Origin of the sequence: Staphylococcus equorum, from assembly GCF_001747895.1 — a bacterium.
GTDB classification, from domain to species: domain Bacteria; phylum Bacillota; class Bacilli; order Staphylococcales; family Staphylococcaceae; genus Staphylococcus; species Staphylococcus equorum_A.
Genome location: NZ_LNNB01000036.1, coordinates 1 through 41,489, shown reverse-complemented (window position 1 = coordinate 41,489; position 41,489 = coordinate 1). Strand labels below are relative to the sequence as shown.

The following is a 41,489-nucleotide window of genomic DNA, read 5'->3' as shown; positions in this document are numbered from 1 at the left end:
CAACAATCTGAAGAAGATACTTCTGATAAAGACGTTCAAGATGATGAGGATGCTAAAGCTTCCGAAGATAATAAAGAAGACAGCACTTCTTCTGACGTAAACACACAAAACACTATAGAAGACAGTAATGCAACATCAACTGCGACAGCTGTCGCAACTAAATCGAGTGCGCCAAGTGCTACTGCGACAACATTAAGTCCAGAAGCTACTCCTAAACTTAGAGTAGCTTCTGCAGATACAAATAATACGTTTTCAACGCGAGCTGCAGTAACAAAAGAGGCAGGTACAACAAGTTCACTGCCAGCATATACTCCACAAGTGAATTCATCACTTAATGACTATATTCGTAATAATAATTTTGTAGCTCCAACCTATGAACAAGATATTGCAAGCTTTTTACCACAATATAGCTATCGTTATGGTAAACCAGAAGGTATCGTTTTACACGAAACTGCAAATGATAATTCAACTATTACTGGTGAAATTAACTATATGAAGAACAATTACAATAGTGCTTTCGTACATGCTTATATCGATGGTGATCGTATTATAGAAACAGCAAATACTGATTATCTTGCTTGGGGCGCTGGTCCAGCTGCAAACGATCGTTTTATCCATGTTGAGTTAGTTCATACACATGATTATGATTCATTTGCACGTTCAATTAACAATTATGCTGACTATGCAGCAACAAACTTACTCTATTATGGTCTGTCACCTGATAGTGCTGAGTACGATGGACAAGGTACAGTATGGACTCACCAAGCTGTTAGTACTTTCCTAGGGGGATCTAATCATACAGATCCGCACGGCTATTTAGCTTCATTTAACTACAGTTATGATGAATTATATGACTTGATCTATGAAAAATATTTAATTAAAACTGGTCAAGTAGCACCTTGGGGCGAATCATCTTCAGGTAGTACAAGTGGTTCAGACGATTCAAATGAAAATGTTGAAACAGATACACCAGATAATAATACTGGCTCAGAAGAACCAGACAACACTGGAAATACTAACGAACCGAGTAATGGTTCTGGATCTGTAGAAGATAACGACAATACGGCAAACAACGATACGACAAGTAGTAATCAATTAACAATAACTGAGCTTACAAATAAACAAGGTACTGTATCTAAATCTAACCATGGTGTTTACACTTCTGTTTATGATAAACAAGGTGTTCAAAAATCATACGTAAATGGCAACACTTTTAAATTAAGTAAAAAAGCTATGCTAGGTAATAATGGTTTTTATTTAATAACTGATAATGATACAAATACGAATTTGGGTTGGATGCAAACTGGTGATATTACAGTCACAGAAGTTGCAACGAAACCTGCAACGAAACCTGAGGCGAAACCTGCAGCGAAACCTGTGACAAAACCTGTATCAAACAATACTCAATCTCAAAACAATACTCAATCTCAAAATAATACTCAATCTCAAAACAATACTCAAAATCAAACTCAATCAGTAAGTAAAATTGGTCAATTAAATAATACAAATTCTGGTATTAAGACTACAGTTAATGATACAAAAGCCAAAGATGCATCTAAATTATCAGGCCGTACATTTAATGTTACAAAACAACGTACACAAGGCGATAATACTTACGTATTAATTCAAAACGCTAACCAAAATACACCATTAGGTTGGGTTAATACAAAAGACATCAATACACGTGATTTAAGTAAAACATCTGCTAAAAATGGTCAGTTCACAGTTAAATCTACGAATAATGGACTTTATGCAGTGCCTTGGGGTACAAAATCTCAACAATTAGATTCGTTAAAAAATGTTAAAAACAATCAATTTAATGCTTCTAAATCGGTTCAAGTTGATAAAGATGAATACGTATACGGTAATGTTAATAACAAGACTGGATGGATTGCAGCTAAAGATTTAAATACAAATACAAATCAAAATAATAAAGTTGTAACCGAAGCTCAAACATCTGACGTAACTAAATCGGCAGTTACACCTTATAAATTTGATTATGTAATTTATAATGCTGATGGTAGTTATTACTTAGATCCAACTTCTGCTCAACCAGCAGGCTCGTTAAAAGATTTCTATGAAAGTATCTTTACAGTATTTGAGAAACAAGTTATCAATGGTGTGACTTGGTATCACGGCAAATTATCTAATGGCCAAATGGTTTGGATTAAAGAAGAAGACTTACGCAAAGAATTAATCAAATATTATCAATCTGGTTTAACGCTAGATGAGGCTGTAGCAATTCAAGCAGGTTTGAAAACTAAACCTCAAATTCAACACACACCAGGTAAATGGGAAGATGCTACACCTATCGAGATAAAAAATGCTATGGATACGGGCAAATTAGCACAAGATCCTACTCAAAAATATCAATTCTTACGTTTAGATAAATCTCAAGATATCTCTTCAGCAGATTTAGATAAACTTTTAGTCGGTAAAGGTATTTTAGAAGGTCAAGGTGAAGCATTCAGCGAAGCAGCTAAAGCTTACAATATTAATGAGGTTTATTTAATCTCACATGCCCTATTAGAAACAGGTGATGGTACTTCAGAACTTGCTAACGGCGGCGATGTAGTAGATGATAAAGTCGTAACAGATGGTCCAAACAAATATTATAATATGTTCGGTATCGGAGCAGTTGATAGCGATGCAGTTAAACAAGGTTTCGCTACTGCTAAATCTAACGGTTGGGATACAGTTAAAAAAGCAATCGTTGGTGGTGCTAAATTCATCTCAAGTTCATATATCAGCCAAGGCCAAAATACACTTTATAAAATGCGTTGGAACCCTGAAAATCCAGGTGAACATCAATACGCAACTGATGTAAGATGGGCAGAGCACAATGCCACACGTATTAAAGGTTTCTATGATTCAATGGGTAAATTAGGTAAATATTTTGATGTAAATACTTATAAAGCTTAATTTACACCTAAAATATTATACTTGCTTTTATATAATTAAAATAAGAGTACATGATCACTCAATAGATATTTTCTATGAGTGAAACATGTACTCTTAAATTTTTATATTCTGATGCTCTCATATAAATTACTTGGTCCCAATAACCTAGCGTAAATAAGCCTGATGGACGTTTAATTTATACAGCAAATGGTTTAAGTCTTCTATATCTTGTGAAGTTAAATTTTGGCAGCGCGCTTCAATTAAAGCTACCCTCACCTCATTAATTTGTTGTACGAGTTTCTTTGTCTTATCCGTTACCATTAAATCTTTACATCTTAAATCTTTATTAGATTGTTTACTAGTTATGTATCCCATTTGGCAAAGTTTTTTTATCCAACGTGATACAATTGATTGTTCTTTATTAATTTTCATAGTTAAGTCATATTGAGATAAAACTTCATAATTGTATAAAATTCTTAACATTTCTAATTGCTCTGAAGTTAAATCTGTACGTTGGCCAAACCTTCTACTTACTAAGTTCAAATCGTTACTTGTCAGTGTAATTAATTGTTCTAGTTGTTTGTACATGTTGCTTCATCTCCACTATGTTAATTTACTTGTTATCACCAATCAAATGACACTATTATATTTCTTAATATTATAATGTCATTCTACATAATATACAATAATAAAATACAAATCGATCTATTTTGTTGCATTTCTCATATGATTTATAATAAATTAGTATCAGTGATTATAAAATTCATCCGGCACTTTTAAAGGAGAAAAAGCATGGCACAATTAAAAAAAAGAGATTACTTTTTTGACAATGCAAGAGCAGTGTTGATATTTCTTGTTGTCTTTGGTCATTTATTACAACCATACAATGAAGCAAGCACATATCTATCTTCGTTGTACTTAACAATTTACAGCTTCCATATGCCAGCATTTTTATTTATTTCTGGTTACTTTGCAAAAAAAGCAGGAGAAGCTGGTTATTTAGAAAAAGTCTCTAAAAAACTATTAATACCTTATATTATTTTCTTTGGTTTTTTCTCTTTATATTATTATTTAACTGGTAAAGAAGATAGCGTTCAGTTCGATCCTTTCGATCCCGTGTTCGCACTTTGGTTTTTACTTACATTATTCTTCTTTCACGTAATTTTAGTAATTGTTAAAGACTATAAACCTTATTTTGTCTTACCAATAGCAATCATTTTTTCATTATTTGCTGGTTATTCAGACAATATTGATAATTATTTAAGTTTTTCAAGAACGATTATGTTCTTTCCAATATTTTATTTAGGTTATTTATTTACAAGTAAACATACACAAATTTTAAGAAATAAAAAGTTCGTCCCTATTGCTATTATAGTTTTAGTCGGTTTCTATGTAATCTATACCATTCATCCAATCAATTCAGACTGGTTGTTAGGTGATTCACCTTACATGTCATTAGAAGGAAAACACGATCTTTACAGTCCCTTCAAAAGATTACTCCTTTATTTTATTATTTTAGTAACTATGTTTTCTTTCTTAAATTTAATACCTGAAAAAGAAAAATTCTATACTTATATAGGACGTAGAACAATGCATATCTATTTATTACATGGTCTTGTAATCGGAGTAGTTCGTGGTTTTGGTCTTCATCCGTTTAAAGATGAAATATCCATTTTAACTTATATTTATCTTTTAAGTGCAACCTGTATCATTGTCTATGTTTTATCAACACGTTTTGTATCAAAATGGACAAACCCAGTTATCAATTTACAGTCACCTTCTAAATTTAAAGGTTAATAAAGGTTTTTACCGAATTGTATTTATTTTAAATATGTTATGATAGAAATACTTTGATGATATCTATTAATCATACATAAAAAAATACAATTCGGTATTTTTAATCTTGAGGTGAAATATTCAATGAAACTTTCTTTAAACGATAATGCTAAATATTTAAGTGCACCAAGCATACGTCAATTTTCAAGTCGTATAAAAAACATTGATAACTGTATCAATTTAACGATTGGTCAACCAGATTTCCCTATGCCAGATGTAGTTAAATCTGCATATATTAACGCGATAAATGAAGATCAAACAACTTATTCGCATAATAAAGGGTTAATTGAAACTAGAAACGCTGTAAGTGAATATTTTGAGCAACGCTACCATTTTAAGTATAGTACTGAAGAAATTATTATTACTAATGGCGCTAGTGAAGCATTAGATACAGCATTACGAAGTATTATTAATCAAGGCGATGAAATTATTGTTCCTGGCCCTATCTATGCAGGATATATTCCCTTGATTAAAACCTTGGGTGGCGTTCCAATTTTCATAGATACAACTCAGTCTGAGTATAAAATCACTCCTGAGGCCATAGAAGCTCATATTACGAACAATACAAAAGCAATATTACTCAACTATCCAACTAACCCTACTGGCGTCATATTATCGTATAATGAGGTTCAAGCAATCACTGAGACATTGAAAGACAAAGAAATTTTCATAATTAGTGATGAAATTTATGCTGAAAACACATTTAGTGGAAAACATACTTCTTTTGCAGAATTTAATGCAATCCGTGATCAACTTTTACTCGTAGGTGGTTTAAGTAAATCACATTCTGCAACTGGTATTCGTATTGGATTTTTAATTGGACCTGAGTACTTAATTGAAAAGTTAACATTTATGCATGCATATAATTGTATTTGTGCAAATGTACCTGCACAAATTGCTTGTATTGCTGCTTTAAATGAAGGCTTGGAAGCGCCACAATATATGAATAAAGCTTATATTGAACGTCGTGATTTTTTAATTCATAAATTAGAGTCACTTGGATTTGAACTTGATGCTAAGCCTGAAGGTGCTTTTTATATCTTCCCTAGCATCAAAAAATTTACTGATGATGATTTTGAATTTTGTATTAATGTACTTGAAAAAGCACACGTAGCAATGGTACCAGGTTCATCCTTTACTGATTTAGGTAAAGGGCATGTACGTATATCCTATGCTTATGAACTTGATGCCTTAAAAGAAGGCATGAGAAGGCTAGAAGAATTTCTTAACGAATACTATCAACAATAATTTTTTATAAACACAAAAATACCCGCTAAATATTGAATAACCTTCAATGTTTAGCGGGTACTTTATATTATAAATCTTCATCTTTTTTAAAAACATTTTTTTCAGCAAACGCTTTTAAAATTTGATAATAGGTAACCGACTCTTCACCTTCCATATCAAATTGTTGAATAACATCTTCGGAGATTTTGCTGAATTCTTCTTTAAGTTTCAATCCTTTTTCTGTTAATCTCACTTTAACTCTACGTTCATCTTCTTCTGTTCTGATACGATTAATAAGGTCTTTTTTTTCTAAACGTTTAATTATAGGGCTTATAGTACCAGAATCTAAATAGAGTTCATCACATAACGTTTTAATATAAACATTCTTATCGTTTTCAATATAAAGCAGTACAATATAGTTAGGAAAGCTTATATCATATTGTTTTAAGTAACGATTAAAACGATTTACAACTTCTTTACTCGTTATATAAAATAAGTAGCACATTTCTTTTCTTATTTGGTCGTTAGTGTCTGATGTCATTGTTCTCCCTCATTTCTTTTCATTATAATATTAATATATTTTTAAATTACAGTCAAATATATTAGAACTATTAAAAGAGTTTTATAAATAATAAATTTATACCTATACATTGATACGCTATTTGATTTTTACATAATAATAAACTCCTTTTAATTATTCCCCTCATTCATTTTTGTTTATTCTCTTTCTAGGAGTAAAATCAATGAATAAAAACGCAGTATGAGTATACATAATAATATGCTAAAATCGTGTCCTAGGTGATAACATATGAAAATATATAGTAAAGTCGGAGTTGCACTTGTAAAAAGCGCATAAAAAAACTGCCGACAAAGTATAATACTTTGTCGACAGTATGTACTTAACCTTCAATAAAGGTTAATATATTAATTCCTTATGGGAATTTAGGGAATTGGTCAAAATCAGGATCACGTTTTTCTTTAAACGCGTCTCTACCTTCTTTTGCTTCATCCGTTGTATAGTAAAGTAATGTTGCATCTCCAGCCATTTGTTGAAGACCAGCTAAACCATCTGTATCTGCGTTCATAGCAGCTTTTAAGAATCTTAAAGCAGTTGGTGAATGTTTCTTAATATCTTCACACCATCTAACAGTTTCATCTTCTACTTCGTCTAGAGGTACTACTGTATTAACTAATCCCATATCTAATGCTTCTTGTGCATTATATTGGCGACATAAATACCAAATTTCACGTGCTTTTTTATGTCCTACGATACGAGCTAAATAACCAGAACCGTAACCAGCATCAAATGATCCTACTTTTGGTCCAGTTTGACCAAAGATAGCATTATCTGCAGCAATTGTTAAGTCACATACAACGTTTAATACATTGCCGCCACCTACTGCATAACCTCTTACCATTGCGATAACTGGTTTTGGAATTACACGAATAAGTCTTTGTAAATCTAATACGTTTAAACGAGGAACTTGATCTTCACCTACATAGCCACCGTGTCCACGTACTGACTGGTCTCCACCAGAACAAAATGCTTTATCTCCCTCACCTGTTAAAATAATAACAGCAACACGTTGATCATCACGTGCTTTAGTAAATGCGTCCATCATTTCTTGTACCGTGTTTGGTGTAAAAGCATTACGCACTTCAGGACGGTTAATTGTTACTTTAGCGATTCCATCGTAATATTCATACTTAATCTCTTTATATTCTTTAATTGTTTCCCACTGTCTAGTCATTTTGCTCCTCCTTTTGAATAAAACCTAATACTATTCTATCAAATTCTGCCATTTCTTCCACATGAACAGTATGACCACTCTGTGCTATTTCAAAAAGTTCAGTTTTCGGTATAATTGAAACTATTTTTTGAGCAATTTCACAAAATTTACCATCTAAAGTTCCAACAATAATACATGTCGGGATTTGTATTTGATTCAATTCCGACCATAAATTAGGCATGTTGCCAGTACCGTAATCTCTCAACGCTTTTGCTAATCTTGATGCGTCTTGGCGCATTCTCATGTTACGAATACTTAATTTAGTAATCTTATCTAAGTCATGTTGTGTATAAAATAGTGGCAGTTTTTCCCAATCATTAACAAAAACTTCTAATCCTGCAATTTCTAATACTTGGGCACGTGCATAATCAACTTGTTGTCTTTCTATCTGTGCTGTTTGATCTTCAATGCCTGGAGATGTACTTTCCAAAACAAGACCTGTCAATTTAGTGTTGCCATGAATTGCATGATACAACGCTATTCTACCACCCATTGAATAGCCATGTAAAAATAATTGATATGCACTAAACACTTCTAGCGTTTCATCTAACTGTTGGCTAATAAAAGGAAAGTCCCATTCTTGATTAAATGGAGATTCATCTACACCATGTCCAGGCAAGTCAATTGTTACGATATTTACACTTTCTTTCAACATTTGAATATGATTATCAAATGCGTGCTGATCACTAATAAAGCCGTGTAGCATCACTATTAATTGATTGGTTGATTGATTCGCTCGATGAAATTTATAATGTAACATTGATAATATCACTCAACTTTTTATAGAGTTTAAGATGTTGTTGTAGGTTATCTTCTCTATGCGTCATAATTTCATAAATATGTGCGCCAAATTTGGATAACTCAGTGTATTTAAATGCTTCAATAGATTCAAATCGTTTAAATGTAAAGTCGTAAAGTAGCGCAGTATGTTCAAAATCCAATCCTGTTGGTGTGCCAAATAATCTTTCAAAATATGCATCAGCTGTATCTTTCTGTGGTAAATATGAAAAGATTCCCCCACCATCATTATTTAATAACACTATATTCAAGTTGATATCATTTAATTTAGACATGAGTAAGCCATTCATATCATGATAAAAGGCTAAATCACCAATCAACAATGTCACTTTCTTGTGCACCGCCATGCCTAATGCTGTTGAAGTAACACCATCGATACCGTTAGCTCCACGATTTGAATAAATCTCTGCTTCACAGTCAGTAAACAAATTATCTACATCACGAATTGGCATACTATTACTCACAAATAATGCATCAGCTGTTGTTAGTTTGTCTAGTACATTTGCTACGTAAGCCGCTTCATCTGTCGCAGTTCTCACATAATCTTTAATTTCAACTTTGGCATGTTTCTCTAATGATTGCCATTTTTCTAACCATTGCTTCCGTTCAACTGTCGTCGTCTCAGATAATTGTCTAAAGAAATCATTTGCAGACATCTCGTAAGAAACATGAGGTGTTATTGGAAATGCATCTGGTCTATCGTTATTCTGCACTAAAATTTGAAATGCCTTCGTCTCTTTTAACCATTGGTTTATTTTTTTGGAAATAACTGGTTTACCTACTCGAATTATAAAATCAACATCCACTTCCAACCCTGCTCTAAATAAAAGATCATAGGTTGTTATTACATTAGGATGATGCTCACGACGTAATTGACTTAGAGGGTCAGCAAGTATAGGCATATCATGTATCGTCGCAAATGTGAGTATTTGATCTACATCTTGATGCTGCATATCGCCAACGATAATAAGACCTTTGCGTTTTTTAACAATTACATTTATTTCATTGAGACTCGTCGTTTTTTGGTAATGTGGCATAATCTTCGTATCTGAAGTTAACCATTCAACTTTTTCTAAATCAGGTGTCAGTGGCTCTCTAAATGGTAAATTCAGATGAATTGGACCTCGATGCGGGCCATATAAATACTGACTCGCTTTTTGTAATTGGAATTTAACTGTATTCGTCATAAAGTCTTGGTCATCATTACTATCAGCAATTGGGAAATCAAATTGATATTGTGTATAATTTGCAAACATATTTGTTTGATCTATTGCTTGTGGTGCCCCAATACCTCTGAGTTCATGTGGACGATCACTTGTTAATACCACGAGTGGTAAATGACTCAAGCTACTTTCAGAAATGGCTGGTGTATAATTCGCAGCAGCGCTACCAGATGTACAAAGAATCGCAACTGGTCGCTCACTGCCTTTCATTAATCCCATCGCAAAGAAAGCGGCACTACGTTCATCTGGATGAATCCAAGATTTCATTTTAGGGTGTGCTTCAATTGCAATTGCCATTGGTGTTGAACGAGATCCTGGACTTATCACTATTTCTCTTATTCCGTATGCATATAGTTCTGAAACAAAAGTAAATACCTGTTTTGTTAATGCAGTTGTATGGTTATTCATATTTCTCGACTCCTAATGCTTTCATCATTGGGCTAAATTTAACAGCAGTCTCTTCTACTTCACTATCCGCATCAGAATCACTTACAATTCCACAACCAGCAAATAATGTTGCTTGATTTTTCTTAATCAACATAGATCTAATTGCAACGATAAATTCACAATTATCATACATGTCAATATAGCCAACTGGCGCGCCATAAAGCCCACGTGTTCCAAACTCATTTTGTTCAATATATTCAATTGCTTCCTCTTTTGGGTAACCTCCAAGTGCCGGCGTCGGATGAAGATTATCTAATAAACCAATGTAAGATTCACTAATCAATTGTCCTTTAATTTTCGTATACAAGTGATACAAATGATCATTTGTTAAAATTTGTGGCTTTTCATTGTAAGTAATATCTTCTACATACAATTCAATGTCATTCAATATGCTATCTACTACAAAGCGATGTTCATTTAAGTTTTTTTCATCATTTAAAAATGCATTTATATTTTCATTATCCACATCATCTTGATGTGTACGTTTAATCGTACCTGCAACTGCTTTTGTAGATAATATTTCATCATTAATTTCCATTAATTGTTCAGGTGTTTGTGAAAAGAATACACTGTCTTGTGATTCTAATACAAATAAGTAACTATTATGTTCACCTTGTGTTGCTTGGTTTAAGATATAAGGGATGTTTATATTTTTATCAAACATAATCAATCGTTTTCTTGCAAGCACAATTTTTTTGTTTTCATCTAATATATCTATTGTATCTTTAACTAAATCACGCCACTCATCTTTATAAATATCCTCAATGCGTTTAATTTCACCTTTTTCAAAATCTGGGCTAACATTTTCTTGAGTTAACTTATCTATAATCGTTAAAAATGAGTCAATTTCAAATTGATCTGCTTCTACAGTATAGGTAATATACGTGTTTCCTTCTTCCATAGTTACCAATACTTCAGGTAATATAAAATGATTAATACCAAATTCACGCCACTCATCTCCAGATTTATGTGTTGAAAATTGGAATCCGCCACATATTTTTAAATGATGTCGTTCTGAATTTGGATGAATTAAATCAATATCACTTTTATATTTTTCCCATTCTCGGAAAATAGATTGTTTACTTTCAAAGTCATTTTTAAATCTTTTAATAGCATGATAGCCAAAGAATGAAGTTTTGTTGTCATTTTTTTTAAAATAAAAACGGTCTCCTGCACTGTCTTCCGTAACATGGAATAATACAGTAGGATCTAATTCATAATTTAATTTTGCTTCTACAGAAACCCAAGTATGATTACTTTCGTATACCGCTTCGACAATTTCACTTTCCTTGACGTCCAAAGTCATCTATTTCACTTCTTTCATTTATCAGTTTGCACTCATTATAATATTGTACCACTTTTCACAATATGTGTATGGTATCTAGCCTATTTCATTTATATAATTTTCACGTTATTTGACCTTTACAAGTTCTTCCATTAAAATAAATTTGATAAAAAATATTTTAATATAAAAGAATTCGAGGTATAAAATTTTATGGCATCTCAATATCAACAATATTCTACTGTCAGAAAATACTGGCACTTAATGAGACCACATACTTTAACCGCTGCTGTGGTACCAGTACTTGTTGGTACTGCTACTGCAAAAATATTCCTACTCGGTAGTGAAGATCATCTAAGTCTTGCTTTGCTTTTAGCCATGTTAATCGCTTGTTTATTAATTCAAGCTGCAACAAACATGTTTAATGAATACTATGATTTCAAAAAAGGGTTAGATGACCACACTTCTGTAGGAATCGGTGGTGCAATCGTTCGAAATGGCATGAGTCCTAAGTTAGTCATGAATATAGCCATTGCATTTTATGTCATTGCTGCTTTACTAGGACTATTTATAGCCATCAACAGTTCGTTCTGGCTCATACCAATTGGACTTGTGTGTATGGCAATCGGCTATTTATATACAGGTGGACCGTTCCCTATTTCTTGGACTCCTTTTGGTGAAGTATTCTCTGGAATTTTCATGGGTATGATTATTATTTTAATTGCATTCTTCATTCAAACAGGTAATTTACAAAGTCTAGTTGTTTGGATCAGTCTTCCAATTGTTATAACAATCGGTTTAATCAATATGGCTAATAATATTCGTGACCGTGTTAAAGATAAAGAAAGTGGTCGTAAGACATTACCTATTTTATTGGGTAAAAATAACTCTATACGCTTCTTAGCATTAATGTACATTGTCGCGTATGCATTAGTTATCTATATTACGTTCTTCCAACCTGGTGGTTCAATTTTCTTTTTACTTGCTTTACTGTCATTCCCGCTACCTATCAAGGCTGTACGTAGATTCAAAAAGAATGACACGCCAGCAACTATGATGCCAGCAATGGCTGCAACAGGAAAAACGAACACATTCTTCGGTCTACTGTATGCACTTGGTATTTATATTAGTGCTCTGCTCGGTGGTATTTAATATATTTCTCAACAAACAACTTTAACCAAGCAATCAAATAAAGTAAGTATTACTTTTTCGATCTTCATACTCATGAAGATCGATTTTTTTACTTTTTAAACAAATAAAAGCTCAGTCTTTTACATGTACCATGTGATAATGCATATGACCGTATAAATCAAATTCACTTGTAGGTTGGAACCCTAATTTTTTATAAACATGTAACGCCCCATCATTGAGTAAATCACAATTTAAGCTCCATTTTTCATCTGGATACGTCTCTAATACATGTTTAATTAATTTAGTAGCGACACCTTGCCCTCTGAATTCTGGAAAGGTAGCAACTGTTTCTATATACCATTCATCATCATTAGCTTCTTTCATTGGCATCGGCGTCCCATAAGCTCTAATGTCTTCATCTAATTCCATATCTAACCAAGCCTTTTCAAGCTCTAACTCTTTATCACCAGGGTATGCAATTAAGCAACCTGCAATTTCACCATCGATTTCGTATATCCAAGTGTTACTATAATGGCCTCTATATTGTACATCCACCATACTTTGTTCCATAATTTTTAGTAATCTCTCTTTTTCAGTATATTCCACTAAGTCAATGTCTAATTGACTCCAAATGATATAACATAATTTTGCAATTTCATGCTTATCGTTAGGTTTAGCTTTTCTAATCATTTGTATGCTCCTTATTATGTTTATTTAACTATATTATATATGAATTAAATAAAAAGTTCGAAACAATAATTGGCTTTTTACGAGAATTTGTTTTTCATTGATTGTTTTCGATTGTTGAATCACTTAATATAAGAGATAATTAAGATAACAATTTTAAAATGAAAGGACTAGACATATGAAAGTAAATAAAGTCATTTACGTTGTACTTGCATTTATACTCGGTTGGTGTGGTATTCATAAATTTTACTCAAATCAACTTTTACAAGGTATTGTACATTTAGTGTTCTTTTGGACAGGCATTCCATACGTTATCGCTATCATTAGTGGTCTCATTACGATTTTCTTTAACAAAGCAGATGAAGACGGTCTTATTTCTTTTGGAAAATAAGCATTATTTTATTAAAAGTTAAAAATTTTTCTGTTTTCTCCAATATTTCATCGAAAATTGGGTAAAGAAACTATACAGCAAATTAAGGAAATTTGAATTGTAACTTAGGAGGATTAATAATGAAAAATATTATATCACGTGTTTTCAGATCTGTAGTAGTAGGCTTTATTATAAAAGGAATCAGAAACTTAATAAGCAAAAAATAGATTTCACATACATTGAAGTTTATGAAAAAAAGAAAAAAAGCTAATCGTTTCTAAAAAAAACGGTTAGCTTTTTTATTTATATACAGACCTATCAATATTATTAAAATTTAAAAAAACGCCCACCAAATAGTGAGTAGCAGAGTGTCGACAAAATCTATGACTTTGTTGGCACTTTTTTGTGCACGCTTTCCGCGGGCACAGCCTCAGCCTGTAGTCTTCGGCTAGTGCTTTTCCAGCAGGAGTCGGCACAAATCACTGCTGTTTTTTAAAACAAAAACAATATCATCAATTACAATTATTCATTGATTGCATTCATATAAAGGCAAAAACACAAAATAAATATATACTTGAATTAGAAAAAACATTCATTCCATTTCATGTAAGTATTAAACAATGAAATGAAAGAACAAAGATTCCCTCAAGGGAATAGTATCTATTAAAAAAACCAAATGCTTTATAGCAAATGGTTTGTCTAAGTTCTAACACCCACCAAGTGGTGAGTGATTATATACTATTTTCTAATTGCTTTCATAATAAGTGAAACAATTAGGATTAATACGATTGCCCCGATTAAAGCTGGTAAGATTGGAACGCCACCTAAAACTGGTCCCCAAGTGCCTAATAATCTACTACCTATAGCTGAACCGATTAAACCTGCAATAATATTACCAATAATTCCACCTGGAATATCTTTACCTAAAATTGCGCCGGCTAACCAGCCAATTAAACCGCCTACTATAATCATAATAATAAAGCCCATATATATCTCTCCTATTTTCTTATTTTATCACATTGCATAGCTTACCACTTTTTTTGTTTATATACAACATCGTAAACAATATTCATTGTAAAAAATAATTTTATTTTTTCTTACAATATCTTGAGTTAAAATCAAAAACTTATTACCTCGTATTATTGGTAAAGATCTAAGCATATCTAATTTTTATAATCTTATTGTTTATAATATACTTTTTCCCTAGTTAGTTCTCAAAAAACATTACTATTATTTAAAACTTAAATTCCTATCTACTGTAATTATTAATACATCGCTACTTTGACATAAAAAACCTTCAAAGTTTTCACTTTTAGTGGCTACTTTGAAGGTTTTTCATTATTTTTCTGATTTAATTCATACTCATTTTTAAGTTCATCATTTAAAAATAACAAATAAATTTAAATGCTTATAGCTCTTTAAATCGTTTAATTGTATCGCCTATTTCATCTCTTACACGTTGAAATTCTGACCATTCTTTACCTGCTGGATCATCAAAGCCCCAATGTTCTTTTTTTACATTAGGTGGGATAACTGGACAATTATCATCAGCATCACTACAAAGTGTAACAACGAGGTCCGACTGTTTTAAAATATTACTATCAATCATGTCGGATGTATGATTTGAAATATCAATGTTTACTTCTTTCATCGCTTCTATCGCCTTGGGATTTACGCCATGCGTTTCGATACCTGCTGAGTAAACATTCCATTCTTCGCCGAGTATTTCTCTTCCCCAGCCTTCAGCCATTTGACTACGACAAGAATTACCAGTACATATAAAGTAAATTGTTTTTTTATTCATCTATTACTACCTCTCTTTTTAGAAAATAATTAGTGTTAAATATAAACCTAATAGGGTTACAAATAAAACAGGGATCGTGATAATAATTCCCGTTTTGAAATATACACCCCAGGATATTTTCACTCCTTTTTGAGTTAACACGTGTAACCAAAGAAGTGTGGCTAAAGAGCCGATTGGTGTTATTTTAGGTCCTAAATCAGATCCAATAATGTTGGCATAAATCATGCCTTCTTTTAATAATCCTGTGGCACTCGATTGACCAATTGCTATTGCATCTATTAATACAGTTGGCATGTTGTTCATAATAGATGAAAGAAATGCAGCTATAAAGCCCATGCCCATGATACTACTAAACAAGCCGTAACTTGAAATATTTGTTAGTACATCTCCAAGTAAAGTCGTAATGCCGACATTCTTCAAACCAAAGACGACGAGATACATACCAATGGAGAATAAAACAATGTTCCATGGCGCACCTTTAATTACTTGTTTCGTATGTACCGCTTTAGATTTACGCGCTAATAATACAAATATTAAAGCAATGATACCAGCAATAATAGATACTGGAATATTTATAAACTCGCTTATTAAATAACCAACGAGTAAGAAAGCAAGTACAATCCAAGAGATGTTAAAAAGTTTTTTATCTTTAATCGCTTCTCTTGGTTCTCTAATATTTACTTCGTTAAATTTGCCAGGAATAGATTTTCTAAAATACAACCATAAAACAAGAATGCTTGCAATCAACGAGAATATATTAGGTATAATCATTTTACTGAAGTATTCAATAAAACCTATATCGAAATAATCCGCAGAAACTATATTAACTAAATTACTAACAATAAGTGGTAATGAGGTTGTGTCTGCAATAAAACCACTAGCAATGATAAATGGAAATATTGCTTTTTTATCAAAGCCTAAATTACGTACCATTGCTAATACAATAGGTGTAAGTATTAAAGCTGCACCATCATTTGCGAAGAAGGCTGCTACAACTGAACCCAAGAGCATGATAAAGATAAACATCTTCAAGCCATTACCCTTTGATGCTCTAACCATATGTATAGCAGACCACTCAAAGAACCCAATTTCATCTAATATGAGTGAAATTAGAATAACAGCAACAAACGTTAAAGTCGCATTCCAAACGATTCCAGTAACTTCCAGTACATCTGAAAAGCTCACAACGCCGGTGATTATAGCAACTACAGCACCTATTAATGCAGTAATACCAATATCTAAACCTTTAGGCTGCCAAATAACAAAAATTAACGTTAATACAAAGATTGTGATTGCTAATATCGTCATCATTAACACTCGCCCTTCTCTACTGTTTCACAGATGCATGGAACAGTACTTGAACCCAATAAAGTAAGCCTTGTCGTAATATCATCTAATACATCATGATTCAATTTGTATAAATTTTTATTACCATCTTTTCTGGATGTAATTAAATTATTGTCTTTTAAAACTTTCATATGATGACTTAACGTGGGTTGAGAAAAAGAAAAATGTTCTAATAAATCACAAGCGCATAATTCACCACAAGATAACAAATCTAATATTTCAAGACGACTACTATCAGCAATCACTTTTAAATATTGTGATATTTCTTTATAATTCAATTTTTCTTCTTCCTTTCTACTTGAAATCTTTTATATCGTTGATAATTTTTATTGCCACCTGATAAATTATATACATGTTTAAATCCTAAATTAATCAGTACGTTTTGTGCAGCATTACCAGTAGTACCTTTATTACAATAAGTCACTATCGCTTGATTTTCATCTAGCGTTTCGGCATAACTTCTCAACGTTTTCAATGGGACGTTAATAGCTCCATCAACGTGATCGACTTCAAATTGCTTTGGAGAACGTACGTCTAAAATCAATAAATCGTTTTTTTGTTTTACGACTTCTTCAGGCGTTATAATCTTACGTCCTCGAGTAATATTGTGACCAATCATCCCTGTATAAATAACAGGGTCTTTAGTTGTAGAAAAAGGAGGAGCATATGCTAAATCTAAATGAAATAAATCTTCTGCTTCGGCACCGAATGTTATAGCAGTAGCTAGTACATCTATTCTTTTGTCTACCCCCTCATAACCAACTATTTGCGCACCAAGTAATTTAGAATTATTTTTATCAAATATAGCTTTAATTACCATTTCTCGACCTTGCATATATTCTGGACGATTCGGTTTCACATTGTGTAATACATCTATGTCAATTTCTAACGCCATAGCTTCTTTTTCGGTTAAACCTGTTTGAGCAATTGTCATATCAAATATACGGACAATACCTGTTCCTAAAATGCCTTTGTGTTCTAGATTCCCACCAGTTAATCTATCCCCTAAAATACGTCCCATTTTATTTGCTGTAGAACCCAATGGTCTATATATAGGGTTACCAGTAATTAAATTATAACTTTCTGCTACATCACCAATTGCATATATATGAGGAATATTTGTTTCCAAATACTTATTGGTTTGTATTGCTCCAGATTCTCCAATATTAATACCAATTTCTTTAGCTAATTTAGTATTTGGTGTGACACCAATCCCAATAATGATTAAATCTGTATCAATTAATTCGCCAGTTTTTAAGCTGACTCTATTTATCGTATGAGTCTCATCATAATCAATAATATCAATTTCATTATAGGCATATACATTAGTTTTATCTTCAATATATTCTTGAATCATAAAACTCATATCGTGATCTAAATGAGGCATAAAAGTGTTACGTTGGACAATCGAAGTATTATAATTAGATAATTGTTCTAGCATCTCTAAACCAATAAACCCGCCGCCAACGATTGTTATATTCTGAACATCATTGTCATTAATATAATTATAAATTGCTTTGGCATCATTAATATTTTTAACTTTAAACACATTCTTATATTCTTCGCTATTTAATTGAGGGAGTTCTTTAGGTGATGAACCTGTTGCTAATACTAATTCGTCATATTCTTGAATCATCTTTTCATCATTTACTAAATTGGTAACTGTTATTGATTGATCAGTATCATTTATCTGATTCACTTCATATTTTGTATAAATATCTATATTAAAGCGCTCTTTAAACCATTTAGCATTTCGTGGCGTGAGTTCATCAATATCAGATACATTACCGCCTATATAGTAGGGAATACCACATACTGAATACGAAATATCACTATCTTTATCAAAAACAGTAATTTCCACATCTTCACTATTTCTTCTTGCTTTAGCCGCGACACTTGTACCGGCAGCAACTGAACCAATGATTACAATTTTTTTCATTATGATAACCCTCCATAAGGTATGACAAAGTAATTATTAAGACTTTCATTTTTAATCTTGTTTATCCAAATTGATTCATCTACTTTTTTATTACTAAAAAGGTCATCACGTTGATTTAGCGTAACTAACGATTGATTAACAACCCACCAAGTATGGCCTATATTAGCTCTATTTAAATCTTCTACTAAACGTCTAGATTCTAAATAAGGCGTTTTTTCTGCTAGTGTTACGATTATCATCTGTGTTAAATTTTTATTTTGAATTTTGGGTAATAATGTTTCAACATTACTGGTAGTTTGAGTTGATTTTTTCTTTAGTTCTTTATGATGATTTTCACTAGAATCAAGTAACAGCAAGGTATGGCCTGTAGGAGCTGTATCTACAATTACGTAATCCATGTCTTCTTGATTCTCCATAATGTCACTAAAGGCTTTGAAAAATGCTATTTCTTCTGTACAAGGTGATTTTAAATCTTCCATAATATAATCAATATCGTCTTGTGGTGTATCATCAGTCACTGTGGCTAGTACTTCTTTTTTATACTTTTCTAATGCTTGTTCTTCATCAATAAAAGCAGTATTTAAATTACTTGTGGTTTCAACGTTAATTTCTTTAGTAGGATCAGTCGTTGCTAAAAGAATGCGGTATCCTTTATTAGATAATACCGTAGCTAATTGCGTTGCTACTGTCGTTTTACCGACGCCACCTTTTCCCATTGTAAATAAATATTGGACGTTACTATTTTCAATCTCATCTATCAAGTTACTAAATTGCGGATGATTCTCAACATTAAAGTCATCATTTTCAATTAAGTTATTGTCATTGAATAGGTTAGACACACTCTCTATACCTTCATTCTCCTGATTTTTATATGGAACGTAATAGACATGATTGTTATTTAACCATTCAGTAAAATGATTAATATTTTTATCTTGTTCTGATTTCATCTGACTAGAAATTAAACCATGTCTTTCTTCTATATAGTTGTTAATGACTATTTTGAATTTAGAAATTGATAGTTGTTGTAATTCTTGTTGTGCTCTCTGAATTTCATAAATAGAGGATTGGTTAGGTTTAGCAACTAACACTATTGTCGTATCTTCTTGGTTGCGTAATTTTTTTAGTGCTACGTTATATTTACCTCTATTTTCATTTAAACCAGATAATTGACCTAAACAAGAAGCATCATTACTCGTTGTATTTAAATAATCTGTCCATGCAGAAGGTAATTCAAGCATTCTCAAGGTGTGACCTGTTGGAGCTGTATCAAATATAATGAAATCAAATTCTTGTTCTAAAGTTTTATCGGATAAAAAATTTGTAAATTCATTAAATGCTGCCACTTCAACTGTACACGACCCACTTAACTGCTCTTTCATCTCAGACAATACACTTTCCGGTAAAATTCCCACGTATGGTGCTATAACTTGTGCTTTATAATCATCTGCTGCTACAATCGGGTCAAAGTTGGCTATAGCGAGATTAGGTATAGGTGGGTATGTAGTTAATTTATTAGATAATTCCATTTGAAATACGTCCTGTAAGTTACTAGCTGGATCAGTACTTACTAGAGCTACTTTCTTTCCATCCTTTGCTAAGTTTAAAGCGAGAGAACTTGATATCGTTGTTTTACCTACGCCTCCTTTACCAGTAAAGAATAAAAATTTTGTTAACTCAATATTATCTATGTTCAATTTATTTAAGCGTTTAACAACATCCATCTCCACCACAACATCCCTCATTCCTTAACTGATTAACAGTGATAATTTCATCAGCTTCCTCTTCAGTAATATAATCTCCTGTTTTAGCTATATTGCCTTCTATGAAAGTAATTGGTAAAACTTCATTACCTTTTTCTTGAACCAAACGAATAACTTCCTTATTTTTTATAAATTCATTTGGATTATTATTCATATTATAGCGGTGTACTTCGATTTGATTTTGTTTTAAATGTTCATTGATTTGATTCGTCTTTATTAGTGTTTCATCTGGTTCTGGACCACATACGCCAGTAGAACAACACATTGCTTCTTCGTATATTTCAATATTTAACATTAAGTTCACCTCATTAATTATTTTACTTTTATAGACTAACATCTATATAGACTAATGTCTATGTACTAGTTTTATTTCGAGTTTCTAATCATATTCTTGAAAAATTTTGTATTGTTCTCAAAATTATACTTTTATAATCTTGCAATAATGACCTCGTTGTTTTATAGTTAATATATCAATAAAAGTTGATGTATCAAAAAATTATAGATACTATAAATAAATGAGGTGACATTTTATGGAAGTTATTAAGCCTAATCCTGATTTGAATGAAGAACAGCAACTAGATTTTTATGAAAATATGTTCAACGCACTTGCCGACAAAAACCGCTTAAAAATACTTAATCAAATTAGTCAGAGTCCTAATAAATCATTATGTGTATGTGACTTAGAAGCATTATTAGATTTAAAACAATCTAAACTTTCTTATCATTTAAAAAAATTAGTCGATGCACAGATTTTAATTCTTGAAAAGCACGGTACATGGAACTACTACAAAATCAACGAAGCACAAATCCAAGTCGTATTAACTGAAGATACTTGTTGTAAAATATTGTAGTTTTCATCTTATTTAACATTAAATTAATTAATTTTATCGATTAATATATCAAAAAAAGTTGATTAATATATTTAGAGGAGCTTCACCAATGACAGAGTCAATCATCGAATTCATCAAAACATTTTTAATGTTATTTTTTGAATTGTTAGTACTATTTATAATTGTAAGTTTTATCGTAAGTTTAATTCAACAACTCGTTTCGGAAGATAAAATACGAAGACTGTTGAGCAAACCTAACAAAGCAACAAACTATGTATTGGGTATGGCTTTTGGAGCTATTACACCGTTTTGTTCTTGTTCCACTATTCCTATTCTTGCCGGATTATTAAACTCAAAAGTTCCATTTGGTCCAGCTATGAGTTTCTTAATCGCTTCCCCGCTCATGAATCCACTCATGATATTTATGCTTTGGCTTCTATTAGGTTGGAAAGTTGCTGTTGCTTATTTTATTGTCTTAGCATTTTTCAGTATTTTAACAGGTCTTGTATTTTCAAAAATGAATCTGGCAGAGAGTTATAAAGGCGTTACTGTTAAAGGCGATGGTTTCTTCTCAAATAAATCAGGATCTCGTGTTAAGCAAGCGTTAAATGATGCTTGGGCTTTCCTATATCCAATGTTGCCTTATTTAATTATTGGTGTATTTATAGGAGCATTTATTTATGGATTTATTCCTGAAGCATTTATAACTCAATATGCAAGTGGCAATGGTATTATCTCAGTTGTTATTGCTTCTGTTATTGGTATTCCAATGTATATCAGACCAGAAACAATGCTGCCTATAGCTGAAGCACTAGTATCTAAAGGGATGTCATTAGGTACGGTGGTTGCGTTAATTATAGGTGGTGCAGGCGCAAGTATTCCTGAAGTCATATTGTTATCCAAATTATTTAAAAAGAAATTTGTAATATTTTTTATTATAGCAATTTTAGTCGTAGCAATTGCTACTGGTCTAATTGTTAACTTAATTATTTAAGGAGGTGTAGTAATTGGGTATCAAAGATGCATTAAAAAAATTAAAACCACAAGAACAATCATGTTGTTCAGTAGAAATTGAAGAACATATGGATAAAAAAGAAGAAAATAACGAAAAAAAAGAAGAAGACAATAAAAATTGTTGCTAGTTTTCTCAAGTTTTAAAAATTAAAAAAACGTACAAACAAAGGAATCTTCCATAAATTCAGAAGATTCCTTTGTTTGTACGTATCTTTATTTCAAAGTCGACTACTTATATTTTAACTCGACATCATTTTAATAATATTTTACTTTACGATAATTACAGGGATTTGCACGCGTTTTGCAACTTTATGACTCACGCTACCTAATACCATTTCTTGTAAGCTATTTAGGCCACGGGTTCCTAAAATTATAGCTTGATACTCACCCTCATTAGCAATTTTAACTACTGTATCAGCAGGAACGCCATGTGCAATTTTAACTTTATATTCGACACTCTGTTTCGTGAAAAATTCAGTGATATTTGATAATTTATCTTCTCTTTTATTATTTAAACCCTCACCCTGATTACCATGTAATACATCAGTTTTCGATTCATCAACATCAACAACTGTAAGTATCGTAACAATCGTATTTTCATCTATAAAATTTAAAACTTCTTTTGCTGAACGCAAACTGTTTTCTGATCCATCCGCCGCTAACAAAATTGACTTATACATAAATAGCACTCCTTTAATTTAAGTGATTTTCATTTAATTGGCTTAACTCAGACACAATTTTCCGACTATCTGAGTTCAATTTTTCAACATAGACAACATTATGCTTCTCTTCAAATTTTCTTACTATAGTATCTATTGCATCTACTGCCGAGTCATCCCACAAATGTGCATCATTAAAATTTAATTCTATTGTTTTATTTTCAACGTTAAAATTAATTTGTTCCATCATAGAATCAATAGATACAAAAAAGATTTGACCTTTGAAATACAAATAATTCACATTACTGTATTCTTCTAGAATAACATCAATTTTTGAAATTTTAGTAGCAAAAAATAATGCGCTGAAAACGACTCCAATTATTACACCAATTGCCAAATTGTGTGTCATTAAAACGATAATGACAGTTATTATCATAACGATAGCATCTGTTTTAGGTGCTTTTCGGATATATTTAAAAGAATTCCAATCTACAGTTCCTACAGATACCATAACCATGATACCTGCTAAGATAGGCATAGGAATTTGTACAACAATGTTACCTAATACTATAATCATAAATATCAGAACAATGCCGGCAGTAAAAGTAGACAATCTACTATTTGCACCTGATTTCACATTAATGACTGATTGACCAATCATGGCGCAACCTCCCATACCACCAAAGAAACCAGTAATGATATTAGCAATGCCTTGGCCACGTGATTCTCTATTTTTACTACTGTAAGTATCTGTAGCATCATCGACAATTTTAGCTGTAAGTAGACTTTCTACTAGACCTACAACAGCCATTGATAATGAATAAGGAAAAATAATTTGTAACGTTTCAAAAGTAAATGGCACATTAGGAATTAAAAAATGTGGTAGTGATTGCTTAATCGTACCTAAATCTCCTACCGTTCTCACATCAGCTCCAGTGTACATATAGATTGCAGTTAAAACGATAATAGCAATTAATGGTGCAGGGACTGCTTTTGAAAAACGGGGTAAAATATAAACAATTAATAATGTTATGATGACATATACATATGTTGATATTGATATACCAAAGATATGTTCTATCTGGGACATAAATATCATAATGCCTAAAGCATTAACAAAACCAATCATAACTGAGCGGGGTATAAATTTCATCAATCGGCCAATTTTCAGCAAACCTAAAATCAGTTGTATCGCACCCATAAGTATAGTGGCAGCTAAAAGGTATTCTACGCCATGTTCTTTAACTAAAGGGACCACTAATAGTGCTACAGCCCCCGTCGCACCTGAAATCATAGCAGGCCTTCCGCCTACAATAGCAGTTACAGTGGCTATTATAAAGGCTGCATATAACCCCACCATAGGATCAACTCCTGCTATAATTGAAAATGCGATGGCTTCAGGAATTAATGCCAATGCAACAACTATACCAGCAAGGATATTTTTACCTGGCTGATTTAACCATTCCTGTTTTAATGTTTCAATCATATTTACTCTCCTTTATAATAAATTATAAAATAAAGTATAACAGAATAGTTTCATATGTATACCCCTTTATGAAACTAATTTCAAAAAATCTATAGGTGGTGCTTTCCAATGCATTTGGGCTACGTAAGGCCAGTCATAATAAATGATTCAATGATAGAACAAAATAAGAAAATTGCAAATTATACAAAGAATATTTTTGAGGAGTCTCACGCTCATAATAAAAAAAGAATTCAATTAGAATTACTTTTAAATGAAAACTTATCTACAGGAGATACGTTATATATAACTGATTTATGCATACTTGCTGATTCTACCAAACATTTAGTAGACATATTAGATAGACTTTCAAAGATGGACGTTTCACTATACGTGATAAATTTAAAAAAATACATTAATAAAGCAACTAAAGAATCATTCTTAGAAATACTACATAATATAACTGATTTTCAGAGTGATATCGTTAAATTTAGAACCCGTATAGGGTTAGAAAACCACACCAAAGAAGGAAAAAATATGGGGAGACCAAAGCGAGATGATAAGAATCTTAAAGACGCTATAGAAATGTATATGAGTAAAAAATATACTTTAAATGAAATTAAAGAGAAAACGAATATAAGCAGAGCAACTTTGTATCGTCATTTAGATAAATAGTATTTTGTTAAAAAATGTAAAGTTCAAAATAAATTGGCCTTTACATTTTCTTTTTAGAACAAAAAAATACCGAAATCCTGTTAAGGACTTCGGTATTAAAAATCTTGTTTTTATTAACGGAAACGGAGAGATTCGAACTCTCGCGCCGCTTGCGCGACCTACACCCTTAGCAGGGGCGCCTCTTCAGCCAACTTGAGTACGTTTCCAATGGCTCCACAGGTAGGACTCGAACCTACGACCGATCGGTTAACAGCCGATAGCTCTACCACTGAGCTACTGTGGAATAATTGATATCTCAATCAAGCACAAATACTATTATATCAACTACAGAGAAATTTTCAAGTACCTTTAGCAAAAAAATATGCGGAATATTTACACTAAATTAATATAATATTCCACATATGACATTTTTACATTTATATTTTAGAAATGTTTTGCTATTTATTTTCAAATAGAGAATATTTTGCTAATGCTTCATAAATATTTAATTGTGGTTTCGTATAGTCTATAGGAGATTCAGGATCAAAAGTAGCCACCCTAGCTGCTCTATCCATCATATAGTAATAATATATGCCATTTAAGTATTGATGATGCATACTGTGCGCTGAAATATTAACAACTATAGTTTGGTTATCGACAAATGTGACTTTACATTTTTTATCTTTTAAAGCTCTTATCGTTTGTACATAATGAATATTGATCCAAGTGTTTTCTTCTTTTCGGTCTGAATGTGTAGGAAAAAAGTAAGTAGGAAATAATGGAGTGAATAAAATTGGGGGTTTACTATTAATGCCAGTAATTCTCATTGTGTCTTCTTTTTTAAATACATAACTACTACCATAAAATCTACATGAACGATCTATAATTTTATGTGTCCGTTCCTTTACGATATCACGCTCCTCTTTGTACTTTAATACACAAGTACCTTCATTTAGTCCTATAGATAAATTACATGGTTGAAGAACCATATCACCTTTTTTAATAATGTATTGTTGAATCATAGCTGACGCCTCCTTAAAACTTATGGTGATACTCAAATAATATAACACAAAGATTTTAAAAGCAACTTATATAATAAAATATTTTATAAGTTTTCTACAATTGATTTTCAGTTATTATACTTTTACATTTTCTTATTTTTTGAAAAGTTGCAAATTACACTTATATTTTCGGAAAAGTCTGACTATTTATTGATTTCAAAAATAAAAGGCTGTATACTATATGTAAATATAGATAGAGGGGCTGTGTTGAAAATGAAAAACAATACAAATGTTAAATACAATTCATTAGAATCTTTTGTATCAACGATTAATGATTTAGGTATTGAGTTAATCATTGATGAGTCGTTAAGAAATGTCCGTAAACAGCAGTTAGAACACCTCATTGACCACGCACTTAAGAATAAAAACGAGCAGGATTTCAAACGTTATACTGAAGAATACAGAAACCTGGAGGAATTTCTCGTTGGATAATTTAATAGATTGTTATTTAAAATAAGGTCTATTCCCTACTTACACCAATAAGTTAGAGAATAGACCTTTTTGAGTTTTATTCTTATTAATAACACTTACTTATGACATTAATCTAATGAGTTCATGGCGGTCGATATCGCCAAAATAATGATAAATATCGTAGTTTGAAAATGCTTCTTCAATACTATCAAATTCGTGTAACGTACCTTCTAATGCATTTTCAAGTTCTGTAATATCACCTTCGCCAAAGAAATCTCCAAAAATTCTTGCATGCTCAATACGACCTTGTTTAACATCTAATTTAATTTGAACGAAGCCTTTTTCAAACTTCTCTTCTCTTTCAAAGTTATATTTTGGATTTCTACCATAATTCCAGTCCCAAGTACGATATTTCTCGTTACTCAATTTTTCAATATTTTTCCAATCTTCATCTGTAAGTTGATATGTTTCGACTTGATTTGCTTCTCCAAAAATAGTTTTTAAGATAATATCCTTAAAGTCATCAATATCAATAGGTTCTTCAAGAAATTCTGAAATATTTGCGACTCTACTACGTACAGATTTAATTCCTTTAGATTTAATTTTTGCAGGATTTACTTTTAATGCATTCTGAACTTCGCTCAATTCACTATTTAACATTAATGTACCATGGCTAAACATACGCTCTTTCACTTTTACCATAGCATTACCTGAAATTTTAGCTTTACCTACTTGAATATCATTTCTACCAGTCATTTCAGCATCAACACCCAACGATTTTAATGCTTCAACAATTGGTTCAGTGAATTTTTTAAAATTATGGAAACTGTTACCATCATCATCTGTTATGAAACTGAAGTTTAAATTACCTTCATCATGGTAAACAGCACCCCCACCTGAGATACGTCTCACAACATCAATATTATGTGCATCAATATATGGTTTGTTAACTTCTTCAATCGTATTTTGGTTTTTACCAATTATAATAGACGGTCTATTCACATAAAATAGAAAATAGCTGTCGTCTTTCGGCATATTTTTTAAAACATATTCTTCCATTGCTAAATTTAATGTTGGATCTGTAATATCATTATTATTAATAAACTTCATCTATTGCACTCCTTTTCCCTATAAATATACCCTTACCTTATTTATGCTATATTTGCTCTGAAAATGCCAATCATTTACTTTAAATATGATAAAAAGTTTCAAAATCGGTTTATATCACACAATTTAATGGTTATTTGTTTATTTGTCCTAATTTTTTTTGTATAATACTATCTAGTTAGCATTTCTAGGGAGGACTAAAAATGACTGTTGCAGAAGTTGGAAATATAGTAGAATTTTATGATGGTTTAAAAGGACGTGTAGAAAAAATTAATGATAATTCAGTAATTGTTGATTTAACAATTATGGAGAATTTCAATGATTTAGACTTGCCTGAAAAAACTGTTATTAATCATAAGCGATATACAATCGTTGAACAAGAAGGATAGTAAAAAATGCATAGAATTTCAAAGGCTTTAATCTGGTTTCTTTTAAGCTTTATTGTATTTCACATCATCCTCTTCATTATGTGGGGAGAAAAACAAGAGTATTGGTATTTATATACTGGCATCATGCTTATAGCTGGTATTAGTTATATCTTTTATCAAAGAGATATAGAATCTAAGAGATTACTTACTTCTCTAGGTGTTGGAATTATTACTGGTATCGTATTAATTATTATTCAGCTGATTATTGCAGCAATTTCTTCGGATATAAAATATCTTGAATTAATTAAAGAATTAACACGAACTGGCGTATATTTTAAATGGCAAATGTTAATAACATTAGTCTTTGTTATACCTTGTCATGAACTCTATATGAGAACAGTTTTACAAAAAGAATTGATTAAATTAAACATACCAAGTTGGCTTAGTATTATAATTACGGCGCTTTGTTCGGCTTCATTATTCTACTATCTAGATAATTTATGGATTGTTTTCTTCATCTTTATCGTACAAATTGCACTCTCAATAAGCTACTTTTATACGCGTAGAATTGCTACCACTGTAATAGCACAAATCGTTGCAGTAGTAATTCTATTAATATTCCATGCTTAACTTATTGTGGAGCTTTATACGTTCTATTAAAAATTAAAAACTGGAAGATGCTCATTAAAATAATGGTCATCTTCCAGTTTTTTTGTACTATATAAAATAAATATATTAGCAGAGTAAGCATTTTCAATAATTTCAACACTAAGCCATAAAAACGCTAGCCGAAGAATACAGGCTGAGACTGATACCTGCCTTATACAAGCACGTATGAAGTCGTATTTACATTACAATCTTTCAAACTATGTTATTACATTAAAGCTTTGTTTTTGATTTATCTTATACTGCTCATTTTTCAAATTTCTAGATATTAATTCTACCATTGTTATTTCGCCAGTTTCATGAATAACTGCATTTTCTAAATACTGTCTATAATTTCTATAACAATAATCTGTCATACTTACACGATACATATGATTCAGCCTAATGTTTTTTAAATTAACACGGTTAAACGGTGCAGCATTCATATCAATAGTGTAATCCACGCCTTGCCAAAACGTACATAATGTTTCATCAATAATTGTTAAACTGAGTTCACCTTGGCTAAATTCTATATGTGAATAACCATATTCTAGAATATCTTTAATCTGCTGTCCTTTTATAGTTAAATCGACTGGCACGTCAGGATGTGGATACGCTTTATATAATGCTTCATTGGTTACTGTTGCCTCTAAGCCCTCTTCTCCACTGGTAGGTAAATGTACACATGAAATATCATAATCAAACTCTGAGCGAATACCGTCGTGTAAAAGTTGTGTGAAAGGATGAGGTTTTGTAATAACATCTCCTAAACCATTTACTTGAGCAGAAACAGGTGTAACATTTAAAACTTCTTTCCCCCAATGTTCAACAGTTTTTCTATCATAAAATGTTAAGTTTAATAAATCCTCATCTTCCTTATACTCATTTAAATCAACGATTTGTGACTCCACATCGTCTAACTCATAAGAGGTAGTTCTTTGCTTAAAGTTAATTTTCACATGAACTAATTGTTCCGCATTTTGACCTGCTTGCACATACAAAGTTTGATCATCTCTACCAATAAAGGTTTGATGTTGATGACCAGTAATCAGTAAATCAATCACACCTAGCGATTGCATAATTTTTTCCGCTTCATTTACGTTTTGCTCGCGTTCATTTGCGGATTTATTAAGTTGGTTTATACCACCATGATATATGACTATGAGAAAATCCGGCATTTCAGTTTCATGAATAAAACGAATCCACCTTTTAGAAGCCACTAAAGTTTTATCAATTTGCAGCTCGTTCTCCATTTCAAAGTGTTCGCGGTTCATCAATCCGTCTGAAGTCAATCCAACAATAGCTATCTTGACCCCTTCTATCTCTTTTATCGTATATGGTGTAGAAAAATAAGGTTCTCGTGTACGCTTATATTCAATATTCGCCGATAGCCATGGAAACCTGGATAAAGAGACTGCTCTTGAAAAGAAGGATAAACCGAATTTAAATTCATTAGGACTGATACCACTTGCATCATATTGCATAGCATTCATCAGCTTTATCATAGGATGACGCTTATACGGCGCAACAACAGCATAATAAAATGCAGCCAATGAGCCTGCCAAACTACCGCCACTATCCAACAAAATCACATGTTCATTTTCTTTTCTTTTCGTTTTAACGTAAGTACCTGCTCTATATATATTAGAACCATGATCCCCGTTTAGAAAATGACTGTGCATATCTGAAGTTGTGATAACATCTATTGTAATTCTCTCGCTTTTTTTCATATGCCTCTCCCCTCATTTACCTAAGTTTAACATGTTTCTAAATACCCATGATAGCAAAAGGAAATATTACATTCTAAGAATTTTAATAATTAAAAACCCCTCTCTTGCACTATCGTTACAAGAAGGGGTTAACTTTATATTTAATCATCATATAATTATCAAAATGGGGTTTTAGCCAATTTGAATGCGTTCTTTCGGATAATGGTATTTGTCTGGCTCTCTACGGCCACCAATCATAATAATGAAACTGATAAGCCCTACACGACCAATAAACATCAGTATCATCAATACGACCTTACTCATCCCGCTTATATCATCAGTAACGCCTAACGATAGTCCACATGTTCCAAACGCTGACATCACCTCGAAAAATGCTTGTAGAAATGATAGTTTGCCATTTTCAACTACAAGTATCGTAATCGTACCTGCAAATGTAAGCATTCCTGCCATTGTAAAAACAGCAAATGAGCGTTGTACATCTGTCGTATGAATTTCACGATTAAATGCTTTAATCGAAGTTTTTTCATTATTATTGCTAAAGTTCAATAAGAATAAAATTAAGATTGCGAAAGTAGTCGTTCTGATACCACCGCCTACTGAACTTGGAGAAGAACCAATAAACATTAAGATACTCATAATTACATTCGTACCTTCTCCAAAATCACTTACATCAATAGTTTGTAAACCGGCACTTCTCGTTGTTGCAGATTGGAACAGTGCATAAAATAACGATTTATGCCATGTCATATTTTGAAAAGCATGATTATGTTCAAATAATAAAATAATTATAGCGCCAAATACAAACAATACTAAGTAAGTCATTGTTGTAATTTTTGCAAATAATGAAAATCTAAAATTAGGAATTCTATTTTTAATATATGCTTTAACTTCAATTAATACTGGAAAGCCTATAGATCCTAAAATGATTAAAAACATAACTATAGTTTGAACAAAATAGTCATTGGCATAAGGTATTAACGATTGTCCTGTAATGTCTAAACCGCCATTTGTCGTTGCAGATACTGCTACAAACATGCCCTGCATAATTGCATATTGCAAATCTGGATTATCTCTATAAAAATAAAATGCTAATAACGAGGCACCAACAAGTTCTATAATTAAAATTGTACGCACAATATCTAGAATCAGTTTAACTGTACCACTCATAGTATCTTTATTATTATCAAGCATAATAAGCTGACGTTCACGCATACCAATATGTTTTCCTAAAAACACCCATAGCATCGTACCTATGGCCATGACACCAATACCACCGATATTTAGAATAATCATAATTATGATTTGTCCAAATGTAGTATACGTCTCGACGATATTAACAGGTGATAAACCAGTCACACTCACGCCTGAAACTGCTACAAACAAGGAATCAATCGGGTCAACATTAACCCCAGATTTATGAACAAATGGTAAATTAAGCAATAAAAATGCTACGACAATTGCAACAATATAATACATCACTATCCCTTGTTGAGGGCTTGATTTTTTTAACAATTGATTGAAAATGGACAACGTTTATTCACCTCAACGCTACTTCAATTTAATCTTGATATCCTTAAGCTTACCGTCTCTGTATATTTTAGCTGGTAATGTATCCAAATCATCTTTATGATTAAAAATAATTTGTCTATATCTTAGATTATCTTCTAATTCTTTACCATCTAATTCTACTATGACATCATTTTTTTGCAACCCAGATTTTTCACCTGTTGAGTTTTCTTTAACATCACCAATTAATACGCCTGATTTCACATCTTCAGGTAGTTGTATTGATTGACGGGTTTCATCATCGATATCGGCAACATTCATGATACGAATACCTGTATTAGGATATTTGACTTCACCTTTAGCTTCAAGTTCTTTTGCTATTGATTCAGCTTGATTTACTGGAATTGCAAATGCAATACCTTCTACATTATCCATATCGATCTTCAATGATGCAATACCTATTAATTTACCATCTCTATTAATCACGCCGCCACCTGAGTTACCAGGGTTTACCGGCGCATCGATTTGAAATGCATCCATTAATACATCATATTGTTCATCTTTATCAATATCTACAGGTATATGACGGTTAAGACCTGAGACGATACCTTCTGAAACGCTACCTTTAAAATCAACACCTAATGGATTCCCTACAACGATAATAGGTTCCCCTAATACTAAAGTACTTGAATCACCCATTTTGATTGGTTTAACGTCGCTCCCAGACTTAACTTTGGCTTTAACTACTGCAATATCAGAGTATTTGTCTGTGCCAATGACTTTTCCTATTGAGTAGTCTCCATTGCCATATGTAATCTTCTGTTCTTTCTTGTCTCCTACTACATGCGCATTTGTCATGATAAAAATAGAGTCGCCTACTTTTTTGTAGACGACACCTGATCCTAGCTCATTTTCTTTACCTGCTTCTTGTGTCTCTTTCTCTGCAGAAGAACCTTTGTTGCTTGTATCATTCTCAACCGTTACTACTGATTTTGTAGCACTATTTGCGCTCTTCATCGTTGCTGTATATGACTTTTCTTTACCATTATTACTTTGGAAAATACTATCCTTATCATTACCGTTTTGATCAACATTAGTAAATATTGCGTTCATCAAAGTTAATAATACTATAACTGCAATAACAATAAGTACTTTCGGCCAATGCTCCTTAAAGAAATATTTAATTTTATCAACGCCACTTAATTGTCCATTTTGATTGGCGTGACTTGGTTCTTGTTGTTCAGTTGCATGCTTATTACGTTCTGTTGTTTGCTCTTTTTCCTGTTCTTTTGCATCTGGATCTGCATCTTCATCTTCAACGTATGCTTCAACTCTCGATTGTTGTGCTTCTTCTGAATAAAAATTATCTTCTTCATCAATTGTTGACGACTGATTGTTTGATAGTGTGCTTTGGTCAGTAACCACAGTATCATTTTCTTTATTGTCTCGACGATAATCCGTATCTTGCTCAGACTTACTTTGAGAATGATAATTAGCATTTTGCTTCTGTGTGTAGCTTGAAGACTGTTCGATATCTGATGTCTGTTTATCACTTGATGTATCTATATCTTCTTTAGAACCACTTTGTTTAGCCATCAATGCCTGTTGTTGCTGTATCTCTTCTTGTGTTAGCTTTTCGATACGTGCTTTTCTTAAATTTTCTTTCACACGCTCCTCATTATTTTTGGCTAATTTTTGCGCTTTTTCTTCACGCTGTTCTCTGGCCTCATGCTCTAAATGTACACGTTGTTCACGTTCTTCATTATGAAAAAACTCACGTCGTTTACGTCCATATTTTTCTTTAGGAATGACGTGTTTTTTATTTTGAGTCACCTTAATTCCCCCTAATCTTACATAAATCTTCACACTCTATTATGACATAACATAATAGATAATTCTTCTTTATTTTGTTTTATAAAAATAGATACATTCTGATTATAATCACTTTCTTACTAAATTTCTAACTTTAAATGATATTATCAAATATTTTGACATATCCTTGCTCAATTTTAGTAAACGACACTATTAAAATTCCAAGATAATACCTTATTGTCTCCACATATTGTTCCATAAAAAAACTGGAAAAACTCTATGAGCTTTTCCAGTTACATTAATATTTACTTTTGTTTTTCTTTTTTCTTATTATTTCTTAATGAAGTTAACCAACCAATAACTACTAATAATATCATGACAGTCCAGAAAATAGATTGCCATAACGTACTATGTGGGAAGTCTTCAGGTAAAACAGCGATTTTTTCATGTGCGAGCACCATAACCACCAATTTAATTCCTACCCAACCAACAATAGCAAAAGCAGCGCCTTCTAAACCTGGGTATTTGTTTAATAAATTTACAAACCATGTTGCAGCGAAACGCATAATTACAACGCCCAACATACCACCTAGGAACATAACAGCAAACTGACCTAAGTCCATGCCGCCGAAGTGGATGCCAACAGCAGGTAATGTCACTGCAATTGCTAGAGCTGCAAGCATTGAATCAATAGCAAATGCGATATCTGCGAATTCAACTTTTAATACAGTGCCCCAAAACGCTTTAGGACTTGCGTGAATCTCTCCACCATCTTCATCAAAGTGGTGATCATCTCCAGCTTCTTGTTCCTCCTTGTCTTTATTTTTAAAGAAGGATATTAAATTGCTAATGGACATGTATAGTAGGTATAGCGCACCAAGTGCTTGTATCCACCAAAGATTTGCGATAATACTGATTAAGAATAAAGAAATAAAACGGAATACTAATGCACCTAACAAACCATAAAACAAAGCTTTTTTACGTTGCTCAGGCGGTAAATGTTTAACCATAACTGCCATAACTACGGCATTATCTGCAGCCAATAGTCCTTCTAAAAATACTAGAACAACGAGCACCCATAAATAAGGTAAAATCATACTTGGATCCATATAGGACAACTCCTTAATTTTTTAAACATAAAAATAGAGACCTAAGCTAAGTTAGTGTATTGCCGCTATTTAATTTAGTTCACTTAGTTTTTTACACTAAAGAACAAATCGATCGCGTTATTCACTATTAGCAAAGGTCTCACTCGACAGTTTGTATCTGCCCATTTCACCGGAAGCAATTAAGCTTCGTAATGACGATAAAATGACTATGTTAAAAAGATATATAAAGTGTTTTCCTTAAGCATATAAATGCATGCTTCATATATCTTTTTAATAACAGTTGAGTTACTCCCCTCTGACTACAAAGTCATAGGTATTCTATTAATATCGTTATTATACACAAATTATAGTTTTATAACAAACCATATAATTTAATTTCTGGAAACTTCTCTTCAAACCATCTTGTTGCAAATTCATTATCAAATAAAAATACATAATTTTCATAAATATCTTTAACTAAAATTGAACGCGATGTGCTCATCTTATCTTTAACTTCTTCTTCATTTTCAATCCAACGTGCAATTTTCGGACCGACTGCCTCCATGACAACATCGACGTTGTATTCATTTTTCAAGCGATGTTCGAACACTTCAAATTGTAACTGCCCTACTGCTCCAATAAGAATTTGGTTTGTGTGTAGTGCTTTATAATATTGAATCGCACCTTCTTGAACTAATTGTTCAATACCTTTATGGAAGTGCTTTTGTTTCATAACGTTTTTAGCTGAAACTTTCATAAATAGTTCTGGTGTAAATTGTGGCAGTTCTTGGAAACTAAATTTTTGATTACCACCGACTAACGTGTCACCAATTTGGTAATTACCAGTATCATACAAACCAATGATATCTCCAGCTACCGCATGGTTTACTGTTTCTTTATCATCAGCCATAAATGATGTTGAACGTGTGATTTTTTGTTTTTTCTTCGTACGTTGTAATGTAACATCCATGCCACGTTCAAATGCACCACTCACTACACGCATAAAGGCAATACGGTCTCTATGTTTAGGGTCCATGTTCGCTTGGATTTTGAAAATAAATCCTGAAAAATCTAAATCATAAGGTTTTACTTCAACTTCCTCTTTTGTTTGACGACTATGCGGCATTGGTGCATGATCCACATAAGCGTTTAAGAAGTTTTGAACTCCAAAATTAGCTAATGCCGAACCGAAAAATACGGGCGTTAATTCACCATTTAATAATGCTTCATTATCAAAGTCTTCTCCCGCTTCTTCTACTAGCATCAATTCCTCAATAGCTTGAGAAAACGCGCTATCATTTTTCATCTTGTGATCTTCTTCTAATTCAAAATCATCATTTAAGTGCAGTGTATTTTCTTCATCTCTAAAAGGTTCAATTGTATGTGAGTCGCGATCAATAATACCAAAGAAATTTTGTCCCATTCCTATCGGCCAATTCATTGGATATGTTTCAATTTCTAAAGTAGATTCAATTTCATCTAATAATTCAAAAGGTTCTTTACCAACACGGTCAAGTTTATTAATAAAGGTAAAGATTGGAATACCTCTCATTTTACAAACTTTGAAAAGTTTTAGTGTTTGTGGCTCAATTCCTTTTGCACAGTCAATTACCATAACAGCACTATCTACTGCTAAAAGTGTTCTATATGTGTCTTCTGAAAAATCTTCGTGTCCTGGTGTATCTAAAATGTTGATTTTATAGTGATCATAATCAAACTGCATCACTGAACTTGTAACTGAAATACCACGTTCTTGCTCAACTTTCATCCAGTCACTTGTTGCAAACTTCCCACTTTTTTTACCTTTAACAGTTCCTGCTTCTCTAATCGCACCACCAAATAATAATAACTTTTCAGTTAATGTGGTTTTACCAGCATCAGGATGAGAAATAATTGCAAAGGTTTTTCTAGATTCTACTTCTTCCTTTATACTCATTTTTAATCTCCTTTAATCCTCAAGTATCAATCTGACAATGTCTGTACCAATCTTAGTTGCTGTAGACTCATCAAGTAACGTAAACAAGTGTATCACAAGTTCATCATTGATATCATCTTCATTTAATGTTGTATCTATTTCTAATGACCAATTTAATTCTGGGAGCGCAATTAAATAAATTTCCGCTTTCGTATCTTCATAAATATATAAATTTGAATGCACATCATTACAATTTATATTGCTAATCTTCAACGGGCCCACCACCAAATTTTTTATATGCCGCTTCTAAACCAATTAAATCATCTCTATGAGGTACTTTTACATGGCCAGGCATAATTTGATACGGTTCCCTACCTTTCGAAGCTAACACTACGGTATCTCCAGGCTCGGCTATATCAATCGCATGGCGTATTCCTTCTGCACGATCCTCAAATTCGATGTAATTATGATGTGTCGCACCTTGTGCCAGTGCTTGTGTTAACACTTTAGGATCATCGTTAGCTGGATTATCTGGTGTGAAAATCACATAATCTGCACGGCATGCAATGCGTCCCATTTCAGGCGCTTTGCCCATATCTCTTTCTCCTGCCAAACCACATAAGAAAATTAATTTTTGTGAAGTAAAGGGCTGAACCGCATCGATTAATTTATCCATACCATCTGCTGTATGTGCATAATCAATAATCAAATCAATTGGCAGCGCTGGGTCTAATACTTCAAGTCTGCCTTCCACTGGTTCTAAGCTTTCAACTGCTTTTACAATTTCACTTAACTTAACACCCTTACTCCAAACAGCAATCATTGCGGCCATAATATTAGAAACATTAAAGCGTCCAACATAAGGTGATTTCACATAAAAATCACCCTCTGGCGTTACGAAATTAAAAGTCACACCTTGTAATGATTCATTTATATCTTCAGCCATAAATTGTGCTTTATTGTTAATGCCGTAAGTAAACGCTTCAAATGGTGATACTGATGCAAGATATTCAGAAAATTCATCATCTTGATTTAACACAACAAATTTTTCTTGAGACAAATCTTGGCCAAGTTGACTAAATAATAGTGATTTTGCATGGCCATATGCTTCCATTGTACCGTGAAAATCCAAATGATCTTGTGTTAAATTTGAAAAAATTGCCACATCGAAGTTAACGCCACTTAAGCGCCCCAATGACAAACCATGGCTTGAAACTTCTAAAGTCATAGCCTCTGCTTTCTTTTCAACAGCTTCATTGATTTTTTTAGTTAAAGCTACAGTTTCTGGTGTAGTATTAGAGCCTTTTGATTTATCTTCATTAATCTGAAAACCATTTGTGCCTAAGTAAGCACTGCCTTTACCTAATTTTCTATAGATATGGTGTATCATTGTAGCGATTGATGTCTTGCCATTTGTTCCCGTGACACCATAAGTTACAAGTTGTTTGCTTGGATAATTAAATAACTGATTTGCTAATAGACTTGCTGCGCGTAAAGTATCAGGTACTATGATTTGTGTCACGTTACCGTCTAATTCTTGCACTTGACTTACAACGACGATTTCGCAGCCTTGGTTTACTACGTCTTGACAGAATTTGTGACTATCAACGGTATAACCTTTTGATGCTACAAAAACGCTGCCTTGTTGTGCAGTACGAGAATCAGTTGTGATATCTGTTACATCTCTCTCTAACGTACCGACAACCTGTTTTACTCTAATTTTTTCAAATAACAAATTTGCATCCAACATTTATCGCTCCTTTATTTCCAATACTTCTATTATACACATTTTTCTTTGATTTTATAGAATCTAATATCTAGATTTTAATAATTTCTTCCTATTATATGTGTGTTTTTATAATATGAAAATTACATGATTTTTTGAGTTTAAATTAGCTTTAAATTACTTTGTTAATTTTATGTAACCCGTTTGTTAATATTTTTTATATATTCGCTTAATTTTTGCTTTTCAAGCATACATTATATTAAGCGTGGTAATGTATTAATATACAATGACTTAATTTTCTGCATACACATTTCTGAATTCAGTATGAATCATTTCATATCAGTATGTAAAATGATATAATCTTTTGTAATTATGTTTTTTCTTTCGCATGTCAAGAAAATGCGTTAAACTTAGCATGAGCTAAATTTATACTATTGGAGGGTGGCTTAAATGGTTACTCAAAACAAAAAAATACTAATCCTTACTGGATCCTTTGGTAATGGTCATTTACAGGTTACTCAAAGTGTAGTGAACCAGTTTAACGAAATGAATCTAGACAATTTAACAGTTATTGAACATGATTTGTTTTTAGAAGCTCACCCAATACTGACTTCTATATGTAAAAAGTGGTACATTAACAGTTTTAAATATTTCAGAAATATGTACAAAGCATTTTACTATAGTCGTCCCGACCAATTAGACAAATGTTTCTATAAATACTATGGACTTAATAAATTAATAAATTTACTGTTAAAGGAAAAGCCTGATTTAATCTTGCTTACTTTCCCGACACCAGTAATGTCTGTTCTGACAGAACAATTTGACATGAACATTCCAATTGCAACTGTAATGACAGATTATAGAATGCAAAAGAATTGGATAACTCCCCATTCTCAAAGATATTATCTAGCTACTGAAGATTTAAAAGAGGAGTTTGCTAGCATAGGTATTCCTAAATCGCATTTAAAAGTTACTGGAATCCCTATTGCAGATAAATTTGAAGAGGATATTGATAAAACTTCATGGCTTCGTCAAAATCACTTAAACCCTGACAAACCAACGATACTTATGTCTGCAGGTGCCTTCGGTGTATCAAAAGGCTTTGATCAAATGATACAAGAAATATTAAATCGAAGTCCACACTCTCAAGTCGTAATGATTTGTGGCAAAAATAAAGAATTGAAACGTACGTTATCTGCGCAATTTAAAAATTACGACAACGTACTCATCGTAGGTTACACTAAGCATATGAATGAATGGATGGCTTCAAGCCAATTAATGATTACTAAACCAGGGGGCATCACAATATCCGAAGCCTTGACACGTCAGACTCCAATGATTTTCTTGAATCCTGCTCCAGGTCAAGAATTAGAGAATGCAAATTACTTTGAAGAAAAAGGATTTGGTTTGATTGCTGACACACCTGAAGAAGCAATACAGCAAGTTGCAACATTAACAAATACACCATCAAAAATAGCAGAAATGACTCAGTCTATGAATGAATCTCGAATTCCATATTCAACTTACAAGTTGTGTAATGACTTGTTAAATTTACTAGATCATTCATCTCGCTATGAAGAAGTTTACGGAAAGGTTCCTTTATATGCAAAGCTCTTCGTTAAATAAAGATAATTATCATTCAAATAAAAACTTTATAATCTTGTTAGTAATTTTGTTCTTAATGGAATTTGCCCGAGGTATGTATATATTAAGTTACTTAGCATTACTTCCAACAGCAACCTCAATTGCGGTAGGTGTCACATCTATCGCTATTTCTGCTCATTTTATAGCTGATGCAACAACCAACTTCGTGATTGGTTTTTTACTTAAACGATTAGGCACAAAACTCGTACTCACATTAGGTTTTCTACTTGCATTCGGTAGCTTATTCTTAGTCATTTGGTTCCCGACTTCTCCGATTGTTCTAATTATCAGTGCAGTACTACTTGGTATAGCAGTTAGTCCTATTTGGGTTATTATGCTTGCAAGTGTTGATGAAAAAAATCGTGGCAAACAAATGGGTTATGTTTATTTTTCATGGCTCCTCGGTTTACTTGTCGGCATGGTTGGCATGAACCTTATCTTCAAGTTCCACCCGACGAAATTTGCGTTTATGATGTCATTGGTTGTACTTATTGCTTGGATTTTGTATTACTTCGTGAAGATAAGACTGACGAATTATAATACGCGACCAGTCAAGCAACAATTAGGCCAAATCGTAGATGTTTCAAAACGTCATTTAATTTTATTCCCAGGTATTTTGTTACAAGGTGCTTCAATCACGGCATTAGTACCTATCCTACCTACATATGCAACGAAAGTTGTCGGAGTATCTACTGTAGAATATACTATGGCGCTTGTCTTTGGGGGTATTGGTTGTGCGATCTCGATGCTCTTCTTATCAAAAATCATTGATAGACATGGCACATTATTTATGTACAGCGTCATTTTTGGTGGTTTTCTACTATATACGATAATGATATTTGCTTTATCACTGATTACAGATATTACACTTGTATGGATATTGGCAATCTTTATTGGTCTGATGTATGGTATATTACTACCTGCATGGAACACATTTATGGCAAGCCATATACATATAGATGAGCAAGAAGAAACTTGGGGTGTATTTAACAGCGTACAAGGTTTTGGTTCAATGATTGGTCCACTTGTCGGTGGTTTAATCACTCAATTCACAGCTTCTGTAAATAATACATTTTATTTCTCAGCATTATTATTCTTATTCTTAGCTATATTCTATGGTTTATATTTTATTAAAAAAAGAAAATATCATCTAAACTCATAATATTTTCAATGAGATTAGAGCCACAAAATAAGGAGCTTGGACATAAATATCCTATTCTCAAATTAAAGCAGCAATCCATTAGTTTCTAATGGATTGCTGCTTTTCTATGTTAAAATCTTCCGATTTTGAAAGTGCATGCTTGCCTGGGGTATG

At 32.3% G+C, this 41,489-nt stretch carries 39 protein-coding genes and 2 tRNA genes; 14 read left to right on the top strand and 27 right to left on the bottom strand.

What is annotated here, in order from left to right:
• Window positions 1-2,922, top strand: a 2,922-nt coding sequence (locus AST02_RS13660; RefSeq protein WP_176723026.1) for an N-acetylmuramoyl-L-alanine amidase, incomplete at its 5' end; no start/stop codon positions are given.
• 144 nt (window positions 2,923-3,066) lie between these two features.
• Here the strand turns inward: AST02_RS13660 and AST02_RS13655 are convergent.
• A complete protein-coding gene (locus tag AST02_RS13655) occupies window positions 3,067-3,489 on the bottom strand; it encodes a MarR family transcriptional regulator (protein WP_069818233.1) in 423 nt (140 codons plus the stop codon).
• A gap of 204 nt (window positions 3,490-3,693) precedes the next feature.
• Here AST02_RS13655 and AST02_RS13650 point away from each other — a divergent pair, with 204 nt between their 5' ends.
• Complete coding sequence (locus AST02_RS13650) at window positions 3,694-4,698, top strand: acyltransferase family protein (RefSeq protein ID WP_069818232.1); 1,005 nt, start codon at window positions 3,694-3,696, stop codon at window positions 4,696-4,698.
• Between the two features lie 123 nt (window positions 4,699-4,821).
• On the top strand, window positions 4,822-5,985 hold the full coding sequence (locus AST02_RS13645) for an aminotransferase class I/II-fold pyridoxal phosphate-dependent enzyme (protein WP_069818231.1): 1,164 nt from the start codon (window positions 4,822-4,824) through the stop codon (window positions 5,983-5,985).
• A 67-nt stretch (window positions 5,986-6,052) separates the two neighbouring features.
• Here AST02_RS13645 and AST02_RS13640 read toward each other — a convergent pair whose 3' ends face one another.
• The 5 genes from AST02_RS13640 to AST02_RS13620 all read right to left on the bottom strand — a co-directional run bounded on the left by AST02_RS13640 (window position 6,053) and on the right by AST02_RS13620 (window position 11,528).
• Window positions 6,053-6,505 carry a MarR family winged helix-turn-helix transcriptional regulator gene (locus AST02_RS13640; RefSeq protein WP_069818230.1) on the bottom strand — a complete coding sequence of 151 codons (453 nt, stop codon included), beginning with the start codon at window positions 6,503-6,505 and terminating at the stop codon, window positions 6,053-6,055.
• A gap of 391 nt (window positions 6,506-6,896) precedes the next feature.
• Window positions 6,897-7,715, bottom strand: a complete 819-nt coding sequence (menB, locus tag AST02_RS13635) for a 1,4-dihydroxy-2-naphthoyl-CoA synthase (RefSeq protein WP_002508054.1) — start codon at window positions 7,713-7,715, stop codon at window positions 6,897-6,899.
• Window positions 7,708-8,514: a 2-succinyl-6-hydroxy-2,4-cyclohexadiene-1-carboxylate synthase gene (gene menH / locus AST02_RS13630; RefSeq protein ID WP_069818229.1), complete on the bottom strand. Its 807-nt coding sequence runs from the start codon at window positions 8,512-8,514 to the stop codon at window positions 7,708-7,710. The genes menB and menH overlap by 8 nt, the downstream gene beginning before the upstream one ends.
• Window positions 8,501-10,183: a 2-succinyl-5-enolpyruvyl-6-hydroxy-3-cyclohexene-1-carboxylic-acid synthase gene (gene menD / locus AST02_RS13625; protein ID WP_069818228.1), complete on the bottom strand. Its 1,683-nt coding sequence runs from the start codon at window positions 10,181-10,183 to the stop codon at window positions 8,501-8,503. Before menD ends, menH begins: the two co-directional genes overlap by 14 nt.
• A complete protein-coding gene (locus AST02_RS13620; protein ID WP_069818227.1) occupies window positions 10,176-11,528 on the bottom strand; it encodes an isochorismate synthase in 1,353 nt (450 codons plus the stop codon). The genes menD and AST02_RS13620 overlap by 8 nt, the downstream gene beginning before the upstream one ends.
• Before the next feature lie 189 nt (window positions 11,529-11,717).
• Between AST02_RS13620 and AST02_RS13615 the strand changes: the two genes are divergently transcribed.
• The gene (locus AST02_RS13615; RefSeq protein ID WP_065337683.1) at window positions 11,718-12,656 is read left to right on the top strand and encodes a 1,4-dihydroxy-2-naphthoate polyprenyltransferase; all 939 of its coding nucleotides are present in this window, start codon (window positions 11,718-11,720) and stop codon (window positions 12,654-12,656) included.
• Window positions 12,657-12,767: 111 nt separating this feature from the next.
• Here AST02_RS13615 and AST02_RS13610 read toward each other — a convergent pair whose 3' ends face one another.
• On the bottom strand, window positions 12,768-13,325 hold the full coding sequence (locus AST02_RS13610) for a GNAT family N-acetyltransferase (RefSeq protein ID WP_069818226.1): 558 nt from the start codon (window positions 13,323-13,325) through the stop codon (window positions 12,768-12,770).
• A gap of 175 nt (window positions 13,326-13,500) precedes the next feature.
• Here AST02_RS13610 and AST02_RS13605 point away from each other — a divergent pair, with 175 nt between their 5' ends.
• On the top strand, window positions 13,501-13,713 hold the full coding sequence (locus tag AST02_RS13605; protein WP_069818225.1) for a TM2 domain-containing protein: 213 nt from the start codon (window positions 13,501-13,503) through the stop codon (window positions 13,711-13,713).
• 717 nt (window positions 13,714-14,430) lie between these two features.
• Here AST02_RS13605 and AST02_RS13600 read toward each other — a convergent pair.
• From AST02_RS13600 to arsD, 7 genes are all read right to left on the bottom strand, one after another.
• Window positions 14,431-14,679 (bottom strand): GlsB/YeaQ/YmgE family stress response membrane protein, encoded by a 249-nt coding sequence (locus AST02_RS13600; RefSeq protein WP_069818224.1) that lies wholly within the window; start codon window positions 14,677-14,679, stop codon window positions 14,431-14,433.
• Window positions 14,680-15,100: 421 nt separating this feature from the next.
• Window positions 15,101-15,496: an arsenate reductase (thioredoxin) gene (gene arsC / locus AST02_RS13595; RefSeq protein ID WP_069818223.1), complete on the bottom strand. Its 396-nt coding sequence runs from the start codon at window positions 15,494-15,496 to the stop codon at window positions 15,101-15,103.
• An 18-nt stretch (window positions 15,497-15,514) separates the two neighbouring features.
• Window positions 15,515-16,807, bottom strand: a complete 1,293-nt coding sequence (gene arsB, locus AST02_RS13590; protein ID WP_081332994.1) for an arsenite efflux transporter membrane subunit ArsB — start codon at window positions 16,805-16,807, stop codon at window positions 15,515-15,517.
• Window positions 16,807-17,121 carry an ArsR/SmtB family transcription factor gene (locus tag AST02_RS13585; protein ID WP_056935442.1) on the bottom strand — a complete coding sequence of 105 codons (315 nt, stop codon included), beginning with the start codon at window positions 17,119-17,121 and terminating at the stop codon, window positions 16,807-16,809. The genes arsB and AST02_RS13585 overlap by 1 nt, the downstream gene beginning before the upstream one ends.
• A complete protein-coding gene (locus tag AST02_RS13580; protein WP_069818222.1) occupies window positions 17,118-18,782 on the bottom strand; it encodes an FAD-dependent oxidoreductase in 1,665 nt (554 codons plus the stop codon). The genes AST02_RS13585 and AST02_RS13580 overlap by 4 nt, the downstream gene beginning before the upstream one ends.
• Window positions 18,782-20,503 (bottom strand): arsenical pump-driving ATPase, encoded by a 1,722-nt coding sequence (gene arsA / locus AST02_RS13575; protein WP_069818221.1) that lies wholly within the window; start codon window positions 20,501-20,503, stop codon window positions 18,782-18,784. Before arsA ends, AST02_RS13580 begins: the two co-directional genes overlap by 1 nt.
• Entirely contained in the window at window positions 20,490-20,837 is a 348-nt protein-coding gene (arsD, locus tag AST02_RS13570) for an arsenite efflux transporter metallochaperone ArsD (protein ID WP_069818220.1), read from the bottom strand. The genes arsA and arsD overlap by 14 nt, the downstream gene beginning before the upstream one ends.
• A 235-nt stretch (window positions 20,838-21,072) precedes the next feature.
• Here arsD and AST02_RS13565 point away from each other — a divergent pair, with 235 nt between their 5' ends.
• The 3 genes from AST02_RS13565 (at window position 21,073) to AST02_RS13555 (ending at window position 22,514) form a co-directional block, all read left to right on the top strand.
• On the top strand, window positions 21,073-21,393 hold the full coding sequence (locus AST02_RS13565) for an ArsR/SmtB family transcription factor (RefSeq protein ID WP_069818219.1): 321 nt from the start codon (window positions 21,073-21,075) through the stop codon (window positions 21,391-21,393).
• An 88-nt stretch (window positions 21,394-21,481) separates the two neighbouring features.
• Window positions 21,482-22,366, top strand: a complete 885-nt coding sequence (locus AST02_RS13560) for a permease (protein ID WP_069818218.1) — start codon at window positions 21,482-21,484, stop codon at window positions 22,364-22,366.
• A gap of 13 nt (window positions 22,367-22,379) precedes the next feature.
• A complete protein-coding gene (locus AST02_RS13555; protein WP_069818217.1) occupies window positions 22,380-22,514 on the top strand; it encodes an alcohol dehydrogenase in 135 nt (44 codons plus the stop codon).
• Window positions 22,515-22,652: 138 nt separating this feature from the next.
• Here AST02_RS13555 and AST02_RS13550 read toward each other — a convergent pair whose 3' ends face one another.
• On the bottom strand, window positions 22,653-23,066 hold the full coding sequence (locus tag AST02_RS13550) for a universal stress protein (protein WP_069818216.1): 414 nt from the start codon (window positions 23,064-23,066) through the stop codon (window positions 22,653-22,655).
• Between the two features lie 13 nt (window positions 23,067-23,079).
• Window positions 23,080-24,531 (bottom strand): SulP family inorganic anion transporter, encoded by a 1,452-nt coding sequence (locus AST02_RS13545; RefSeq protein WP_069818215.1) that lies wholly within the window; start codon window positions 24,529-24,531, stop codon window positions 23,080-23,082.
• A gap of 108 nt (window positions 24,532-24,639) precedes the next feature.
• On the opposite strand from AST02_RS13545, the gene AST02_RS13540 reads away from it, so the two are divergent.
• On the top strand, window positions 24,640-25,182 hold the full coding sequence (locus tag AST02_RS13540) for a recombinase family protein (protein ID WP_069818214.1): 543 nt from the start codon (window positions 24,640-24,642) through the stop codon (window positions 25,180-25,182).
• Window positions 25,183-25,299: 117 nt separating this feature from the next.
• Here the strand turns inward: AST02_RS13540 and AST02_RS13535 are convergent.
• The 3 genes from AST02_RS13535 to AST02_RS13525 all read right to left on the bottom strand — a co-directional run bounded on the left by AST02_RS13535 (window position 25,300) and on the right by AST02_RS13525 (window position 26,183).
• A tRNA-Ser gene (locus tag AST02_RS13535) sits at window positions 25,300-25,388 on the bottom strand.
• 2 nt (window positions 25,389-25,390) lie between these two features.
• Window positions 25,391-25,465, bottom strand: a tRNA-Asn gene (locus tag AST02_RS13530).
• Between the two features lie 154 nt (window positions 25,466-25,619).
• Complete coding sequence (locus AST02_RS13525) at window positions 25,620-26,183, bottom strand: competence protein ComK (RefSeq protein ID WP_069818213.1); 564 nt, start codon at window positions 26,181-26,183, stop codon at window positions 25,620-25,622.
• Between the two features lie 252 nt (window positions 26,184-26,435).
• Between AST02_RS13525 and AST02_RS13520 the strand changes: the two genes are divergently transcribed.
• Window positions 26,436-26,654, top strand: coding sequence for an IDEAL domain-containing protein (locus AST02_RS13520; RefSeq protein WP_069818212.1), 219 nt, complete (start codon window positions 26,436-26,438; stop codon window positions 26,652-26,654).
• Between the two features lie 99 nt (window positions 26,655-26,753).
• Here the strand turns inward: AST02_RS13520 and AST02_RS13515 are convergent, their stop codons facing one another.
• On the bottom strand, window positions 26,754-27,743 hold the full coding sequence (locus AST02_RS13515; RefSeq protein ID WP_069818211.1) for a lipoate--protein ligase: 990 nt from the start codon (window positions 27,741-27,743) through the stop codon (window positions 26,754-26,756).
• 200 nt (window positions 27,744-27,943) lie between these two features.
• Here AST02_RS13515 and AST02_RS13510 point away from each other — a divergent pair, with 200 nt between their 5' ends.
• Together AST02_RS13510 and AST02_RS13505 are read left to right on the top strand one after the other, a co-directional pair.
• Window positions 27,944-28,129, top strand: a complete 186-nt coding sequence (locus AST02_RS13510) for a YkvS family protein (RefSeq protein WP_002508073.1) — start codon at window positions 27,944-27,946, stop codon at window positions 28,127-28,129.
• Between the two features lie 6 nt (window positions 28,130-28,135).
• Window positions 28,136-28,738, top strand: a complete 603-nt coding sequence (locus AST02_RS13505) for a CPBP family glutamic-type intramembrane protease (RefSeq protein ID WP_065337672.1) — start codon at window positions 28,136-28,138, stop codon at window positions 28,736-28,738.
• Window positions 28,739-28,974: 236 nt separating this feature from the next.
• Here AST02_RS13505 and AST02_RS13500 read toward each other — a convergent pair whose 3' ends face one another.
• From AST02_RS13500 to AST02_RS13470, 7 genes are all read right to left on the bottom strand, one after another.
• Window positions 28,975-30,483, bottom strand: coding sequence for a bifunctional metallophosphatase/5'-nucleotidase (locus AST02_RS13500; protein WP_069818210.1), 1,509 nt, complete (start codon window positions 30,481-30,483; stop codon window positions 28,975-28,977).
• 171 nt (window positions 30,484-30,654) lie between these two features.
• Window positions 30,655-32,013, bottom strand: coding sequence for a TrkH family potassium uptake protein (locus AST02_RS13495; protein WP_069818209.1), 1,359 nt, complete (start codon window positions 32,011-32,013; stop codon window positions 30,655-30,657).
• An 18-nt stretch (window positions 32,014-32,031) separates the two neighbouring features.
• The gene (locus tag AST02_RS13490; protein WP_069818208.1) at window positions 32,032-33,822 is read right to left on the bottom strand and encodes a S1C family serine protease; all 1,791 of its coding nucleotides are present in this window, start codon (window positions 33,820-33,822) and stop codon (window positions 32,032-32,034) included.
• A 284-nt stretch (window positions 33,823-34,106) separates the two neighbouring features.
• Window positions 34,107-34,910 (bottom strand): TerC family protein, encoded by an 804-nt coding sequence (locus tag AST02_RS13485; protein WP_069818207.1) that lies wholly within the window; start codon window positions 34,908-34,910, stop codon window positions 34,107-34,109.
• A 352-nt stretch (window positions 34,911-35,262) separates the two neighbouring features.
• A complete protein-coding gene (locus tag AST02_RS13480; protein WP_069818206.1) occupies window positions 35,263-36,825 on the bottom strand; it encodes a peptide chain release factor 3 in 1,563 nt (520 codons plus the stop codon).
• 12 nt (window positions 36,826-36,837) lie between these two features.
• Window positions 36,838-37,086 (bottom strand): YueH family protein, encoded by a 249-nt coding sequence (locus AST02_RS13475; protein WP_277575860.1) that lies wholly within the window; start codon window positions 37,084-37,086, stop codon window positions 36,838-36,840.
• Window positions 37,067-38,551 (bottom strand): UDP-N-acetylmuramoyl-L-alanyl-D-glutamate--L-lysine ligase, encoded by a 1,485-nt coding sequence (locus AST02_RS13470; RefSeq protein ID WP_069818234.1) that lies wholly within the window; start codon window positions 38,549-38,551, stop codon window positions 37,067-37,069. The genes AST02_RS13475 and AST02_RS13470 overlap by 20 nt, the downstream gene beginning before the upstream one ends.
• A 429-nt stretch (window positions 38,552-38,980) precedes the next feature.
• Between AST02_RS13470 and AST02_RS13465 the strand changes: the two genes are divergently transcribed.
• Both AST02_RS13465 and ltaA read left to right on the top strand, forming a co-directional pair.
• The gene (locus tag AST02_RS13465; RefSeq protein ID WP_069818204.1) at window positions 38,981-40,156 is read left to right on the top strand and encodes a diglucosyl diacylglycerol synthase; all 1,176 of its coding nucleotides are present in this window, start codon (window positions 38,981-38,983) and stop codon (window positions 40,154-40,156) included.
• Complete coding sequence (ltaA, locus tag AST02_RS13460; protein WP_069818203.1) at window positions 40,134-41,336, top strand: lipoteichoic acid biosynthesis MFS flippase LtaA; 1,203 nt, start codon at window positions 40,134-40,136, stop codon at window positions 41,334-41,336. Before AST02_RS13465 ends, ltaA begins: the two co-directional genes overlap by 23 nt.
• Window positions 41,337-41,489: the final 153 nt, after the last annotated feature.

Excerpts from the sequence above, each read along its gene's own strand:
- AST02_RS13655 (WP_069818233.1), bottom strand. The coding sequence starts at position 3,489 with ATGTACAAACAACTAGAACAATTAATTACACTGACAAGTAACGATTTG.
- AST02_RS13650 (WP_069818232.1), top strand. The coding sequence starts at position 3,694 with ATGGCACAATTAAAAAAAAGAGATTACTTTTTTGACAATGCAAGAGCA.
- AST02_RS13645 (WP_069818231.1), top strand. The coding sequence starts at position 4,822 with ATGAAACTTTCTTTAAACGATAATGCTAAATATTTAAGTGCACCAAGC.
- AST02_RS13640 (WP_069818230.1), bottom strand. The coding sequence starts at position 6,505 with ATGACATCAGACACTAACGACCAAATAAGAAAAGAAATGTGCTACTTA.
- menB (WP_002508054.1), bottom strand. The coding sequence starts at position 7,715 with ATGACTAGACAGTGGGAAACAATTAAAGAATATAAAGAGATTAAGTAT.
- menH (WP_069818229.1), bottom strand. The coding sequence starts at position 8,514 with ATGTTACATTATAAATTTCATCGAGCGAATCAATCAACCAATCAATTA.
- menD (WP_069818228.1), bottom strand. The coding sequence starts at position 10,183 with ATGAATAACCATACAACTGCATTAACAAAACAGGTATTTACTTTTGTT.
- AST02_RS13620 (WP_069818227.1), bottom strand. The coding sequence starts at position 11,528 with ATGACTTTGGACGTCAAGGAAAGTGAAATTGTCGAAGCGGTATACGAA.
- AST02_RS13615 (WP_065337683.1), top strand. The coding sequence starts at position 11,718 with ATGGCATCTCAATATCAACAATATTCTACTGTCAGAAAATACTGGCAC.
- AST02_RS13610 (WP_069818226.1), bottom strand. The coding sequence starts at position 13,325 with ATGATTAGAAAAGCTAAACCTAACGATAAGCATGAAATTGCAAAATTA.
- AST02_RS13605 (WP_069818225.1), top strand. The coding sequence starts at position 13,501 with ATGAAAGTAAATAAAGTCATTTACGTTGTACTTGCATTTATACTCGGT.
- AST02_RS13600 (WP_069818224.1), bottom strand. The coding sequence starts at position 14,679 with ATGGGCTTTATTATTATGATTATAGTAGGCGGTTTAATTGGCTGGTTA.
- arsC (WP_069818223.1), bottom strand. The coding sequence starts at position 15,496 with ATGAATAAAAAAACAATTTACTTTATATGTACTGGTAATTCTTGTCGT.
- arsB (WP_081332994.1), bottom strand. The coding sequence starts at position 16,807 with ATGATGACGATATTAGCAATCACAATCTTTGTATTAACGTTAATTTTT.
- AST02_RS13580 (WP_069818222.1), bottom strand. The coding sequence starts at position 18,782 with ATGAAAAAAATTGTAATCATTGGTTCAGTTGCTGCCGGTACAAGTGTC.
- arsA (WP_069818221.1), bottom strand. The coding sequence starts at position 20,503 with ATGGATGTTGTTAAACGCTTAAATAAATTGAACATAGATAATATTGAG.
- arsD (WP_069818220.1), bottom strand. The coding sequence starts at position 20,837 with ATGTTAAATATTGAAATATACGAAGAAGCAATGTGTTGTTCTACTGGC.
- AST02_RS13565 (WP_069818219.1), top strand. The coding sequence starts at position 21,073 with ATGGAAGTTATTAAGCCTAATCCTGATTTGAATGAAGAACAGCAACTA.
- AST02_RS13560 (WP_069818218.1), top strand. The coding sequence starts at position 21,482 with ATGACAGAGTCAATCATCGAATTCATCAAAACATTTTTAATGTTATTT.
- AST02_RS13550 (WP_069818216.1), bottom strand. The coding sequence starts at position 23,066 with ATGTATAAGTCAATTTTGTTAGCGGCGGATGGATCAGAAAACAGTTTG.
- AST02_RS13545 (WP_069818215.1), bottom strand. The coding sequence starts at position 24,531 with ATGATTGAAACATTAAAACAGGAATGGTTAAATCAGCCAGGTAAAAAT.
- AST02_RS13540 (WP_069818214.1), top strand. The coding sequence starts at position 24,640 with ATGCATTTGGGCTACGTAAGGCCAGTCATAATAAATGATTCAATGATA.
- AST02_RS13525 (WP_069818213.1), bottom strand. The coding sequence starts at position 26,183 with ATGATTCAACAATACATTATTAAAAAAGGTGATATGGTTCTTCAACCA.
- AST02_RS13520 (WP_069818212.1), top strand. The coding sequence starts at position 26,436 with ATGAAAAACAATACAAATGTTAAATACAATTCATTAGAATCTTTTGTA.
- AST02_RS13515 (WP_069818211.1), bottom strand. The coding sequence starts at position 27,743 with ATGAAGTTTATTAATAATAATGATATTACAGATCCAACATTAAATTTA.
- AST02_RS13510 (WP_002508073.1), top strand. The coding sequence starts at position 27,944 with ATGACTGTTGCAGAAGTTGGAAATATAGTAGAATTTTATGATGGTTTA.
- AST02_RS13505 (WP_065337672.1), top strand. The coding sequence starts at position 28,136 with ATGCATAGAATTTCAAAGGCTTTAATCTGGTTTCTTTTAAGCTTTATT.
- AST02_RS13500 (WP_069818210.1), bottom strand. The coding sequence starts at position 30,483 with ATGAAAAAAAGCGAGAGAATTACAATAGATGTTATCACAACTTCAGAT.
- AST02_RS13485 (WP_069818207.1), bottom strand. The coding sequence starts at position 34,910 with ATGGATCCAAGTATGATTTTACCTTATTTATGGGTGCTCGTTGTTCTA.
- AST02_RS13480 (WP_069818206.1), bottom strand. The coding sequence starts at position 36,825 with ATGAGTATAAAGGAAGAAGTAGAATCTAGAAAAACCTTTGCAATTATT.
- AST02_RS13465 (WP_069818204.1), top strand. The coding sequence starts at position 38,981 with ATGGTTACTCAAAACAAAAAAATACTAATCCTTACTGGATCCTTTGGT.
- ltaA (WP_069818203.1), top strand. The coding sequence starts at position 40,134 with ATGCAAAGCTCTTCGTTAAATAAAGATAATTATCATTCAAATAAAAAC.